Origin of the sequence: Latilactobacillus graminis DSM 20719 (assembly GCF_001436415.1) — a bacterium.
In the GTDB taxonomy this organism is placed as follows: Bacteria; Bacillota; Bacilli; order Lactobacillales; family Lactobacillaceae; genus Latilactobacillus; species Latilactobacillus graminis.
Genome location: NZ_AYZB01000005.1, coordinates 1 through 57671, shown reverse-complemented (window position 1 = coordinate 57671; position 57671 = coordinate 1). Strand labels below are relative to the sequence as shown.

56 protein-coding genes, 2 tRNA genes, 1 pseudogene and 1 other annotated feature (1 of these 60 running past the window's edge) are annotated in these 57671 nt (G+C 40.9%); of the genes and pseudogenes, 16 read left to right on the top strand and 43 right to left on the bottom strand.

Annotated features, from left to right (window positions below; translation table 11 throughout):
- The 7 genes from nusB to FC90_RS02525 form a co-directional block, all read right to left on the bottom strand.
- On the bottom strand, positions 1-238 hold the 5' portion of the coding sequence (gene nusB, locus FC90_RS02555; RefSeq protein ID WP_057907742.1) for a transcription antitermination factor NusB. 194 nt of this gene lie to the left of the window's left edge; the window shows 238 of its 432 coding nt (coding positions 1-238); the start codon lies at positions 236-238; its stop codon lies beyond the left edge, outside the window.
- Positions 238-681: an Asp23/Gls24 family envelope stress response protein gene (locus FC90_RS02550; protein WP_057907741.1), complete on the bottom strand. Its 444-nt coding sequence runs from the start codon at positions 679-681 to the stop codon at positions 238-240. The genes nusB and FC90_RS02550 overlap by 1 nt, the downstream gene beginning before the upstream one ends.
- 27 nt (positions 682-708) lie before the next feature.
- Complete coding sequence (gene efp / locus FC90_RS02545) at positions 709-1266, bottom strand: elongation factor P (RefSeq protein WP_057907740.1); 558 nt, start codon at positions 1264-1266, stop codon at positions 709-711.
- A gap of 344 nt (positions 1267-1610) precedes the next feature.
- Complete coding sequence (gene rpmA / locus FC90_RS02540; protein WP_004265556.1) at positions 1611-1898, bottom strand: 50S ribosomal protein L27; 288 nt, start codon at positions 1896-1898, stop codon at positions 1611-1613.
- Between the two features lie 28 nt (positions 1899-1926).
- Positions 1927-2268 (bottom strand): ribosomal-processing cysteine protease Prp, encoded by a 342-nt coding sequence (locus FC90_RS02535; RefSeq protein ID WP_057907739.1) that lies wholly within the window; start codon positions 2266-2268, stop codon positions 1927-1929.
- A 14-nt stretch (positions 2269-2282) separates the two neighbouring features.
- Positions 2283-2591 (bottom strand): 50S ribosomal protein L21, encoded by a 309-nt coding sequence (gene rplU, locus FC90_RS02530; RefSeq protein WP_004265609.1) that lies wholly within the window; start codon positions 2589-2591, stop codon positions 2283-2285.
- Between the two features lie 13 nt (positions 2592-2604).
- Positions 2605-2680: a sequence feature (ribosomal protein L21 leader region), on the bottom strand.
- Positions 2681-2738: 58 nt separating this feature from the next.
- On the bottom strand, positions 2739-3350 hold the full coding sequence (locus tag FC90_RS02525; RefSeq protein ID WP_057907738.1) for a TetR/AcrR family transcriptional regulator: 612 nt from the start codon (positions 3348-3350) through the stop codon (positions 2739-2741).
- Positions 3351-3609: 259 nt separating this feature from the next.
- Between FC90_RS02525 and FC90_RS02520 the strand changes: the two genes are divergently transcribed.
- On the top strand, positions 3610-3849 hold the full coding sequence (locus FC90_RS02520) for a hypothetical protein (protein ID WP_226789454.1): 240 nt from the start codon (positions 3610-3612) through the stop codon (positions 3847-3849).
- A gap of 86 nt (positions 3850-3935) precedes the next feature.
- Here FC90_RS02520 and FC90_RS02515 read toward each other — a convergent pair whose 3' ends face one another.
- The 7 genes from FC90_RS02515 to FC90_RS02485 form a co-directional block, all read right to left on the bottom strand.
- Entirely contained in the window at positions 3936-5024 is a 1089-nt protein-coding gene (locus tag FC90_RS02515; protein WP_057907736.1) for a lactate oxidase, read from the bottom strand.
- 135 nt (positions 5025-5159) lie between these two features.
- Complete coding sequence (locus FC90_RS02510; RefSeq protein WP_057907735.1) at positions 5160-5879, bottom strand: MIP/aquaporin family protein; 720 nt, start codon at positions 5877-5879, stop codon at positions 5160-5162.
- Positions 5880-5902: 23 nt separating this feature from the next.
- Positions 5903-7729 carry a type 1 glycerol-3-phosphate oxidase gene (glpO, locus tag FC90_RS02505; protein ID WP_057907734.1) on the bottom strand — a complete coding sequence of 609 codons (1827 nt, stop codon included), beginning with the start codon at positions 7727-7729 and terminating at the stop codon, positions 5903-5905.
- Between the two features lie 11 nt (positions 7730-7740).
- Entirely contained in the window at positions 7741-9258 is a 1518-nt protein-coding gene (gene glpK, locus FC90_RS02500; RefSeq protein WP_057907733.1) for a glycerol kinase GlpK, read from the bottom strand.
- A 277-nt stretch (positions 9259-9535) separates the two neighbouring features.
- Positions 9536-9973, bottom strand: coding sequence for a universal stress protein (locus FC90_RS02495; RefSeq protein ID WP_057907732.1), 438 nt, complete (start codon positions 9971-9973; stop codon positions 9536-9538).
- Positions 9974-10159: 186 nt separating this feature from the next.
- Positions 10160-10360 carry a cold-shock protein gene (locus FC90_RS02490; protein WP_057907731.1) on the bottom strand — a complete coding sequence of 67 codons (201 nt, stop codon included), beginning with the start codon at positions 10358-10360 and terminating at the stop codon, positions 10160-10162.
- A 389-nt stretch (positions 10361-10749) separates the two neighbouring features.
- A tRNA-Arg gene (locus FC90_RS02485) sits at positions 10750-10823 on the bottom strand.
- A 106-nt stretch (positions 10824-10929) separates the two neighbouring features.
- Between FC90_RS02485 and FC90_RS02480 the strand changes: the two genes are divergently transcribed.
- Positions 10930-13341: a Xaa-Pro dipeptidyl-peptidase gene (locus FC90_RS02480; protein WP_057907730.1), complete on the top strand. Its 2412-nt coding sequence runs from the start codon at positions 10930-10932 to the stop codon at positions 13339-13341.
- A 17-nt stretch (positions 13342-13358) separates the two neighbouring features.
- Positions 13359-13871 carry an acyl-CoA thioesterase gene (locus FC90_RS02475; protein WP_057907729.1) on the top strand — a complete coding sequence of 171 codons (513 nt, stop codon included), beginning with the start codon at positions 13359-13361 and terminating at the stop codon, positions 13869-13871.
- A gap of 50 nt (positions 13872-13921) precedes the next feature.
- Here the strand turns inward: FC90_RS02475 and FC90_RS09400 are convergent, their stop codons facing one another.
- From FC90_RS09400 to FC90_RS02440, 8 genes are all read right to left on the bottom strand, one after another.
- A complete protein-coding gene (locus FC90_RS09400; RefSeq protein ID WP_004270339.1) occupies positions 13922-14068 on the bottom strand; it encodes a hypothetical protein in 147 nt (48 codons plus the stop codon).
- On the bottom strand, positions 14069-14662 hold the full coding sequence (locus FC90_RS02470) for a DUF1700 domain-containing protein (RefSeq protein ID WP_057907728.1): 594 nt from the start codon (positions 14660-14662) through the stop codon (positions 14069-14071).
- Positions 14655-14969, bottom strand: coding sequence for a PadR family transcriptional regulator (locus tag FC90_RS02465; protein ID WP_057907727.1), 315 nt, complete (start codon positions 14967-14969; stop codon positions 14655-14657). Before FC90_RS02465 ends, FC90_RS02470 begins: the two co-directional genes overlap by 8 nt.
- Positions 14970-15111: 142 nt before the next feature.
- A complete protein-coding gene (locus FC90_RS02460; protein ID WP_057907726.1) occupies positions 15112-15810 on the bottom strand; it encodes a Bax inhibitor-1/YccA family protein in 699 nt (232 codons plus the stop codon).
- A gap of 96 nt (positions 15811-15906) precedes the next feature.
- A complete protein-coding gene (gene murC / locus FC90_RS02455; RefSeq protein ID WP_083481996.1) occupies positions 15907-17241 on the bottom strand; it encodes a UDP-N-acetylmuramate--L-alanine ligase in 1335 nt (444 codons plus the stop codon).
- A gap of 189 nt (positions 17242-17430) precedes the next feature.
- Positions 17431-19335, bottom strand: a complete 1905-nt coding sequence (asnB, locus tag FC90_RS02450) for an asparagine synthase (glutamine-hydrolyzing) (RefSeq protein WP_057907725.1) — start codon at positions 19333-19335, stop codon at positions 17431-17433.
- 140 nt (positions 19336-19475) lie between these two features.
- Positions 19476-20105, bottom strand: a complete 630-nt coding sequence (gene ytpR, locus FC90_RS02445; protein WP_057907724.1) for a YtpR family tRNA-binding protein — start codon at positions 20103-20105, stop codon at positions 19476-19478.
- A gap of 18 nt (positions 20106-20123) precedes the next feature.
- Positions 20124-20444 (bottom strand): thioredoxin family protein, encoded by a 321-nt coding sequence (locus tag FC90_RS02440; RefSeq protein ID WP_057907723.1) that lies wholly within the window; start codon positions 20442-20444, stop codon positions 20124-20126.
- A gap of 124 nt (positions 20445-20568) precedes the next feature.
- Between FC90_RS02440 and FC90_RS02435 the strand changes: the two genes are divergently transcribed.
- Positions 20569-20895 (top strand): hypothetical protein, encoded by a 327-nt coding sequence (locus tag FC90_RS02435; protein ID WP_057907722.1) that lies wholly within the window; start codon positions 20569-20571, stop codon positions 20893-20895.
- 498 nt (positions 20896-21393) lie between these two features.
- Here FC90_RS02435 and trmB read toward each other — a convergent pair whose 3' ends face one another.
- The 4 genes from trmB to FC90_RS02415 form a co-directional block, all read right to left on the bottom strand.
- Positions 21394-22035 (bottom strand): tRNA (guanosine(46)-N7)-methyltransferase TrmB, encoded by a 642-nt coding sequence (trmB, locus tag FC90_RS02430; protein WP_057907721.1) that lies wholly within the window; start codon positions 22033-22035, stop codon positions 21394-21396.
- Between the two features lie 58 nt (positions 22036-22093).
- Positions 22094-22888 (bottom strand): phosphotransferase family protein, encoded by a 795-nt coding sequence (locus FC90_RS02425; protein WP_057907720.1) that lies wholly within the window; start codon positions 22886-22888, stop codon positions 22094-22096.
- 135 nt (positions 22889-23023) lie between these two features.
- A complete protein-coding gene (locus FC90_RS02420; RefSeq protein WP_057907719.1) occupies positions 23024-24232 on the bottom strand; it encodes an ABC transporter permease in 1209 nt (402 codons plus the stop codon).
- A 2-nt stretch (positions 24233-24234) separates the two neighbouring features.
- The gene (locus tag FC90_RS02415; protein ID WP_057907718.1) at positions 24235-24963 is read right to left on the bottom strand and encodes an ABC transporter ATP-binding protein; all 729 of its coding nucleotides are present in this window, start codon (positions 24961-24963) and stop codon (positions 24235-24237) included.
- A 201-nt stretch (positions 24964-25164) separates the two neighbouring features.
- Between FC90_RS02415 and FC90_RS02410 the strand changes: the two genes are divergently transcribed.
- The 3 genes from FC90_RS02410 (at position 25165) to FC90_RS02400 (ending at position 27023) form a co-directional block, all read left to right on the top strand.
- Positions 25165-25593 (top strand): HIT family protein, encoded by a 429-nt coding sequence (locus FC90_RS02410; protein ID WP_057907717.1) that lies wholly within the window; start codon positions 25165-25167, stop codon positions 25591-25593.
- 2 nt (positions 25594-25595) lie between these two features.
- A complete protein-coding gene (locus FC90_RS02405) occupies positions 25596-25925 on the top strand; it encodes a YtxH domain-containing protein (protein WP_057907716.1) in 330 nt (109 codons plus the stop codon).
- A 195-nt stretch (positions 25926-26120) separates the two neighbouring features.
- Positions 26121-27023, top strand: a complete 903-nt coding sequence (locus tag FC90_RS02400) for a peptidylprolyl isomerase PrsA (RefSeq protein WP_057907715.1) — start codon at positions 26121-26123, stop codon at positions 27021-27023.
- Between the two features lie 48 nt (positions 27024-27071).
- On the opposite strand, the gene FC90_RS02395 is transcribed toward FC90_RS02400, so the two are convergent.
- The 5 genes from FC90_RS02395 to FC90_RS02375 form a co-directional block, all read right to left on the bottom strand.
- Positions 27072-28046 (bottom strand): 3'-5' exoribonuclease YhaM family protein, encoded by a 975-nt coding sequence (locus tag FC90_RS02395; RefSeq protein ID WP_057907714.1) that lies wholly within the window; start codon positions 28044-28046, stop codon positions 27072-27074.
- On the bottom strand, positions 28036-30747 hold the full coding sequence (locus tag FC90_RS02390; protein WP_057907713.1) for an ATP-binding protein: 2712 nt from the start codon (positions 30745-30747) through the stop codon (positions 28036-28038). The genes FC90_RS02395 and FC90_RS02390 overlap by 11 nt, the downstream gene beginning before the upstream one ends.
- Positions 30748-30749: 2 nt before the next feature.
- Positions 30750-31943, bottom strand: coding sequence for a metallophosphoesterase family protein (locus FC90_RS02385; RefSeq protein ID WP_057907712.1), 1194 nt, complete (start codon positions 31941-31943; stop codon positions 30750-30752).
- 191 nt (positions 31944-32134) lie between these two features.
- The gene (locus FC90_RS02380; protein WP_057907711.1) at positions 32135-32479 is read right to left on the bottom strand and encodes a YlbF family regulator; all 345 of its coding nucleotides are present in this window, start codon (positions 32477-32479) and stop codon (positions 32135-32137) included.
- 25 nt (positions 32480-32504) lie between these two features.
- Positions 32505-34586 carry a PBP1A family penicillin-binding protein gene (locus tag FC90_RS02375; RefSeq protein WP_057907710.1) on the bottom strand — a complete coding sequence of 694 codons (2082 nt, stop codon included), beginning with the start codon at positions 34584-34586 and terminating at the stop codon, positions 32505-32507.
- A gap of 154 nt (positions 34587-34740) precedes the next feature.
- Between FC90_RS02375 and FC90_RS02370 the strand changes: the two genes are divergently transcribed.
- Positions 34741-35634, top strand: a complete 894-nt coding sequence (locus FC90_RS02370; protein ID WP_226789457.1) for an RluA family pseudouridine synthase — start codon at positions 34741-34743, stop codon at positions 35632-35634.
- 51 nt (positions 35635-35685) lie between these two features.
- Here the strand turns inward: FC90_RS02370 and FC90_RS02365 are convergent, their stop codons facing one another.
- On the bottom strand, positions 35686-36147 hold the full coding sequence (locus tag FC90_RS02365; RefSeq protein WP_057907709.1) for an arginine repressor: 462 nt from the start codon (positions 36145-36147) through the stop codon (positions 35686-35688).
- Between the two features lie 232 nt (positions 36148-36379).
- Between FC90_RS02365 and FC90_RS02360 the strand changes: the two genes are divergently transcribed.
- Genes FC90_RS02360 through FC90_RS02345 form a run of 4 tightly spaced genes read left to right on the top strand, consistent with a single transcriptional unit; the run spans position 36380 to position 41268 of the window.
- On the top strand, positions 36380-39163 hold the full coding sequence (locus FC90_RS02360) for a hypothetical protein (protein ID WP_057907708.1): 2784 nt from the start codon (positions 36380-36382) through the stop codon (positions 39161-39163).
- Between the two features lie 20 nt (positions 39164-39183).
- A complete protein-coding gene (locus FC90_RS02355) occupies positions 39184-39525 on the top strand; it encodes an LPXTG cell wall anchor domain-containing protein (protein ID WP_057907707.1) in 342 nt (113 codons plus the stop codon).
- Positions 39506-40180, top strand: a complete 675-nt coding sequence (locus FC90_RS02350) for a WxL domain-containing protein (protein WP_057907706.1) — start codon at positions 39506-39508, stop codon at positions 40178-40180. Before FC90_RS02355 ends, FC90_RS02350 begins: the two co-directional genes overlap by 20 nt.
- A gap of 29 nt (positions 40181-40209) precedes the next feature.
- Positions 40210-41268 carry a WxLIP family cell surface protein gene (locus FC90_RS02345; protein ID WP_057907705.1) on the top strand — a complete coding sequence of 353 codons (1059 nt, stop codon included), beginning with the start codon at positions 40210-40212 and terminating at the stop codon, positions 41266-41268.
- Positions 41269-41374: 106 nt separating this feature from the next.
- Here the strand turns inward: FC90_RS02345 and eno are convergent, their stop codons facing one another.
- The 5 genes from eno to FC90_RS02320 form a co-directional block, all read right to left on the bottom strand.
- The gene (eno, locus tag FC90_RS02340; protein WP_057907704.1) at positions 41375-42670 is read right to left on the bottom strand and encodes a phosphopyruvate hydratase; all 1296 of its coding nucleotides are present in this window, start codon (positions 42668-42670) and stop codon (positions 41375-41377) included.
- Positions 42671-42786: 116 nt separating this feature from the next.
- On the bottom strand, positions 42787-43542 hold the full coding sequence (gene tpiA / locus FC90_RS02335) for a triose-phosphate isomerase (protein WP_004270956.1): 756 nt from the start codon (positions 43540-43542) through the stop codon (positions 42787-42789).
- Between the two features lie 25 nt (positions 43543-43567).
- Entirely contained in the window at positions 43568-44782 is a 1215-nt protein-coding gene (locus FC90_RS02330) for a phosphoglycerate kinase (protein WP_057907703.1), read from the bottom strand.
- Positions 44783-44882: 100 nt separating this feature from the next.
- Positions 44883-45899 (bottom strand): type I glyceraldehyde-3-phosphate dehydrogenase, encoded by a 1017-nt coding sequence (gene gap / locus FC90_RS02325; protein WP_057907702.1) that lies wholly within the window; start codon positions 45897-45899, stop codon positions 44883-44885.
- Between the two features lie 38 nt (positions 45900-45937).
- A complete protein-coding gene (locus FC90_RS02320) occupies positions 45938-46975 on the bottom strand; it encodes a sugar-binding transcriptional regulator (protein ID WP_057907701.1) in 1038 nt (345 codons plus the stop codon).
- Positions 46976-47263: 288 nt separating this feature from the next.
- On the opposite strand from FC90_RS02320, the gene FC90_RS02315 reads away from it, so the two are divergent.
- Together FC90_RS02315 and FC90_RS02310 are read left to right on the top strand one after the other, a co-directional pair.
- Positions 47264-47335: transfer RNA gene (locus FC90_RS02315), tRNA-Arg, on the top strand.
- A 132-nt stretch (positions 47336-47467) separates the two neighbouring features.
- Positions 47468-49246, top strand: a complete 1779-nt coding sequence (locus FC90_RS02310; protein WP_057907700.1) for a glycerophosphodiester phosphodiesterase — start codon at positions 47468-47470, stop codon at positions 49244-49246.
- Between the two features lie 10 nt (positions 49247-49256).
- On the opposite strand, the gene FC90_RS02305 is transcribed toward FC90_RS02310, so the two are convergent.
- The 4 genes and pseudogenes from FC90_RS02305 to FC90_RS09625 form a co-directional block, all read right to left on the bottom strand.
- Positions 49257-49493 carry a hypothetical protein gene (locus FC90_RS02305; RefSeq protein WP_057907699.1) on the bottom strand — a complete coding sequence of 79 codons (237 nt, stop codon included), beginning with the start codon at positions 49491-49493 and terminating at the stop codon, positions 49257-49259.
- 588 nt (positions 49494-50081) lie between these two features.
- Complete coding sequence (locus tag FC90_RS02300; RefSeq protein WP_057907698.1) at positions 50082-51434, bottom strand: FAD-dependent oxidoreductase; 1353 nt, start codon at positions 51432-51434, stop codon at positions 50082-50084.
- Positions 51435-51650: 216 nt separating this feature from the next.
- Positions 51651-52058, bottom strand: a complete 408-nt coding sequence (locus FC90_RS02295; RefSeq protein ID WP_057907697.1) for an organic hydroperoxide resistance protein — start codon at positions 52056-52058, stop codon at positions 51651-51653.
- A gap of 183 nt (positions 52059-52241) precedes the next feature.
- Positions 52242-53875, bottom strand: a pseudogene (locus tag FC90_RS09625) (peptide ABC transporter substrate-binding protein).
- A gap of 320 nt (positions 53876-54195) precedes the next feature.
- Here FC90_RS09625 and FC90_RS02285 point away from each other — a divergent pair.
- Positions 54196-54834 carry a DNA-3-methyladenine glycosylase gene (locus tag FC90_RS02285; protein ID WP_057907696.1) on the top strand — a complete coding sequence of 213 codons (639 nt, stop codon included), beginning with the start codon at positions 54196-54198 and terminating at the stop codon, positions 54832-54834.
- A gap of 359 nt (positions 54835-55193) precedes the next feature.
- Positions 55194-56048, top strand: a complete 855-nt coding sequence (locus FC90_RS02280) for a helix-turn-helix domain-containing protein (protein WP_057907695.1) — start codon at positions 55194-55196, stop codon at positions 56046-56048.
- Here the strand turns inward: FC90_RS02280 and FC90_RS02275 are convergent.
- Complete coding sequence (locus FC90_RS02275; protein ID WP_057907694.1) at positions 56045-56962, bottom strand: zinc-binding dehydrogenase; 918 nt, start codon at positions 56960-56962, stop codon at positions 56045-56047. The two genes, FC90_RS02280 and FC90_RS02275, sit on opposite strands and share 4 nt — an antisense overlap.
- A 229-nt stretch (positions 56963-57191) precedes the next feature.
- Positions 57192-57572: a hypothetical protein gene (locus FC90_RS02270; RefSeq protein ID WP_057907693.1), complete on the bottom strand. Its 381-nt coding sequence runs from the start codon at positions 57570-57572 to the stop codon at positions 57192-57194.
- Between the last annotated feature and the right edge of the window lie 99 nt (positions 57573-57671).

Below are 57671 nucleotides of genomic sequence, written 5' to 3'. Positions count from 1 at the left end.
CCTTCTTCAAGTATGGCGTTAAAGCTGCGTCTAATTCTACTTGATGTTCTGTGACGCCCGTTACCAAGAAGGCAAGGTAGTCTGGAACAGCAACTTCTTCAACTTCTTCAGCATCGAATTGATCCATGGTTAAAACGGCTTGATAAGCATCTGCCAATTCTAATGTGTCATTAGCATTTAACGCAAACAACACTTGAAATGCAGCTTGGCGAATTTGGTGTCGGTTAAAATTAGGCATTAAACTTGCTCTCCATTTTGATCAGGTGTGGCTTCATTGAATAAGTCATCTGGATCAATAATTTTTGGTGTTTTTTCAGTGATAACGCCCACTACGTGAACATTAACTTCAGCTAAATCTAAATCAGTCATGAATAATAGCTGTTCTTTAAGCGCCTCTTGCATTGCAAGGGCCACTTTCGGCACAGAAACCCCATAGTTTAGATAGGCATAAACATCCGCACTCACTTTGCCATCGACCACTTTAAGCGTTACCCCTTTACCGTGGTTCGAACGACCAAACAATTCGTTAATGGATGATGATAAAGTCCCTCGCATTTGGTGAACACCATCAATTTTGCTGGCTGCGATTCCTAAAATGACTTCCACAACTTCAGGTGCCATCTGAATCTTACCCAATGCATTTTCTTGTGTATCAAGTATAATATTTGTTTCTTCTGCCATTGAAACCCCTCCTAACAAGTTCTTAGTCTATGCTCGTGAGATATAGCTTCCATCAGATGTGTTGATCGTTAATAAGTCACCTTCGTTAACAAAGAATGGGACTTGGACCACTAAGCCAGTTTCAAGTGTTGCCGGCTTGGTACCCCCCGAAGAAGTATCACCGCGTACGCCTGGTTCTGTCGTTGCAACAGCTAAATCAACAGTATTTGGCAATTCGACCCCTAAAGTCTCACTACCATACATCATAATTGAAACTTGCATATTTTCTTTTAAGTATTTCAATTCATCAGCAATTTGAGCCGCTGGTAATTCTAATTGTTCATAAGTTTCTGTATCCATAAAGACATGACTGTCCCCATCGGCGTATAAATATTGCATTGATTTCGTATCAATAATTGCTTTTTCAACTTTTTCGGTTGAACGGAACGTCTTTTCTTGATTAGCACCCGTTCTTAAATTTTTGAGTTTTGAGCGGACAAAAGCGCCGCCTTTACCTGGTTTAACATGTTGAAATTCGACAATTCGCCATAAATTATTATCAAACTCAATTGTCAAACCGTTTTTAAAATCATTTACTGATAACATTATTTATCCTCCGAGCATTGTATAAGTATGCCATTACCCTAATCATAGCAAGAAATCAAGTTCAAAAGCAAGTATTTCTAGCCTTTTATCCTTAAAATAACTATAAAAAAAGGACTGGCACCCGCCAATCCCTTTTAGTGTATCCGATCGAACAAAAGTTAATCTGAACACGCACTTTTAGATTGTCAATGGTTTGTTGCCTGAGTCATTAGTATACCAGTAAAACTAGATTTACACAAACCCAGCGTGATGATCGCCAGGTATATTTGCCGCTTAATCCGCAAGGGCCCAATTTCGCTCACACTAATCAAAAAAACACCCACATAAAGTGGGTGTTAGAAAAATTATTTAGCTTCTGCAGCGTATACAGAAACCTTTTTCTTGTTTTTACCAAGGCGTTCGAAACGAACGACACCTTCGATAAGAGCAAATAATGTGTCATCGCCACCGCGACCAACATTTTCACCTGGATGAATCTTTGTACCGCGTTGACGGTAAAGAATTGAACCAGCTGTTACAGTTTGGCCATCAGCACGTTTAGAACCTAAACGACGACCTGCAGAGTTACGGCCGTTAGTTGTTGAACCGCCACCCTTATGATGAGAGAAGAATTGTAAATTCATTTGTAACATCTAAATGCACCTCCTGTTTATTAACTGTCTATTTACGTTTTGTTTGTACTTGAATGTACTGCCCGTATTGTTGCGTAATATCTTCAAGCGTCAACTGCAAATTCTGCAAGAGAATCTGAGCTGTCGCTAAAGCTTGGCCCGAAACCGTTGCCGGAATCTGACAAGTTAACAAACCACCATTCAGGTTATCTGCTTCGACCTCTGGTTCAAAACCAGCAAGCTTTTGCAAACTGTTGATTGTCCCGATTGAGACAGCAGAAACAGCTGCACAGACGATATCACTCCCGTAAGGACCCGAGTCGGCATGACCCGTAATTTGAAAAGAAATAATTTGCGAATTGGTATTGACCGTAAAGTCAGCTTGAATCATCTTATTTCCCTCAATTAGGCGTTGATAGCGTCGATCATCACTTTAGTATATGGTTGACGATGACCCTTCTTTTGATGACTGTGTTTCTTAGGTTTGTATTTGAAAGTAACAACTTTCTTTTCGCGCCCTTGTTTTTCAACAGTCCCATCAACAGTAACACCATCAATGTTTGGTGTCCCAACCTTAGTTGTTTCACCGCCAACTAAAATAACTTGATCAAAAGTTACTTTTTCGCCAGCTTCTGCGGCTAACTTTTCAACGTAGATTGCTTGACCAGCTTCTACCTTATATTGTTTGCCACCTGTTTTGATAATTGCGTACATGTGTGCACCTCCTATTTTTTCTTAGACTCGCCAACTAAGGTGACTAATCATAGTGCTTAATGCCTTAGTATGCGCGGTTGCAGCTGTGGAGCTCACAATTACAACGTTCATATTATATCGAATATCACAAGATGAGTCAATGCTTTATTACGCTTTGATAAAAAATTGAGCGACATCAAACGTCGGTTGGGCCGATTGAACCAGTTGATATAATATCTTGGCCATATAGCATGGTGAATACACGAGCCCATCTTCGACCCACTTAAAAACTAATGCCAAACTTGCCCCAGCTAAATAATCAACCGTAATACTAAGTTCAATTTGATCCGCTTGTGAAGTTTGTCCAAAACGTTGAACAACGTAATCCTGTATTAATTTTTGCATTGCTTCAGTCAATTGCTTTTGAAAATGAAGTGTCGCTTCGTTTTTATAAAACACTTTAAAGGCGGCTTGTTGTCGTTCTACATACTCAAAAAGCATCTGTAAACTGACTTGACGATAAGGCTGGTCAATCACAACAGTCACTTGCTGATAGAAATCAGCTACCAAATCGGCGACCGCTGTTTGAATAAAATCCAACTTATCTTCATAATGTAAATAAAAAGTCCCTCGGGTAATTGCTGCCTGCTTGGTAATTGCTTGAATGGATATTTCCTGTGGTGTCCCATCTTTCAGCAAGACAATGAGGGCTTGACGTAATCGTTGTTTTGTTCGTTGGACGCGAGGATCTTGCGCCCGTAAATCAGCTTTACGAACCATCTAATCGGTTCCCCCAATCTTTGAATTAAATTCACCTGTTAACAGTATAGCCACTCATCAAAAAAACTGTCCATTAATTGGCTTGATAGTGGCTTCTGATCAGTTGGACTAGTTTTAGTTTACATCGTAAATTTGAAGATTTTGTTAACGAAATTTCAAAAGACAAAATTTTACTGAAATATATTTAATTGTTGTTCACCTGTGGTTATAGTAAAATGTATATAGTATTTAAATCGGATAGCGTTAGGTGGTCGTCACTTTGATTTCTGCATTTTTCATTATTTTTATCTCAATCGTTTTATTCGCCGTCATTGCCAGTCAGCTGACTTTCAAAATCGGCTTAATTACGAATTGTCTTCTTTTCATTATTCTAGTCGGTATAGATGGCCATCTCTTTGGCTGGGGAAGTGGCTCACACTGGGTCTATTTCATGCTCAGCCTACTCGGGTTAGTCGCCAGTGAATTACTATTAGCCGAATTACCCCACCTCCGACAATAGATTTTAACAAAAAAAACGGTCTAACTCACATATATGAGTTAGACCGTTTTTTTCACGCCCCTGCCAAGGAACACTAGTATATCATATTAATCCAGTAACGTTGTTTCTTTAATTTCGTCAATAGTCTTTGTACCAGCTAATTGCATTGTTATTGATAATTCTTCATTTAAATGATCGAAAACTGATTTAACGCCTTGCGCACCACCAAGATTTAATCCATAAATAATTGGCCGGCCAATAGCGACTAGATCAGCACCACTTGCCAATGCCTTAAAAACGTGTTCACCACGACGGATACCACTATCAAATACGATTGGAACCCGTTTAGCAACTTGTTGCGCGATTAAAGGCAATACTTCAAACGAAGCCGGCCCACCATCTAATTGACGGCCACCATGGTTAGAAACCCAAATACCGTCAGCGCCGGCTTGAATCGCAATTTCAGCATCAACTGGTGACTGGATTCCCTTAACCAGAACAGGTAAGTTTGTAATTTCCTTTATTTTTTGAATATCTGCAGGTACCAGCCCCTGCTTAGCTGCCGCGTAGATTTCAGAAATCCCTTTGCCTTCACCATCGGAAGCACTGTAAGCTGCTAAATTAGGCATTGGTAATGGGAATTGAAAATGATTTTCAATATCTGCTTCGCGATATCCGCCCAATGTTGAATCAACGGTTAAAATAATTGCTTTAACACCGGCTTTTACTGCTTTTTTCAATAGAAATTCATTGAATTGATCATCTTTGCTCATGTAAAGTTGGAAAAATTGAGGCGCATCGGGTGCCGCTGCGGCTGCATCTTCAACCAACGTATTTGCATACGTACTAATAGAAAAAATTGAACCAGCTGCCGCAACTCCCTTAGCTGTATCGACCTCCCCTTTTTCATGCGCTAACCCTTGTGCTGCTGAAGGTGCCTGAATAATAGGTGTTTTTAAATCAATATCCCATAGTTTAGTGTGCAAATTCGCGTGGTCAATACCTTGTAATACACGTGGCATAATTTTTTTTGAATTGAATGCGCTGGTATTGGCAGCCATCGTCCATTCATCTTCTGAACCACCACGGATATAGCCAAAAGCCCCAGCTTCCATCCGTTCTTTTACGCGTCCTTCTAATGAATCTAAATTTAAAATATCGACTGGTGCTTCTGCGTCACTAGTATGATATGCCATTGTAAATTCCTTCTTTCAATCATTGAATATATTCATCATAGTTCTCTTATTAAAAGTAAGCAAGAATTTATACTTTACAATTCTACGCGGGTCCAAAACGATTAACCAGTCAGGTTAATCGTTTCTCTTTGATATCTAAGGTAAGACCACAAAGAACAAAGCAGCCAGTATTCCACCCAAAATTGGACCCACAACTGGAATCCAGCTATATGACCAATCTGAACCGCCTTTATTAGCAATTGGCAAAAATGCATGTGCTAGACGTGGACCTAAATCCCGCGCAGGGTTGATCGCATACCCGGTCGTTCCTCCAAGGGATAGGCCAATCGCCGTGATAATTACCCCAACAATGATTGGATTTAATCCAGCCGTTAATTCACCACGTGTTAATGCTAACAATCCAAAGACCAGGACAAATGTCCCAATTAATTCACTCATTAAATTAGCAAATGGGCTGCGAATCGCAGGACCAGTTGCAAAAGAACCTAAAATTGCAGCTTGATCTTTAGTGGCTTGCCAGTGTGGATAATACTGAATCCAAACAAACACAGCCCCCAAAAATGCCCCAATCATTTGCGCAATAATAAACGGAATAACCGCTGCCCATGGTGTCTTGCCGATCATCGCAAACGCAATGGTAACTGCGGGGTTCAAATGGGCTGGACCCATAAAGGCTGATGTATAAACCCCTAATGTCACGGCAAAACCCCAACCAAGCGTAATCGCAATCCAGCCAGCCCCATTGGCCTTTGTTTTTGCTAAGCTAACCCCGGCAACAACACCATCCCCCAAAAGCACTAGCATAAATGTCCCTACGAGTTCACCAAACGCCTGAACCATTATTGAATGTTCCATTAGCTTTCCTCCAAATTAATTTTTTATTTCAGATAATCTAATTGCGCTTCAGTAATTGCCGCGTCCAATAGTTCTGTTTGGCGTGTCTTTTCAGCAGCATCCCACTTCAGCAAACGAGCCATTTCATTAACAACTGGTTGTTTAATCGTCGCTAATTGATCATTATGGAATAAGATGAAATTCGTCCATCTTAAAAGATAATCAACTGGTGTCAAGGTCATTTCTTCGTTAACTGAATACCGCAAACTAATGGTTTCTTTCAAATTCAAACCTTCTGCAGTGCCTTGGTCAGCATATGAAACCACTCGACTGACATTTGAACCAAAGCGGTTAGCTAAATCGATGGCATCCGTTTCATCGATACCCTTATTCATCGCAACCTTAGCATAGAATTTAAGGGTGTCATCAACATTATTGGGATCGAAGTGACCGCCTGAAACTTGTAACTTCTTAGAATCAATTTCGTGCACCGTTTCGTTAAATTCGTTCTTTAAAATTTCACGAATTTTTTCAAGCGCTCCAGCAGCCATTTTACGGTAGTCAGTAATCTTACCACCTGATAAAGTAATTAAACCATTTTCGGTTACTTTTAAATCACTCCCACGCGAAACCTGTGAGGGGTTAACTGTCTCCTCAGCATGTGCAGTTCTTAGTTGACTGATTGCTTTTTCAACATCTGCACGGACAGCTGTTTTGTGCTCATAATCATCAACTGTCTTGATCAGAGCATTGAATGATGCTTCTGAAACTTTACCACTATTTGCACCACCGCCGTTATAATCGGAGCTACCGTTGTTAGAGATTAATGGGCGCAACCCCGCCCAGCTGGCTTCAACATCATTTAATGCAATATTAACGCTAGGGTAACGATTATTGATTGCTTTTAACAAATAATCGACATCGGACTGTTCAACCCGTGGATGCTTGAAGTCGCCCGTGAAATCAGTATCAGTTGTCCCAAAGTATGTCTTACCTTCACGTGGCACAACGAAGATCATCCGACCATCATGTAAGCCAGAATCGAAGTAAGTTGGTTGTGGCACTGATAAACGACTACTATCAACAACTAAGTGAATTCCTTTAGTTGGCCGAAGTGTTGCTTGTGCTTTGACTTCCGTATTCAAAGCATTGACTTTATCAACCCATGGGCCAGTCGTATTAATCACTAATTTAGCATGAATATCAAACGTTTCATCCGTTAGTTCATCATGTGCTTTCAAACCGTTTACGCGGCCATTTGCATCATAAGTCATCCCCACTGCTTTAACGTGACTAGCAATTAATGCACCTAATTCATCAGCTTCTTTAATATTTTCGATGACTAACCGGGCATCATTATTGACAAAGTCTAAATAAACACCAGCCCCCATCAAACGATCTGACTTCAAGCCAGGTTCGCGTTGTAACACTTCCTTACGGTCAATTGTGTAGTTGGCATATTGAGTGCCAGTTACCCCTGCCAATTTATCATATAAATCCATCGCAATCTTGACACTGAACATGTCATAAGTTGCTTCGGGTTCATCATAAATTGGTAAAAGCATTGGTGTCGGCCGTGGAATATGTGGGGCGATACCTTGAACAACAGCCCGTTCGCTTACAGTATCTGCCACCACCCCAACGTCGAAAGTCTTTAAATAACGGATACCACCGTGAACTAACTTCGTTGATCGGGATGAAGTCCCTTCGGCAAAATCTTGCATTTCAATCAAACCGGTTTTGATACCTGATGCAGCTGCTTGAATGGCAACCCCCGCACCAGTAATCCCACCACCGATTACTAATAAATCAAGTTGTTCGTTCTTTAAGTTATTAATGATTTGTTGACGTCCTTCTAATGAAAATGTCATAATAATCCTCCTCATTCATGCATTTTATATGGTCGATGTTTGAAAATCTTGGTTGCTTCAACTGCTTGTTGCCAACCGGCATAGAGATCTTCTCGTTCTTCTTCAGGCATTTCCGGTTCAAACCGTTGTCCCACTGAGAAAATATGGGCCAATTCATCTGTATCTCGCCAAAAGCCAACTGCTAAACCAGCTAAGAATGCAGCCCCCATCGCTGTAGTTTCAAGGTTTGCTGCTTTTTCAATTGAGCTATTCAAAATATCTGCTTGGAATTGCATTAAATAGTTGTTGTTCGCGGCCCCACCGTCGACCCGAAGCACTTTGATATCAATTCCAGTATCTTTTTGCATGGTTTGAACGACATCACGCGTTTGATAAGCTAATGATTGCAGCGTTGCCTTAATAACGTCTTGCCGGTTCGTCCCACGCGTAATGCCAAGGATTGCGCCACGTGCTTCTGAGTCCCAGTATGGTGCCCCCAAGCCTGTAAAAGCAGGGACAACATAAACTTCGTTCAAACTCGTCGAAGCCTTAGCAGCTGTTTCAGAATCAGATGATTTCTCAACCAGTTGCATACTGTCGCGTAACCATTGAATCGCTGAACCAGCAACAAAGACTGAGCCTTCTAATGCATAATTAACTTGACCGTTGATTGAATAGCCGATAGTTGTTAATAGGTTATTTTGCGACATCGTTGGTTCTTTCCCTGTATTCATCACAATAAACGAACCTGTTCCATAGGTATTCTTGACCATGCCTGGTTGAAGGGCTAATTGACCAAATAATGCGGCTTGTTGATCCCCCGCCATTCCTGAAATTGGTACTGAGCTACCATAGAAGTGGTAGGGTGCTGTTTCACCATAAATTTCAGAATTTGAGCGCACATCAGGCAACATAATCCGTGGAATGTTTAAAACTTTGAGAATTTCGTCATCCCAATCCAAATTAAGAATATTAAATAACATTGTCCGGCTGGCATTGGTATAATCGGTAACATGAGCTGCACCACCGGTTAATTTCCAGGTAATCCAAGTATCAATTGTTCCAAAAAGTAACTCGCCTTTTTCAGCTCGTTCTTGTGCACCTGGTACTTGATCCAAAATCCAACGAATCTTAGTTGCAGAAAAATAAGCATCGATGAGTAAACCAGTCTTTTTGTGGAACGTTTCCTCGTACCCATCTTTTTTTAATTGTTCTGCTATGTCATTAGTTTGTCGCGATTGCCACACAACCGCATTGTAAATTGGTAACCCGGTCTCCTTATCCCAAACAACCGTCGTCTCACGTTGATTAGTAATCCCAATGCCCGCAATTTGATGGGGTTGAATCCCAGATGAAATAAAAGCACTCGCAATTGTTGATAAAACAGCATTCCAAATTTCGTTAGCATTATGTTCTACCCAACCCGGTTCAGGAAAATATTGCGGAAACTCACGCTGTGCGTCGGCAACTTTTTGACCATCATGATCAAAAATAATTGAGCGGGTACTGGTCGTACCTTCATCAATTGCTAAAATATATTTTTCAGCCATCTTAATCCTCCTTTAACAATCATATTCGGAAAACGTTTTCTATAACACTATTATAGATTATGTATATCCAAAAAGAAAGCGATTTCCATAAATTAAATTTTACACAACTTAATAATCCTGTTAAACCAGTCTTTAATTCATCTTAAAAAAATAAAAAGCACGTTAATCAGTTAGATGCACACTAGCTATAGTCTGTCTCTAACCGATTAACGTACTTGGTTTAAAATTGTATTCTATTGATGCATTTTAACACTAGCTCACACACTCGAAGTGGTCCTTATTTAACTAATAAAACATTCGTTGCCGCATGAGCGCTAACATATTGAGCAACTGACCCTACCATCATGCGTTCAATTACGCCCTTGCCAGTAATACCAAGCATAATTAAATCAATACCATATTTTTCTGGAATTCGAAAAGCAATTTCTTTTTTTGGCGAACCAACCTCCAAGATCGGGGTAATTTTCGTTAATCCATGATTATTGGCGTAACGCAGATGAGCAGCTAATTGTTCCTTCACACGATCTTTTTCCATGGCAATCATCTTGGCATAGAGGCTTGCATCTGGTGAAACATTAATGGTACTCGGAATGATATGTGCCACATAAAGTTCAGCGTCATTTCTTTTAGCTACTTCAACAGCCTCTACGAAGGCCTTGTTCGCTAAATCCGACCCATCAACTCCGACTAAAATTTTCTGGTAAGTTGTAATCATTGCCTAACATCCTCCTATCATGAAGTCAAATCGAATCATGGTGATAACTTCATCATACTGAACCCACCGAGTCTTTGCCAATTTAACTGCTTAAAAAAATTCCGCTCAAAAATGAGCGGAATAGGATTGTTATCTTTTAATCAAAATGATTGCACAAAAAAACCCCGCGGATGCGGGGCACAAATATTAAAGTTTAACGATGTTTGTTGCTTGAGGACCGCGGTCGCTGTCTTCAACATCATATGAAACTGCTTGGCCTTCATCTAATGACTTGTAACCGTCACCTTGGATTGCTGAGAAATGAGCAAAAACGTCTTTGCCATCTTCACCAGTAATAAAACCAAAACCTTTGTCTGCGTTAAACCATTTTACTGTGCCGTTGTTCATAATAATTCCTCCTGATACATATCAATGTACGTTTTTTGTTGCAATAAATTATTGATAGGTAAAAGAGGAAGGTATTGTGCATCCAAAACTCAAATTACGTTTCAAAATTTGATTACTTGAACAGTATAGCATGGGATTTTCTAATTAGCAACCCACATTTTATAAATATTAAGCTAATCATGCTTAATTAAAGTGCTAAAGGCGATTAAATAAGCATTTAGTCCACATAATTTTTTTATTTAATGATTGAATTCGAGCTCTTTTATGGTTTATCAACAACAGTTGATTAATTAGTATTTGTATTAAAGCTCACCGTCAATACAGCCCAATAAAAAAAACTAACTCCGTTTTGCAACTAACGAAATTAGCTATTTTCCAATCGATATTTATGTCACAGGCGAGATTCGAACTCGCGACCTACGGTTTAGAAGACCGTTGCTCTATCCAGCTGAGCTACTATGACCTCATTAATTAACAGCTTTTTCTATCAGAATACCGCACAACATGCTATATTATAAGCAATTGAAACCATCACTGTCAATTAAAATTCGCAGAAATGAGGGAAAAACATGCAATTAAATCAGTTTGCACGCTTAACTAAATCTCAATCTGAACAAATCACGGAATTACAGCGGATTCATTTGCTTCCAACAGATTTCGCTCAGCTTTCTTTTCAGAAACTTGCCCAAACTATTTTTCAACGGCTGTTTCCGGAGGCGCGTAGCCAATCAACCCGCATTAGGCAACTCGGTTTATTACAAGCCACAACTGAATTAAATCTAACCACCTACCTTGAAAGCATCAACACTTCATTTGATCAAGTGGTCTTCTATAATGTCGCTCTTCAACTACTGGGGTTTGAAGTGATAACCGATTTCGCACTTGATCAACCGATTGCTTTTATGGCCGCCACTAAACTTCCCTTTATCGATCAAGCAACATTTGATCAACCTACCTTCATCCAAGCCCTGTATCTGCTATTAACGACGCGTAGCCAAAATGGGTTACTTTATCTGGACCAATTGGCTAACCGCGGTTTTTTTGCGAACTGGCAAGGTGTCCAGCCCCAATTTCTCATCTTCAATGGAAAGGTCCAACCCGTCTTTGATACTAGCCACTTAATTCGCGAAGTTGTTTATGTTGAATCAAGCCTAGATACCGATCAAGACGGCCAACGCGACTTATTAGAAACGACTATCTTCAGACCACGCGCAACTGAAGCGGGCTTAAAGATTCCAGCACTCTACACTGCCAGTCCTTACTATAAGGGGATTAACGACGTCGATGCTGATTTGCACAATGTCGATACTACAATTGCGACTAAACCCGTTCAACAACCAGACTTAGCTGATTTAACCCAAGCACCAAATACTGCACCGATCCCTCAACAACGCACCGTTAAAAGTACAAGTATGACAACTGAATTAAACGCGACAGATGACAGCAATTACAGTTTAAATGATTACTTTCTGGCGCGCGGCTTTGCGAACGTTTACGCTGGCGGCATTGGCACGCGCGGTTCCGACGGCGTTCGTACTTGTGGCTCACCTGAAGAAACAGCTTCAACCACGGCCATCATCGAGTGGTTAGCCGGTAATCGACGGGCCTTCACCAACCGCACCGATGGCATTGAAATTAAAGCTTGGTGGTGTAATCACCAAATTGCGATGACTGGTAAATCCTACCTTGGGACTTTAGCAACTGCTGCTGCAACAACCGGCGTTGAAGGTCTGAAAACCATTGTAGCTGAAGCCGCCATTTCCAGTTGGTACGATTACTACCGCGAAAACGGGTTAGTAGTCGCACCAGTGAATTGTCAGGGTGAAGATGCCGACGTCTTGGCGAAGTTATGTCAAACCCGCCAAAAAGATGCCGCCGATTACGCGCTCTCCGGTGCTTTCTTCGCCGACCAACTCAAAGCCCTGCAAGAAGGGCAAGATCGCATCACAGGCAATTACAATGCCTTCTGGGCAGCGCGTAACTATCGTGATAATATCGCCAACCTCAATTGCGACGTCATCTTAGTCCACGGATTAAATGATTGGAACGTTAAACTGCAAAATGCCGGTGCCTTATGGGATTTATTGCGTGATCAACCGGTTAATAAGAAGCTTTTCTTACACCAAGGGGAACATATCTATATGAATAACATTCAATCGATCGATTTCACCGATATGATGAACTTATGGTTCACGCATCAATTACTCGGCGTTGATAATCAGGCGCTTACAACATTGCCGGCCGTCATGATTCAAGACAATGCGCAAGAAGCCACTTGGACGACCCAAGCGGATTGGCTAGCTCCAGTCAATCCAACCACGACTTTCTGGCTAAACGAACAAACATTAAGGGTTAACGCTACTGAAAATGCACCACTGGCCACTTTTAAAGATGATGGCGTTGCGATCTTTAGAGCGCAAAAAATAAGTGAAGCTGCTTGGCAAGATGCCTTAATCGCAGATCAATCCAGTTTCACAGGTAACCGGCTACGTTTCTTAAGCGCTCCGTTAACCAAGCCATTCATCATTGATGGTCGAATTCAGTTTAGGACCAGGGTCGCTGTCAATGCCGAACGCGGGCTATTGAGCGTGTTGGTGATTGACTATGGCCAATTTAACCGTTTAGGCACCGCACCTGCTGTATTAGCTGCTAAAGGCCAACAACTCGGCTATCAGTGGCACTGTGATGATTTAAAGGAGTTTAAGCTCAATCGACCAAGCAATTATCAAGTCATCACTAAAGGGCACATCAATCTCCAAAATCGCCACAATAGTTATCAAACCGAAGCGGTCACCCCAAACGAATTCTATGATATTACGCTCGACTTACAACCCACCCATTACGATTTAACAGCGGGGCATCAACTTGGTCTGTTAATCTACGCGACTGATATGGGGATGACGATTCGTGAAGAGCAGGCATTCGTTTACCAAGTTGACTTGGCTGCTAGCCAACTGATTGTCCCCCATCTAAATGATTAATAAGGAGTCTTTTTATAATGTCAAACCTCATCACCTGTCGTCAAACGCTCTCCATCAGTAACCATCGCGTCTTCGTCAATGATTTGAACGAACATGAAACCGTCTATGGCGGACGCTTGCTTGAACTCTTGGATGGTTCGGCATCCATTTCAGCTAGCCGCTTAGCGCGCGTCGAAACCGTGACTGCCAGTATCGACCAACTGAACTTCATTGCGCCTTTCAAAATGCAAGATTCCTTGTGCATCGAAAGTTACGTTGCCGGTGTCGGCACCCGTTCAATTGAAATCTTTACTAAGATTATCGGTGAACATCTCAAGACTGGTGAACGATTCCTCGGTCTAACTGCCTTCTTAACCTTTGTCACGATGGAAAAGCGCCCGGTCCTACCTGCCATTCAACCCGAATCACCAGAAGAACGGTTCATCTGTGCCGGTTATGAGGAACGAAAAGCCCATCGTCTCGCTAATTTTCAAAGTCAAAAACACTTCAATCAAAATATCAGTACCGATTATCCATGGAACGGTCAATAACGAACAAAAGAGGTGTCGATTATAATCATCGGCACCTCTTTTTATTTATCTTAAAAGTTAAACGTCCGGCTCCATTCATGTGTGCCACGATATTGGAATGGTTGGCTTTTAAAACCCGCCATCCCAAAACTAACGGTCATTAAAATAATTCCCACAAGAATCATACATAAACTAATCTTCAACCAATTTTTCAACATCTACGCCACCACCTTTAATCGACTACGGAACATCCCAACCAGCCAGCGTGTGATTCCAACCGAGAAACGAATTAAGTATTTCGTCATGTACCAGGTCGCCCCTGCACAAATCAGCCCCACACCAACCATCACAAAACTAATTCCAAGCTGCATAATCGCAATCATCCAGCCTTCTTGCAAGCCAACAAAGAACGATAAAATCAAACTAACACTACCACCCAGAATTCCGGCAGCGGCAAAGATTGTCCCCAGAAATGGGCCTAACCAAATCAAGAAATAACCAAGTACCACTATAATGATGGCGGTCAGCAACAACGTGCCCCATAACGGTGCCCCTAAGACTAACAAGAAACTGATTAAAATAATCAACATCGGTGCCATCTTCTTTTGGCGAACCTGTTTATCTGGTATAGCTAATTGCGCTACAATCTGAGCTGGCGTTGCTAAACTCGCGATAATCTCCGCTTCCGTTTCACCCGCTTCCAGTCGATCATCGATTAATTCATCGTAATAATCAATCGTGTTGGCTGCATCACTAATCCCATACCGCGTTAATTCTGCCGCAAGCTGTTTAATAAATTGATTCTTAGTCATTGTTACACTCCCTTATGTAAGTATAAATACCCATCACTGCCGGCCAATCGGCCAAAAAACTATCAATCGATGCCTGTCCCGCCAATGTTAAATGAAAATATTTACGCAAGCGTCCATTGTGTTCGACCCGATAACTTTCAATTTCCCCCTGCGCCTCGAGCCGTTTCAAGATTGGGTATAATGTTGAGTCCGAAATTTCAACGACATTCGATGTATCCTTGATAATTTGATAGCCATACGAATCCTCTTTTTTAAGCGTTGCTAACACACAAAATTCCAAGAGGCCTTTCTTTAATTGTGGATTCAAACCGATCACCCTTTCGAAAATCAATACTATATTATGCATAGTATTGTGTCAAGCATAAAAAAAAGAACGGTCATCAGTTTTACCTGATGACCGTTCTTTTGAAACGTGTGATAACAGTCATATCCCGACTGTTATCACACTCTTAATCTCTTCCGCCGCCAAAAATTTGGAGCATTGTGAGGAATAAGTTAACAAAGTCTAAGTACAAGGTTAATGCGCCCATCACAGCTAAACCAGAAACCGACATTTCACCAGTTGCGCCGTATTGACGATACATCATACTTAACTTTTGATTGTCCCATGCAGTTAAAATAATGAAAATAATCAACATCGCATATGACAAGAAGTAGCTGACGGCAGCTGATGCCATGAAGAAGTTAACCAATGAGACAATGATTACACCAATCAACCCCATCATCGCAAATCGGCCGAAGCCACTTAAATTATTCTTGGTGATTCGACCATAAATCGACATTGCTACGAAAACAAGGGCACTTGAAACAAAGGCTGTCCCAATTTGACCAATATTATAGACTAACAACACTGCCGAAAAAGTTAACCCATTCAATGCCGCATAAGCGACAAACATGGCAAATGATGCCGTTGGGTTCTTAGTTGAACGGCGACTAATTTGAACAACTAATAGTAGTTCAACAATCATTAAGCCCCAAACTAACCATGAACTACCGCTTGATAGTATCGCGAACGTTTGTGCTTTAAATACTGTTACTAATAAAATGGCAACCAATGCTGAAATCCCAACACCCACGGCCATTAAACCGTAGACTTTACTGAAAAAGCTCGTTTCACTTTCAACATTGACAACGCGTCTTTCTTCCATAAATATCACCTCTTATATTTCTAAGCAGGTTAACAATCACCCGACTAGAGACATTGTATCAAATCCATCAAGAAAGACAACCAAAATGCCCTAATCTTAATTATCTTTAGGACTTAGACTACTCAATAATTCTTCATATGCATATTCATATTTTTGTACATCACCAGCGCCCATGAAAACTACGACGGGTTGATCACAGTCCAATAAAGGGGACATATTGTCAATTTTTAAGACACGCCCACCCTTAGTAATCTTTGCCCCTAAATCGGCGCTTGATACTTTTCCAGCCTTTTCACGCGCTGAACTAAAGATATCCGTTAAGAAGACTTCATCCGCAAGATTTAAACTAGCTGCAAAATCATCCATTAACGCAATTGTCCGTGTGAACGTATGGGGTTGGAAAACCGCTACAATTTGTTTGTCTGGATATTTTTGCCGTGCCGCATCCAAAGTAGCCTTAATTTCGGATGGATGATGTGCATAATCGTCGATAATCGTCACATCGGCAACTTTCTTTTCAGTAAAGCGGCGTTTAACCCCCTTAAAGTTAGCCAACTCGTCGGCGACTTCCTGCCCGTCAATCTTTTCTAAAAAGCTGACCGCAATCACTGCTAAACTATTTAAAACATTGTGTTCGCCATATAGTGGCACATGATAGTGGCCAATATTTTCATCATGATAGTAAGCGTCAAATTCTGAACCCTGCACTGTTCGTTGGATATTGCGAGCCTGAAAATCATCGGCTTCCCGGACACCATAATAATAAATTGGTACATTTGCTTTGAGCTTCCGTAATTCAGGATCATCCCCCCAGGCAAAAATACCTTTTTGAACTTTATAAGCTTCTGATTGGAACGCATCGAACACATCATCTAAACCTGTATAATAATCTGGATGGTCAAAATCAATGTTAGTCATAATTAAATAGTCTGGCGAATACGCCAAAAAATGCCGCCGATATTCATCCGCTTCAAATGCAAAAAATTGGGCATCTTTAATCCCTTTACCAGTACCATCGCCAACTAAATAACTCGTTTTAGCAACGCCACTCAAAACATGTGCTAATAAACCACTAGTACTTGTTTTACCATGGGCCCCGGCAACTCCAATACTGGTATAGTCTTTTAATAATTCCCCCAAAAATTGATGGTAGCGAACAACTGGCAATCCCATTTCAAGAGCTTTTTTAATTTCAATTTGGCTATCTTGGAAGGCATTGCCGGCAATGACTGTTAACCCTTCGTGTAAATTATCTTCTGAAAACGGCAGGATTTTAATCGCTGCGCGTTCTAAATCGCGCTGAGTGAATGTATATTGATCAATATCCGATCCTTGGACTTGATAGCCTAGATCATTTAAGACAAGTGCAAGTGCACTCATCCCTGAACCTTTAATCCCAACAAAATGGTAAACCGTGTCATTTGTTATCATCTTTCAAACGTCCTCTTTTCAATAAAACATAATCAACTAATTAAAGCACCAATTCCTTCTAGTTTACCACATGGGCGGTTTGAGCTAAATAATGAATCACTATTTTACTCAATATCTAAATCACTTATCATGAATCCGCAAAAAAAAGCTACAACAAGTCAACTTGTCGCAGCTTTTTGATTGTTGCGTTTAGCCCAATGCTAAATAATTTTCAACATTTTGGAAGTAAACTTTATACCAAGTTAAGAACGTAAAAATAGTCCAAATCTTTCGGCGCCCATTAATTTTTTGCTCTTTATTAGCATCTAACAAGGCCAATATTTTAGCTTGATCAAAAAACTCCGCCACGAAGTCTTCACTAAAAAGGGCTTTAACTTTTTCATAATACTTATCATCTTCAAGCCATTGCTTAATTGGTACTGGAAAGCCTAACTTAGGTCGATTAGCCCAAGCAGCGGGTAAATGTTTCGCAGATGCTTGCCGGTATGCATATTTTGTATCATGGCTATTGATTAAATATTTCGTTGGCACTTCACCTGCAACCTTAGCCACTTTAGGATCTAGGAATGGTACACGCAATTCTAAACTATGCGCCATTGATAACTTATCTGCCTTTTGCAAAATATCATTTAACATAAAGTGGTGTAAATCGATATATTGCATTTGTGAGACTGGATCAGCATCTGCAACATTATCAAAATCCGCTTGATAGTTAGCTTGGATCGTCCCGTCGTTTTGATAAGCTGGTTGCAAGAATTGATTTGCTTCATCCGCCCCAAAAACACTGGGATTTTCAATATCAAAAATCACCGATTGCCCCGTATAAAATTCACGCGGATTAGCCAAGTTTGTATATAAATGGACGCGCCCTGGAAAAGCAGGCATCTTCTTAACTGCTTTGGCTAAGCTTGCCTGCACACCCTTCGGCAATTTCTTCAAGCCAGAGGTGAAGGCCTTGATGGTTGAATTATGTGAATGCATGCCGTAGTTGACATAACCAGCGAATAATTCGTCAGCACCTTCACCAGACAAAGCCACCGTTACTTTTTCACGAGCAAACCGTGAGAGGAACCATAATGGCACACACGATGGATTGCCATCTGGTTCGTCCAAGTAATATTGGATCTTGTCGAATTCAGCAAATGCATCGTCAGCATTGACTTTTGTTTCATTGAAATTTAAGCCCAATTCATCAGCAAGGGCCCGAGCTGCTGTGACTTCATTATAAGTTTGATCATCAAACCCAACACTAAAGACTTCTTGCGGTTGCAAAATGCTGGTTACATAACTACTGTCAACCCCTTCAGACAAGAAAGCCCCAACTGGTACATCTGCCACATTGTAAGCTTTAACTGATTCCTCAACTGCTGCATCAATTTTAGCCACTTCTTCTTCAAAAGATAAGTTTGAAGGAGCAAACGACATATCCCAATATTTTTGGATATCTAATTGGCCATCCTCGTACGTAAAGTAATGTCCGGCAGGAAATCTAAAGACCCCTTTAAAGAATGTTTCTTGCAGATCATTATATTGATTCATCATAAATGATTTCAAAGCCGTTTTATTTAATTCCGGTTTGAATTCTGGATGACGCATAAAGGTTTTAATTTCACTACTAAACATAAAAGTTCCATCTGTTAATGTCGTGTAATAAAGCGGCTTGATACCAAAGAAATCACGGGCACCAAATAACTTCTTAGCTTGTAAGTCATAGATCACAAAGACAAACATCCCACGAAGTTTAGTTACCACCTCTTTGCCCCACTGTTCATAACCATGCAAAATTGTTTCGGTATCTGAATCAGTTTTAAAATCATGCCCAAGTGCGATTAATTCCGTTCGCATTTCACGATAATTATAGATTTCACCATTGAAAAAAACTAACTTAGTGTGATCTTCATTATAGATGGGTTGATCACCCTTGGTTAAATCAATAATTGATAAGCGTCGGAAACCTAATGCGACTTGATCATCAATAAAATCGCCCTCACCACTGGGGCCACGGTGTTTAATGACATCCATTTGTTGGTTCAATACTTCTTTTTTCTTTGGTAAATCAAATAATCCACCGGCAAATCCGACAATCCCACACATATATTTAACCCCTTTTATATTTTACGATTGAATTAACTACAAAACGAAATAACAATTAATGGGCGGTTAAACCAATTAATTGTTATCGATTATCATACTATTATATTTTTAATAATCCCATAACAAATTCGTAAATCAGCTTATTTAAGCAAAGCGGCCACTGCCTCAACCGTCACTTCACGACCAACTTCCCAATCATCTGGTAAGACCATGATTCCTTTGGCCGGCGCATTGACTACGCCAATTTCACGCGCCGCACAAATCATCCCATCACTTTGAACACCGCGTAGCTGCCCTGGCCAAATAACTTTACCTTCGGGCATAACAGCCCCAACTGTCGCGACAATTACTTTTTGTCCTTGGGCAATATTGGCTGCACCACAAACAATCTGTACCGTTTGATCAGGTGCAATCTGAGTTTGCGTAATATGCATATGATCTGAATCAGGATGCGCTACACTTTCTTGAACGTAACCAACCACAAGATGTGGCGCTTCATCAGCAACTAAATCACCGGTAAATCCGGCGGCCACTAAGGCTTCATTTAACACCGTAACTTCTTGTTTAGTCAACGTTTGCACACCGTTGAATTGTAAGTCCGGCAATAACTCATTTATCGCTAAAAAATTATATCCAATCGTCTGGTTAGCCTGATTACTGATACGTACGATTGATTGTTTTTCAACTGTCTCTTGCTTTTTATCATCTGGTTGGGTCATCACCACTAAGATGTTGGGAAAAGCAACTTGATTCATACTTGCAATTAACATTTAATGACTCCTTCAAAATTAGTTCAATGAGTGAATAAATCCAGTAATTTCGCGTTTTGTTTTCCGATCTTTATTAACGAAACGACCAATCTCTTTTCCATTATCAATCACCACAAAACTAGGAATTCCAAAAATTTCCCACTCTTCACAAATGTCGATGAATTGGTCCCGATCAATCTCAATAAAGTCGTATTCTGGGAATTCAGCTTCTATCTCTGGCATGGCCGGTTTAATAAACCGACAATCGCTACACCAAGTTGCTGTAAAAAATAAAACATGTTTCCCTTCAGTCATCAGATGGGTCAGATTCGTATCTGCCATCGTTGCTAATTCTTTCATTATGCACCCCTTCAAATTTTTACTACTCGTTTTAATATAAGCGGTTTAGTCGTAAATGTCCACTCCTTAGGACTAAAAATTGTGCTATACTATTCAAAGACAAAAATGACTGAGGAGTTTTTCATTGAAAAAAAATGGCCAAACATTCAAATATTTATTAACCGGAATCGGCTTAGCACTCGCAGCTGCTGCTAGTGCTAAACAGTATCGGGCGCAACAAAGAATGATTAAATTAAACCAAATTTTAGAAGATGTTAAAGCCGGCTTGAAGCACGAAGGACACATTGTGGGTTCTTGGATAGAAGAAAATCCACATTTGTTTTCGCAGAACCAACGTACTTTTCCAATCTATCAAGGTGGTATTATCTGCGAACGCACAGATGGAACCAATCAATTCCACTTCAAAGTTGATGCTCGGACCGGTGTTGTGATTGAGTTTTCACAAATATAAAGCATCTATCTAAACCGGTTGCTCCATCAATTAAAAATGACCCATCAACCGAATAAATTGGTGAAAGGCCCCAATAATGTTAGCCATTAAAATCTAACTTATTGGGGCCTTTTTGTGACCAAATATAAACTTGACGAAAAACTAAAGGCAGTTGAGCAATATTTTAATCATCACCAATCAATGAATCCAGTCAGCAATATGCCCTACACGGTCTTGAAAAAAGTAAAAATAAAACGAATACCCGAAAGTACTCTCCAGATGAAAAATATCAAATTTTAAAGCTTATGGCTGAACATAAATTAAATGTGAAAGAAACTGTTTAGATAACGTACCTATTGAAAGCTTCTTTGGACCACTGAAAAAAATTAGTCGTAAAAAAAAAGCAAGCCACCGTATGCAATATAGCGACTTGCCTTAAAATAAGATATTAATGGCTAACTTTTTTGAACCCATCATTTGGTTCATGGGTCTTTTTAATTGATTCACTGTGTTAACACACTATTTGTAATGTGCTTCTAGTCGATAGATAACCTGGCCCCGCTGACTAAATTTTTCTTCGTATTCCGTTTGAATATTGTCTTTGGCTAGCTCACTGTGATGTAAGTCTAATGAAATCGCATCAAACGTCATCCCAAAAGCATTTAAGCTCATTAATGAGTACTCGAATAAACCTTGATTATCAGTTTTAAAGCGCAAATAGCCGGTTGGCTGCATAATTTGCTGATATTCCATCAAAAATGCCTTGTATGTCAACCGGCGCTTTTCATGACGTGTCTTCGGCCATGGATCAGAGAAGTTCAAGTAAATCCCAGCAACTTCATTTTCAGCAAAAAACGATGTGAGTGCCGCTCCGTTCCCTAACAATAATTGTAAATTAGGTAATTTCAATTCAACTTGTTTTTGCAAGATAACTGCAATTGCAGATTCTTGGATTTCAACAGCAATGAAATTCCGTGTCGGATATTTTTGGGCCATCTGCGTAATAAATTGTCCCTTTCCGGAACCAACTTCGATATAGATGGGTTGCGTTTTGGCAAAGCGCATCTGCCAATTACCAGCACTATCTTCTGGATTTACTAAAATCATGCTTGGATTAGCTGCAATCAAATCAGCTGCCCAAGGTTTATTTCTTAAACGCATTATTTTCTCCTCATTACTGCCAATTAAAAAGGTTGGACGCTTGCCCAACCTTTGGCATTTACTTTTTATCTATTATTTCAGAAATCACTGCTTCTAAGCGCAATATGTCACGGTTCATTTCAGTAAAACGACCACGTTGATAATGGTGCTTAATGCTTTGCAAGAGGTTCAAACTGCCATACCAGTTGACACGCATCATTAATTCAGGTGTCACTTCAAGGCCATAGTTTTCAAGCCACGCATGCCATTCTTGACGTGGAACATATTGAAATAAAATCATTCCGAAATCGGTCGCTGGATCAGCCAACATAGCCGAATCCCAATCCACTAGGTAGAGTCGATTAATATCCGATAATAACCAATTCTTATGGCTTAAATCACCGTGGCAGACTTCAACAGAAGGGACCTGTAGTTGGTATTCCTTTTGCTTTAAGTAATCAGCTGTTTGCTCTAAAAAAGGATGTTGACGTAAGTCCTGCGGCAAACCATAAAAATAGGCCTGTAACATTTCATTTGCTGACCAGACACGCCCCCCAACTTTTTGTAACATCCGTTTCAATAGTTGCGACTGATGCACCCGCGCCAATAATTTAGCAACTTGTGAACTATTCATCTCATCACGCTTTAGAGTACGACCATTAAGCCACTCTTGTGCCGTTAAGACGTCCCCACTCGAAATTCGTTTGGTCCAAATTAGGCGTGGCGTAATCCCTTCTGCTGAGAGAGCGGCCAAAAAAGGTGAGGTATTTCGTTTTAGAAAAATTTTTTCTGATGCACGAACTCCTAAATATGCAGTCCCTGTATCGCCACCAGCTGGACGAACTTGCCAGCCAGTATCTAGGTCAAAATTCATCAGCCTCGACTCCTCTTCAATCAAATAAAGCGCCCGAATACAGCGCTTGTGTTGCTTCAACCGTCCAATAACTAAGGGTATCATATAATAATATAATAGCAGCCGTCAAGTTATAACTCGAATGGATTGCGCGAACTAAGCGCTCAATCGGTTCGGTAAATAAACTTGAATAAAGCCGATAACTAAGCCAAAAAGTCCGACGATACTCAATCCGACTTCAACCGTTACGCCTAGTGTCACTAATAAAATTATACTGAAAAAGGTCGCTTGAACCAATAAGAGGGTTCGCAATAACTGTTTAAAGGCATGCATCTGGCTGGCAGGAGCCACTGGATAAAGATGCGTAAAAATAATCTGATCGTATTGATTATAAAATGGCAATAGTTGGAAACCGACTAGATAAATTAATAGGCAACCTAAGGCAAAACTTAACCACCATAAATGGCTAAAACATAAGATGATGCCCCCCAAGAGAACTAACCGCAAATACAAACCACTAAATTCGGTTCCCCGTAAAAATCCACGCGTATACAAATAGAGATAAGTATTGGCTGGCCTAATTGCAATCAGCTTTAATAAGCCATCTAAGTAACGTCGCCGTTTAACTTGGCTACTAAGTCCCGGAACATCTGTAAAGAGATTATAAAGCCGATAAATCCGGCCAATCCGAGAATCCTCGTCACTAACTGCTTGTAGCCAATCAAATAACTGTGTTTTTTGGATTTTCCCTAGTTGCTGGCGTTGGTAGTAAGCACTGATTAGAGCAATTACAAACCCAACCAAATTTACCCACTGATACAATTGACTAGCAATAACTAACCAATCAATGAGAAACCACATAAACCAGCCCTTTTGCCGCTGATTTGCTTGGTACCATTGCTGCAATTGCATTGTAAAGCGACGGTCTTTAATGGCCAGTAATGTCCATAATAAAAAAATAAAATTCCATGACGACCAAGTTTTAGTAATTAACAGTAATGGGGCCAGTAATAACGTAATAAACCCAATGGCAATTAGCGGCAACCAACTACTGTATAATCTGGCCGCTTTTAAATACCATACCAGGTCGCTTTCTTTTGGCCGTAAAAAAACATGATCTGCTTCTTTAAGTAATGTTGCTAGCCGACCAAAACTAACTGTTGCCAACAACACTAAGCTCAATCCCGGTTTCATCCACCAAACCTGTGGATTCACAATTCCTTTAACCGCATTGGCATAGGTATAGCCTAGTGCACCCAATAAGAAGATAATTGCAATTACAAAATGATCATTGAAAACAAGCCGCAAATATTTTACTTGTTCTTGCACGTGTTTTTGCACACGTTTTTGCCATAATTCTTGCATGGTTAGCCTTCTTTCGTCATCTGTAAATAAATATCGTCAAGATTGGCATCTGCCATATCAAATTCAAGTTTCAATTCAGCAAGCGTCCCAGTTGTCCGGACCCGTCCTTGATTCAACAACACAAATGAATCTGCATATTGTTGTGCTGTGGCGAGAATATGGGTCGACATTAAAATGGCCGCTCCGGCAGCTTTTTTTTCAGCAATAATCGTCAATAAATCATGAATTGCTAATGGATCAAGGCCAGTAAAAGGTTCGTCAATAATGAACAAATCGGCATTCGTCATAAACGCATTGACAATCATCACCTTTTGCCGCATGCCTTTTGAAAAATGAACTGGGAACCAGTCAAGTTTATTATCCAAGCGAAACCGTTTTAACAATTCATTGGCCTTAACCCAAGTTTCTTCAATATTCAAATCATACGCCATCATCGTCAACTCCAAATGTTCGCGCAATGTCAATTCTGGATATAACACTGGTGTTTCTGGCACATACGCCATTTTCTGACGGTATACAGTCGGATTGGACTGAAGCGTGACGCCATCTAAGGTAATGGTCCCTTTCTGCGGTGTCAATAATCCGATAATATGTTTGATTGTCGTTGATTTGCCAGCTCCATTCAACCCAATCAACCCCACAACCTGATTATTAGCAACAGTAAAACTGACATCTTTTAAAACGGGAACGTGTGCATAACCACCCGTCAATTGATTAATTTCTAAGCTCATTATTAATAACCTCATTTTTTTGATTTTTAAAATGCTTTTTGTTTTATTTCTTATCATATCTTAACACGAAGCAAACTGCGAGTGACTATCACTTAAAAAAATAGCTATACCCTGCAAAGCCGGTGTCAGTAGCGAAAAGCCTTGGTTTATGATAGCATTAAGCTGTATCAAGATTTCAATCATAGAAAGTAGGCATAATCAATGGAAGATTGTATTTTTTGCAAAATCGTTCGAAATGAAATTCCAAATACCGTGGTCTATGAAGACGATGTGGTCAAAGCCTTTTTAGACATCACGCAAGTTACCCCGGGTCATACCCTGGTGATCCCCAAAAAACATGTCGCGGATATCTTTGAATATGATGCTGATTTAGCCGCTGCTGTTTTTAGCCGCATGCCTAAAATTGCTCGCGCCATTCAAACGAGCAACCCAGCAATTAAGGGAATGAACATCTGCAATAATAATGGCGCGGTTGCTTACCAATCGGTCTTCCACTCCCATTTCCACCTCATCCCACGTTATACGGCGAAAGATACTTTTGCAATGCAATTTGGTGATAACAGCGCTGATTACACCAGTGATCAACTGCAAGCTATCGCAGACCGAATTCACGCTCAATTGGAGGATTAATTATGTCATTTGCAAAAGGATTATTAGTTGGCAGTCTTTTAGGCACCACTTATGCCTTACTTACCGCTACCATAACTGGCCCCAAACGGCAACAAGCTGTGGCACAATATTTGAATACCCTCGCTAAAAACTCAGCAGACGTACAACAAAGTGCTGTCCAATTACAAAATGCTTCCCAAAATATGGCCAATGAACTTAAGACAACAGCCGTAACTTCATTTAGTAATATCAGTGATGCAGTACAAGCTTTTTCATTTGAAGCTGCTCCACGAATTGCGCAAATTGAAGAGTCAATTGACCGTTTAACCCAAAATTTAAAAAAATTAGATTAAATAAAAACTAACTTAAATTATGTGCAATGAAGTTAAGCATGTCAACGATTAGTTCACTTTTAATAAACCGATCAAATTTGAAAGTTCTGTGAAGTTTTAGACGATTCGTTCAATTTAGATAGTTTATGTGTTATATTAATTGTTGAATTCACTACGAGTTTATTCATAAATACTTTGATAAGGATGTGTCACACAATGAAAAAATGGCTATTAGCCGCTGCCAGTTTATTGATGGTAGTTTCACTAGCAGGTTGTGGTAGCAAGACTATCGCCAGCCTAAAGGGTGGTAAAATCACTCAAGACGAATACTATAAAGAAGTTAAGGAAACATCAGCCGGCAAACAACAATTGCAACAAATGATTTTGCAAAAAGCACTTGAAAATCAATATGATACAAAATCAATTGACAAAAAAGTTACCAAGACTTTTAACACATACAAAAAACAATATGGTTCATCATTTAACTCAGTTCTAGCACAAAGTAGCATGACTGCATCATCATTCAAGGACCAAATTAAAACTCAATTGCTCACTCAAGCTGCATTGAAAGACAACAAAAAAGTTACCAATGCTGACTTGAAGAAACAATGGAAATCATACCAACCAAAAGTTCAAGTTCAACATATCTTAGTTGAAAAGAAAGAAACTGCACAACAAGTGATTGACGCGCTTGCCAAAGACAATTCAACTAAAAATTTCACTGCATTAGCTAAGAAATATTCAACTGATACTGGTACTAAAAAAGATGGCGGTAAATTACCAGTCTTTGATAGTACTGATACGTCACTCGATGCAACATTCAAAACAGCCGCATTTAAGTTAAAAACCAATGAATATACAACAACGCCTGTTAAGACAAGTTATGGTTACCATGTTATCCGGATGATCAAAAATCCTGGTAAAGGTAAGATGGCAGATCACAAGAAGGAATTAACTGACATCGTCTATGCATCATGGCTCAAAGACCAAACTGTGATGAATAAAGTCATCACTAAGGTTCTCAAAAAGGCTGATGTTTCAATCAAGGATAAAGATTTAGCTGATATCCTTTCAAGTTACGGTGTTAATAGCAAAGCTTCAAAATCATCATCTAAATAAAAACTGAAAAGGCCCCTGATGCAAATGCATCAGGGGCCTTTTCAGTTTTTATTCTTTTGGTTGATCTAAATTAACATCATCAATTGGTCGGTAAAAGCGCCGTCCGTCCATTGCAAAAAGGCGTTCAGTAAATCGTCCGGTCTCCGCATGTTGTAACGATTGCGTCATCATTGTAATGCTTGCATCCAATTCATCAATTTGATGTAAAACTTCTGCTTCAAGAACTTGTGGCCGCACTGGCGACCCGTACTCCATTAAACCATGATGTGCTAGAACTACATGTCGTAATAACAACATATCTTCAGCATTAACATCAATTTTCAATGTATCACAGGCCCGGACAATTTCTTCATCAACTAGGACAATATGCCCAATTAAATTGCCGCGCACGGTATATTCCGTCGAAACCGGACCCGACAATTCCAACGTCTTCCCTAAATCATGTAAAATGACACCAGCAAATAATAATGCTTCATCGATTTGCGGATATTGAGCAGCAATTGTTTTGGCAAGGCGCAACATAGATAACGTGTGATATGCCAAGCCGCCACTAAATGCATGATGATTCGTCTTAGCCGCTGGAAAACTGAAAAATTCTGTTTGATATTTTTGCATTAAATGCCGGACCAGCCTTTGCCAATTGGGATTGGTAATTTCAAAAAGAACTTTACCAAATTCATCCTGCATTTCACTGACTTGAACAGGTGCTTTGGGTACGAATTGTTCGACTGTTTGGGGTTCATCCGCGGTTGTTAAGCGTAGCTTAAAAATTTTGATTTGCGGATTACTTTGGTACAGCTCGCGCTTACCTTGGAGGTGGATCACCTGCCCCGCCGTATACTTAGCCACTTCTTCATCAGAAGCGTCCCAATATTTACCACCGATTTGACCGGATTGATCTTGGAATGTGAATGCGATAAATTGTTTACCATTTTTAGCAATCCGCACGTCCGCTGTCTTTATCAAGACAAATAAATCGAGGTTCTCGTCATTTTGATAATCAAATAATTGCTTAACTGTCATGTTCTATCCCCACTTCCGCTAGATTTAACCAATGATCCGCTTCGAAATAGTCCTTAGCTCGCGGATTGGCCGTTAAATAAATCACCTGGTTTGCCTCACTGAGTTTTTGGAGTAACGTCCACACAGCAACTTGCCGTTGGTCATCAAAATTAACAAACCCGTCATCAATCAATAATGGTAACGACACTACATCTGCCACTTCTTCGGCAAACGCAAAGCGCAAAGCTATGTACAGCTGCTCTGCAGTTCCTTGTGATAGTTCACCGACTTCAAAAAGTACTTGATCCGCCCGTAAAACCGTCATCAGCGTTTCATCGAAGTTAATCTTAATATACCGATTCTGAGTTAAAATTGCAAAATACTGCGTTGCCTTTTCCAATAAACGTGGGAACCGTTCTTGTGAGGCTGCCTTAAGTGTCGCTTGAATCCAATCAACCGCTAACTGCTTAGCCAACCATTCTTGGGCCAAGTCGGTTATCTTAGCTTGTTCTTGTAATTGCAACTGACGTTGTTGTTGATAACGATCATTATCAACAAGTTGCGCTTGCGTCACACGTAATTGTGCAACGACTTGTTGTTGTTCCTGTAATTGGTCTGTCAAACTAGCCACTTGTTCTGTGATTTGAGCAGCTTGTTGTCTAAGCTGTTCTTGACTGTCACTTGCTTGTAAAGCCGGTAAATCGGTTGCCAATTGACGCTTTAAATCAGCTTGACGCTGTTCATTAGCGCGGCGTTGTTGCTCATTGGCAACACAATTAGCTAATTCTGCGGCAGTTGTCAAGTTGGCCTTTGCTAACAGGGCTGTTTGTGCAGCCTCTTGTTTTTGAATCGTTGCCGTTAAACGTGATACTTGTTGTTGATAATACCGGTAACTCTCATTACTTTGCGCGAGGTCTTGTGTGAGTTGCGTAATTCGCGCCTTGAATTGACTCACTTGGGCCAAGTTTTCTTCATGGCTGCCTTGCAAGGGCCCCACCCAATCGCGAGCAAAGTCAAACGCGTCCCAATACGTATTTAATGCCGCTTCGAGCGTCTGGTTAGCGGCTTGTTGACGTTTGAGTGTCGTGGCCAATTGCGTCATTCGACTCAAGGCATGCTGCATCCCGATAACTTGGCTGATTGGCATCGCCGTTTCGTAGCCTGCTTGGCCCAATAATGTCGCACTTTGTTCATGCATTGTTTGCAATCTTGCTTGTTGCGTCTGCAAAGCAGCCGCCTTGGTTTGCTTCTCAGCTTGCAACACATCCAATTTAGCAAGTGCTTGTTGCCAAGCTTCTTTTTGTGCTGGTTGACCCTGCGCGGTTTGTTTATTTAGCCAAGTCTTGTAGCCACCATAACCAAGTGCGGCTAATCCAACAACTACAATGCCCTTCAAAACGCCCGGTAAGAAAAAGCCAATCATAAACACAACGGCACCAATCAGCATACTCAATTGACTAAGACGGCCATTATTCAGTGGTGTTTCTTGCGGTTCAACCTGACTGACTGCCGCATTTTGCGTCGCTAATTGCGCCTCTAAATCAGCAAGTTGCTTGGTCAGCACTTGACTGGTCGTAGTCGCCTCATTTATTTCAATTTCGGCTTGTTCTAATTGTGTGCGTTGCTCGTCTGTCAACGGATTGGGTAGCTCGTCCGCTTGCCATTGATATTGCGCTACTAATTGTGCTTTTTCGCCAGCAAGTTGCGCACTTTGTGTTTCCTGCAACCCAAGTAACTGCACTTGTTTTTGCTGCTCATTTAATTGTTCAAACAATGGCGCCAACTTCTCTTGATTGGCTTGATAAAATCTAAATTCACCTGTTTGATCCAGTGTTTCTTGAACAGTTGCCACTGCAGCTTGTGCTTCTGCCAATGCTTTTGCATTCCGTTCACGTTCGACCACCAGTGCCTGGTATTGCTCATCAATCGTTAAGTCAAAAGATGTTGCCTTTTCAAGGTAATTTTGAAGTGTTTGCCACTCTGCATAACTTGGCCAGCGATCGAGTAGCTGCTGTAAATGTACTTGGCGTTGCTTCCGTTCAGCCACTTGCTTTTGTTGTTCCCTCATTGTCGCAACAGTGCTTTGCAAGAGTCGTGCATTCGTTTCATATTCTTGATAGCCACGACTCGCTTCGTTAACGGATTGCACCAAATCTGGATAGTTCTTCAAGGCAACATTTAGCGGCCATTTACGGCCAGATGGTTTGAAAATTTTCTGACTGTCCTTATCGAGTTCTTTAGCAAAATAGAGCCACTCATGACTACCAACCGCGCCAATGGTCAATAAATGCTGCAAAAAATCAGCTTGTTTTAAATTAAAAATCTGATTTAAATCGTGTTGGTTCGTTTCAAAAATCTGCGTAAACAAGGCTTCATCAGCCGGCGCTAAGAGGTCAGCTAAATAATCAGCCCCAAACTCTTTGCCTTGATCGATAACCGTTACGTCGCCGCCAAACTTACCCGAAATTCGACGAATCACAATATCACGGTCATGATAACTAACCAGTAATTCGCCACCGTATTGCGCACCATTTTTGGGCACATACTGTTCATAGCGTTGTTTAGCAGTCGCAAAGCCAAATAATACGCCTTTAATAAAGGTCGTTAGTGTTGTTTTCCCCGCCTCATTTTGACCATAAAGGACTTGATAATCGGTGTTCAAATCAATCGTCTGGTCATGCCACTTACCGAAGCCTAAAATAGTGACTGTCTTAATTCGCATCACTAATCCCCCATCTTTTTCTCTTGTAGAATTGTTGTGACTAAATCCTTAAGATCCGCTTGAAACTCAGGTGTTTCAATTGCTTGGCGAATAAAGTTTTCCTTCATCAATGGCTTCGCTTTTTCCAAAATATTTTCCGGTGTCAAGATGGTCTCAGCCGCTTGTTGCCAATAGGCTTGATCAATCTGACTAAATTGTTGTTGCGCCGCAAAGCGTAACTTCAAAGCGTACGGCCAGTGTAGTGGCTTACTATTTTCCAATTGGTCTTGTAACACTGCCAATAATTCACCATTATTAATCCGTTGCAATAAGTCACTTGATAATCGCTCCGCGTGTGTCAACTCTAGCGCTACTAAACTGGCCTGGTCACTTTGCATTAGTTGATCGCTCAATGCTGTTTGCAGTTGTGTTAAGCTCATGTCAGGCATGATTTCAAACGATTGGCGCTGCCATTCAATAACCGTCGTTGGTTTAAACGTTAGGTCAAACTCGCCCTCTTTAGTATCAACTAAATAAAAGCCCTTTTCGCCAGGTTCATTCTTGTGCCGTCCCTGTAAGTTGCCGGGGTAAACAATGGCTGGCCGTTCTTGGAGAATCTGGCGCTTATGAATGTGCCCCAATGCCCAATAATCATAATGGCAGGCGTTCAACTCACTAAGCGTAAATGGTGCGTAGTGATCGGTATCAGTGGTCGCTTTTTGACTACCATGCAACGTACCAATCGTGTAAGTCGTATTGGCTCGCGCTGGGAAATCTACAACGCGGTTAGTTGATACCCAACGTTGATCGTAACTGAATCCGACGATGGTCACGCTCTCATGACCTTTAGTCGTCAGTTCAAACGACTGCACTTCTGATCCAAAAACGTGAACATTGGCGGGGAATTCAAAATGGACTTGATTAGCATCCCAGTAATCATGGTTTCCATAACTCAGATAGACCGGAATGTCGACGGCTGCTAAACGTTCAAATTGTTGTTTGAGAAATTTTTGCACCGGTAAACTCTGTGCTTCCTGATCGAATGAATCACCAACCAATAACACAAAATCAACTGCTTCATCGACTGCTGTTTGGATTAATTTTTTAAATGCGGTAAAAGTTGATGCGTGGATTGTCTCCCACAATGCCGTTGGTGCCTGTTTTAACCCAATAAATGGACTATCGATATGGGCATCAGCCGCGTGAATAAATTTCATCTTAAAACCCCCATCTTTTTGGCCGGTTACAACCAGCTTAGATAAGCTTCATTATACCATTGCCATGCGGTTTGATAAAGACGATTAGAACAAACGTTCTGATTTTGAATAATAAAAAAACGCTGAATCGGAATGGACCGGTTCAGCGTTTAAAACACGCTCTCAGTTACTAACCATACAACCAGTCGCACCTATCCTTGATAGATATCTGCGATTGGTTTTGAGATAATCTGGTTTAATTCATCCATGGTTTGACTTAACTGACGTTCTTGATCCATCAATTTCTTAATAACGTCAATGTCGCCAATTTTTTGCGCAAGTTCTTGAATTTCTTTAATTTCATCATCTGTTAATTCTTGGCCTTGCATTTGCTTTTGTTGAAGTGCCATTTGTTGGGTTTGAAATTTCTTAAACATTGTGAAGGCAATATCGTCTTTTTTCAATGTTGCAAACGCATTTTGTAATCCTAAAAATTGTGGTAATTCTTGCAAGTGAGTTGCCATTTGGTTGGCATCATCATAAATATTAACTGTCATTATACGGTCTCCCTTTTACATATATTTAATTTAAAAAGCCCTTCAAATTATTATACCATTGATTGGCAGTATCTTTTGCTTTATTTATCCCGTCTTTAAACCCAGATTCAATGGAATCTACCAGTTGATGCGAAGTATCACTTTGCTCTTTTTTAGCCATTATCTGAGCATCTTCAGTATCAAAGTTTGTCTGCGCCGTGGTTGGTAGAAGTTGTTGCATCTCATATTTAAAAATGGGTGCAAGCCCATCGATACTGGTGTTGGTCATAAAATGATTTTGATCTGTTTTATCATATCCCATCCAAGTTGCTACCACAATATCTGGCGTGTAACCGACTAGCCACTGATCTTTTGTGCCAAAACCATAACTGTCTGGAACTTCCGTACTACCAGACTTACCAGCGACTTGATAACCATCCGGTTTGGCATACCGCCCAGTACCATTATTATAGACCCCCAGCATCATACTAGTCATCTCATTGGCCGTTTTCTGACTCATAATGCGGGTCTTTGATGGTTCAGTATTATCAACGATGACTGCTCCGCTGGCGTCCACAATTTTACGTATAAAATGGGTTTCCGATAATTCACCATTATTAGCAAAGGCGGTATAAGCACTGGCCATTTGATAAGGTGAAACGCCACCTTGCCAACCGCCTAAAGCCATTGCTAAGTTTTGATCGCTCTTAGGGACTGAAATTCCGAATTTTTCAACAGATTTAATTCCTCGTTTAAGCCCAATTTGATTTAGTAACCAAACGGCTGGTGCATTAGTACTATTGGCTACTGCCTGGTACATCGGCATTGAACCGGTGTACACATTATCCGGATTGGTTGGTAGATACTTATTGGTCCCATAACTTTGTTTCTTATCTTCAAGTGATGAATCATAATGATAACCATCTTCCAGGGCTGGCGTATAAACGGCCAGTGGCTTGATCGTTGAACCTGGTTGGCGTTTCATCTGCGTAATGCGACTGTAACCTCGAATTGTGTAGTCACCACGCCCGCCGACAACGGCTGAAACACCACCGGTCTTTGGATTAATTGCAACCGAGCTACCTTGCACCAATGTCCCATCTGCAGCATTATTGGGGAATAACCAATTTTGTTTAAAGGTCATTTCCAGCTTACTTTGTTGTGCTTGATCGAGTGCCGTATAAATTTTATAGCCATTTTTAACGATATCTTCTTCCTTCAAACCAAAACGATTAATGGCTTCATTCACTACTTCGTCAAAATAATAGGGATATTTATACCCATCCGTTTGTTCATAAGTATTAGTGACGACTAACTGTTCTTTCTTCGCATTAGCCGCTTGTGTTGGCGTTAATTTATGGTTATCAACCATCAGCCCTAAAATTAAGTTTCGCCGAGCTGTTGCATTATCTAAATGATCGGCTGGATTATAAAAACTGGGGCTACGCAACATAGCGGCCATTACGGCCCCTTCGCTCGCATCTAACTCACTTGCATTTTTACCAAAATACCGTTTCGATGCATCTTGAACACCCCAAACGCCGTTACCAAAGTAAGCGTTATTCAAATACATCGCTAAGATATCTTGTTTGGAATATACTTTTGTTATTTGGACAGCTAAAAACAATTCTTCAAATTTACGTGAAAAAGTCTGCTTCTGATTGAGCTTGGCATTTTTAGCTAGCTGTTGCGTAATCGTACTCCCGCCACCGGTAATCTGCCCGTGATGGACGATTAACCCAACCGCCGCTCGGGCTAAACCCTTAATACTGAATCCATGGTTAGTGTAAAAAGTACGATCTTCAGTTGATAACACTGCATTTTGAATTTGCGGTGAAATCTGATTGAGTTCCACATAGGTGCCCTTTTGTGAATATAACGTCCCAGCACGTTGATCTTTAGCATCATAGATGATGGTCGGTGACTGTAAGTTTGCCTTGATATCGCCAACGTTAGCAGTCTTGGCTTTGAAAGTTAGGTAGCTACTCATTACAAAAATCAGTACTAAGACCGCAAGAATCAACCATCGCGTCAATTGAAGTCGGTACCAGATATAACGAATCACGCGCCAAACGCGTTTCAAAAATTGTTTAATCATCAACCAAAACGACGAAACCTGTTTGTCCATGCGATCCCTCTTCTTACAGTTAAAATTAATCTTGTTTAATTGTAGCATATTCATCAATTGCCTTTAGTGCTAATAAGCGACATTAATAATCTTTTAAAATTTACATTTCTATCAATTTTCGCTACACTGAAATCCTAAAGGTGGTTGAACTCTATTGATAAGTTATCAAAAAAAAGTGATTTTGGCGCCCGACTTTAGTCCTATGTCTGTTCGTGGCTTACTAAATCACTGGTTAGTCCCACAAAAAATGCAACATTTCTTACGCATTAACCAAAATATTTTAGTTAATGGCCATTATCGCGCCTTTAACCGTCAAGTTGAAGCCGGTGACCAAATTACGATGAATTTTACCGACATCTCCGTCAAAGTGCAAGATTATCCCCTTGATGAACGGCAAACTTTTTCTGTTTTATATGAAGACGCTGATCTGCTTGTCGTTAATAAGCCGGCCGGAATTAAAACCCATCCTAACGGTCCCAATGAAAACTTCACGTTAATGAATCAAGTCGCCGCTTATCTTGCTAAAGAAAACAAAAAAGCCTACATGGTGCATCGCATCGATCAGGCAACTAGTGGGGTCCTCCTGATTGGTAAAACACCGATTGTGATTGGTATTTTAAACCGCCAGTTAAGCCAAAAAACAATGACGCGTCAATATATTGCCGTCGCTAACGATCCAGAACGGACCTTATTAGATCATGCCACAATTAACTTACCAATTGGCGTAGATGTTACCAACAAACGAAAACGTCAAATCGACTACATTACCGGGCTATCAGCTGTTACCCATTATCAGTTGCTCCACCGTAAGGGGCCTGCAGCAACATTAGCGGTTAATCTTGAAACAGGTCGAACGCATCAAATTCGCCTTCATTTAGCTGCGACTGGCCATCCCATTTTTGGTGACCCATTATACTTCCCAACCGATGCCACACAACGTTTGTTACTCCATGGACAAACACTACGTTATACAGAACCGTTTTCAGATCATCAACGAACAGTTACTGCTCCTATGCCAGAAATTTTTAACCACTATGTCGAATTATAAATAGCGCAACCCGCCAATTATGGGCGTTGCGCTATTTATTTGCTTTTATTTTCAACGAATCGTTGCTAAATGCTGCGAAAAACGTTCATTCAATTTAGTCGCTTGCGTTTCGCTCGGACTAATAATTACAATTGTATCATGACCTGCAAGCGTTCCAACAACTTCAGAATAATCTAAATCATCGATCAAGGCCGCCAATAAATTCCCGTTACTTGGTAGCGTTTTAATGACATTAAGCATTTGCACTTGTGTCACTGATAGGGCTACTTCGCGTAGTTTATCCTTTAATTTCTGAACCTGGGTGCGTTCATCGTCGTGAAAAATCGCATAGCGGAGTTCACCATTCACATCCCGCGCCTTAACAATTTGCATCTCCCGAATATCACGTGAAATGGTCGCTTGCGTTGCATCAATCGCTTCCCGTTTTAACGCAGCCAATAAATCCTCTTGCGTTGCAATCACTTGCTGATTAATGATTTGTTCGATCCGTGCTTGGCGATCTCCTTTTTTCACGACTGCCACCCCTTTTTAATTTCAATTGGGTCTATTATACCAGTTTCAAATTAAAATCGGTAGAGAGCGCTTTATATAATTCAAAAAAATGTATTTTCATAACCTTTTTAACCATATAAAGCAGAATTATTGATTGATAATGTTCTAAATTAGGATCAATCAACCATATTAATTGACTTTAAACTAATGTGATTGTTATGATTACTATAAGAAATGTACAAAGGAGGCGCCTATGAAGACCCGATTTAAAAGTCTAACCATTTTAGGGGGGATTGCAATCTTGTTTGCTCACTATCAAACAATATCGGCGGCTGAACCACCAATTTCAAATCAATCTGCACAATCTTCAGCAGTCGTTGCCGATTCCAAAGAACTTCAACCAATTAGTGAGCCATCAACTTCGGTAATAGCGCCTCCAACCATCGAGTTATCACAATCAAATGTAAATACAAAAACCGGGTTCACGCAAGTTCAGACGGCTGCTGAACTTAAAACAGCACTCGAAAACGGTAATAGCGTTCAACTGGCTGCCGATATTACTTTAAACCACGACGCCGCACGCATTCAACTTGGCAAGAGTAATCCACAAAATATTACAATTGATGGTACGGATCCAATTACCGGACAGCACCACCATTTAGATATTATTGACTCACTTGTTGCCACTGGGACAACCTATCTAAATTTTGGGGCCAATATGGCAGGTAAAACAATTGAATTTACTAATCTAAAACTCACTAACAATAATTATTACGGTCTCTGTCACCCAGTTCTTGATAGCTATTCAAAAGGCAGTACGCTCTTGCTCAATAATGTCGAATATACGAGTAATGCGGCGCAAGCACTCCATCTCATTTACGGTGTTATTGCATTTAGTGGTAATAACACCATTACCCAAACAAACGGAATCTATTCGCAAGAATTTGCTGAAACCGGCCGCCTCGATTTTAATGGTGGTACAACGACAATCAATCATACCGGAAGTGGCACATATGGCTTATTACGAGTTGATCAAGTCCCAACTGATGGCGTTGCTCCAGGGATTCAAGTAGCCGACGGTGCCAAGGTTGCAATCACCACTAATAACGCTATTTTTCCAACAGTCGGTCTGGGTATCCCCCACATCGATATTGAATCAAAAGGTACTGGTTCTGATTTAACTATGAATGCTGGTGCACAAATTTTTAACGTAACTGGTAATAGTGGCTCTAAAACAGTCGCAACAAACGGTGCCAGTATCAGCGTTACCAAAGGCACCAATTTCTATCAAACTGGAAATACCAATCAGACAATTAATGCCACTAATAATAGCCATATTAATTTACAATTATCCGGTGTCCTCTATAATTTAGCCCAAACACAAGCACCAATGCATGCTGCGCAAAACAGTACCATTGATATCAAAACAACGGGACCATTATCAAATTCATCGCAAACTAAAAGCCCAATTACTGCGGATCAAGAAAGTACCATTAACTTAACATCCGACAGTAATCTTTTTAACGGTTATGTTCAAGATACTCCCGTAAGTGCTACTAATAAGAGCCAGATCAGTTTAAAGGCTGGCAAGGACTTATTTACCAACATCTATAATCCGACAACCGGAAATCCAGCCATGCAAGTTACAACTGATAGTACTTCAAAAATGAATCTAGCCGCCCAAGATGCGTTTATCCGAAATGCACAGACCAATAGTGATTTTAAACTAGCAGTCGGTGGCGAGCTAGTTGCCACCTTTGGCCAATACTATGCAAATGCAAGCGCACGGAAATTCTTCTTTGATTTTCAAGATAATAGTGTTATCAATTTAACCATTAATGGACCCCAAAGTATTGCTAATGGTCTTATTCCACTAGGCATGGCAGGCTCTTACATGCAAATTGGTGATCACAGTCAAGTCACCGTCAATAATCAAACCACAACTGCCCAGCCCTTACTCTTGGGCGCTTCAACTGGTAATAGTCTGGTGGCCATTGGAGATGCCGATGTCACATTCAACAATAACACAGTTGCGGAAACACCAATTTTTGATCACATTAATCTACATTTAGAAAACCCAGGAGATACTAATGCCCGTCCCCGCTACCGCGGAATTACCTTAACCGAGAAAAATCAAAGTAAAACAGTTTTTCCTTTCGTTCACTTTACCGCTAGCATTGGTACCAGCACGACAGTTAGTAGCACAGACGACACTTTCAGGACTAAATTAGTTAATCTCAAAGATACCAAAGGGCTGACACAATTCCACCTACATGATCCTTTGCCACCTGAAATTTTAACACTCGAAAATACAAGCGGACTCCCTGCTGACGATGTTCACCAATTCAACTTTGATTTGCATGGAACAGCAACGCCCGGCAGCGAACTCAATGTTAATTTTCTAACTGCAGTGGACCAATCATTGTTAGCGGGTCCTAAAAAAGCAGCTGCCAGTAATCAAACGTATCAATATCAATGGCTAGCAACAATGCCAACTGAACAACATAAAATTGTCCTAGAGGCTAACTACCCTGCACCTTATACCCTCACTAATCCAACTCGTAAAATTCTGAAGGATATCCCACCACCCCAACTAGCTTTTCTCAAAGCACCCACCCATTTTGAATTTACAGCAGTATCTTTATCAAATAGCAAAAGTCCAATCTATTCGTACGATGCAACATCCGATGCCGATTTAATAATTTCAGATCCACGTAATGGTAACCGCGGCGATTGGTCAGTCCAAGTTAATCTAACCAAGCAGTTAACTGCAACACCGGCTAACTTACCAACATCAACCCTTGAAGACGCTTTAATTTGGACTAAGGATGCTCAATCGACCCCATTAAAATTAAACATTCCTCAACATCTTTTTAGTAAAGCGGGCTATACATCGAGTGATTCAACGCCCGATGTCGCAGATTTGTCTAGTTTATTAAAATCAACATTGCAAGCACAATTTCCGGCTGGACCAAAAATCGCCAACGAGCCTTACACGGCTGAATTAGAATTTATTTTAGTGTCAGCACCATACTAACAATCAGGAGGTCTTCTAAGATGTATAAACTGTGTTTCTTTGCCATGCTACTCGGTGGCAGTCTACTTTTTACACCGATTCGAGCAGATGCGGTTACTGTTAATTCGACGGTAACCGTCCAGTTTACACCTAGCAAACAGCCACCCATTAATCCCCCAAACATCGCTGCACCTGAGAATACTGATGCTCATCAACCGAACTTACAGATTGTACTACCACGTTTCTCTGCAACACCCAGTGGACGACTTCCACAAACGGATGTCACCTCCACTCGGCCGTATCAATTACTTGGCTTATTGCTCCTACTAATTACAACACTCATTAAGAAAGAGGCGACTTATTATGAAAAAAACATTGATTAGTACCACATTACTCACACTACTTGCAACAACTGGTCTATCGACAGGCATGGTTGGTGCTGCTACGGTTGATACTAAACCAAGTGACGCTGCCGTATTATTCACAGAAAAAAGCAATCCTTTAGAAATTACAGCCGTTCCTGATATGCATTTTGGTTCTCACGAAATTGATCGCTCAAAGCGTAATGACTATCCCGTTATTGCTAGTGGCACTCACGTTGGTAAAGGTACCTTAACAACTGCCAATACTGTCAGTATCCAAGACGATCGTAGTAAGGCCAAGTTAGACGGCTGGGACTTACAAGTTCAACAAACTAACTTTACAAATATGGGCGATTCAACGGGTGTTGGTGCCGATCCAACTGACACTTTAAACGGAACCCAAGTGGTCTTCAAAACAGGTACAAGCACTATTGATCAGACCAATCCGTCCGGTGTCGCAAGCTTTGGTGCTGATGAAATTGCACTGAATACGGCGCCAGCCACCTTCATGCGAGGTGATGCGACTGCTTATGGTAGCGTTAAAGCGACTTTAGGAACTGGAATTGGTGCTGATGCCATCAATCTTCGCGTCCCAAGTACAGTCAACCCAACTGAAGCGGTACACTACCAATCAGAGTTAACATGGTCACTAGTTGCTGGCCCAACTGCATCATAATCTAGCGAATTACAAAGGAGCGTTTTGCGATGAAAATGACTAATCTCAATCGACTATTATTCTGCCTACTACTCGGTTTGATCAGTTTAATAACCACTACCACGACTAGCCAAGCGGCTGAACCCGCGGCTAGTTTTGCCATGACCATTGTGCCACCTGAAAATCAAACCAATCAGAATCTTAGTTATTTTGATTTAGTCGTTAAACCAAATCAAACTTATAATTTAAAATTGAAATTAGTCAATCATCAAGATACCCCCACCAAAATTGCTTTAACAGCTAAAACGGCTACTACGAATATGAATGGTGTTGTCAATTACGGGGCCCATCAAGATCAATCCGACAAAACCCTCAAATACGCACTCGGCGACTATCTAAAACCAGAGGCCAAGAGGATTAAGCTCAACCCCCAAGAACAACGGGTGGTAGATGTAACCCTTAAGACGCCACCCAAAGCTTTTAAAGGTCAACTTGTCGGAGGCATTAGTGCTGTTGAGCTTCCCAAAAGCCCAAAAACTAGCCAACAAATTAATATTCGCAATAAGTTTGCGTATGCCGTTGCAGTGGTCATTCGCACTAATCAGCAAACAATCACGCCAGAATTTAAGCTGGGTCAAGTGGCTGCTAATCAAATGATGGGTAGTAACCAAATCCTGGCAAATATTCGTAATGTACAACCGAAATTTCAAAATCAAACCACGATTAAAGCATTCGTCACGAAACGCGGTCAAAAAAAGAAGCTCTATCAAACCGAGAAAAAACAAGTTCAGTTTGCGCCAAATTCGGTGATGCCCTTTTACCTACCACTCAACGGACCCTTCAAACCGGGACGCTACACACTCGACCTTACCGTTCATTCCGAGGGACGTCAGTGGCACTTCACCCGGCACTTCACCGTTTCAAGACAAGCTGCAAATCAGTGGAACGCCAAAGATGTCAATTTGCCACCGCAAAATAATTATTGGCCTTATGTCTTAACAGGAATCCTTCTAATCTTGATTATTCTTGGTTATGTTTACTGGCGCTATCGTAAGAAGCAACAAGAAAATAAGGCCCTAAAAGATGAATTAAACCGGCTAAAATCTTAACTAGTAAAAAAGTGGTTCTCTTATGAGAATCACTTTTTTGATGGCTAATTTTAATAACATATATCTAAAAAAGACCCACCTACGGTGAGTCTTCAAAATAATTTAATTATTTTTTGATGTTGTAGAATGAGTTGATCCCTTTATATGAAGCAGTATCACCTAATTGTTCTTCAATCCGCATTAATTGGTTATACTTAGCTAAACGATCAGTACGGCTCATTGAACCTGTCTTGATTTGGCCAGCGTTTGTAGCAACAACTAAGTCGGCGATTGTTGTATCTTCAGTTTCACCTGAACGATGTGAAACAACAGCTGTGTAGCCAGCTTCTTTAGCCATTTCGATTGCTTCTAATGATTCTGTTAATGTACCAATTTGGTTAACTTTAACAAGAATTGAGTTAGCAGCGCCCATCTTGATACCCTTACGTAGGTAATCAGTGTTTGTTACGAAGAAGTCATCACCAACAAGTTGAACTTTTTCGCCAAGTTCTTTAGTGATTGATGCCCAGTCTTCCCAGTTGTTTTCATCGATAGGATCTTCGATTGAAATGATTGGGTATTTGGCAACTAAGCCTTCAAGGTATTTAACGAATTCAGGGGTTGTGAATTCTTCACCAGTTGACCAACGTAATTTGTATGTCTTAGCTTCGTTGTTCCATAATTCTGATGAAGCCACGTCGATAGCGATTGAAATATCTTCGCCTGGTTTGTAACCAGCTTTTTCAATTGCTTTGATCAAGTATTGTAAAGGTTCTTCGTTGTTTGCAAAATCAGGTGCAAACCCACCTTCATCACCAACAGAAGTAACTTTACCGTCAGCTGATAAAAGACTCTTCAATGCTTGGAAAGTTTCTGAACCCATCCGGATCGCTTCGCGGACAGATTTAGCACCAACAGGCATAATCATGAATTCTTGGAAATCAACTTTGTTATCTGAGTGAGCACCACCATTGATAACGTTCATCATTGGTGTTGGTAATACGTGAGCGTTAGGGCCGCCAAGATATTCGTACAATGGTAAGCCTAATTCGTCAGCAGCAGCCCGTGCAGCAGCCAATGAAATCCCTAAAATTGCGTTAGCCCCTAATTTACCTTTGTTTTCTGTACCATCTAATTGGATCATAGCAGCATCGATACCGCGTTGATCTGTAGCGTCGAAACCAATGATTTCTTTTGCAAGCGGACCATTAACGTTTTCAACAGCTTTTAAAACACCTTTGCCACCAAAACGTGATTTGTCGCCGTCACGTAATTCAACAGCTTCATGTTCACCAGTTGAAGCACCTGAAGGAACGATTGCGCGACCAAAGCCGCCGTCTTCTGTGTAAACTTCAACTTCAACAGTCGGATTGCCGCGTGAGTCTAAAACTTCGCGACCTAAAATATCAGTAATAATTGACATGTAATTTTCTCCTTTTTTGGCCAATGCTGAGCATTAGCGCTTTTTTGGATGTCAGGCAAAGCCTATACCTATTTTAGCTAATTTTACGCCATTCGTAAACAGGAATGCGTTAAAAATTAGTCGTTAAAGTGAACTAAGTCTAAGAATGAAGCAGGTTCCATACTTGCACCACCAACTAAACCGCCGTCGATGTCTTCTTTGCCCATGATTTCTTTAACATTTGCAGGCTTAACTGAACCACCGTATTGGATGCGAACTTTGTCAGCAACCGTTTGGTCATATAACTTAGCAACTGTTTGACGAACAACAGCACAGATTTCTTGTGCTTGGTCAGCAGAAGCAGTTTTACCAGTACCGATTGCCCAGATTGGTTCGTAAGCAATGACCATTGAGCTAACTTGGTCAGCTGAAAGGCCTTTAAGACCTTCTGTTACTTGGTTTGAAACCCATTCTTCAGCTTTGCCAGCTTCACGTGTTTCAAGTGATTCGCCACAGCAGAAGATAGGTGTCATGTTGTTTTTGAAGATTGCGTGTGCTTTTTTGTTGATATCTTCATCAGTTTCGTGGAAGTAATCACGACGTTCTGAATGACCGATGATGACATAATCAACACCCATTTCATTCAACGTTTTTGGTGAAGTTTCGCCAGTGAATGCACCAGCATCTTCGAAGTAACAGTTTTCAGCAGCAACTTTTAAGTCTGTGCCTTTAGCCGCTTCTAATAAGGCAGGTAAGTCAACAGCAGGTGCACCGATAACTGATTCTGTTTGATCAAACTTAGGTAAGTTGGCTTTGATAGCATTCACGAACTCAGTTGTTTGAGTTGGGTTCATGTTCATTTTCCAGTTACCAGCAATGATTGGTTTACGCATGAGAAAATCTCCTCTTAATTTTAAATTATTTGTCTGAAATAGCAGCGATACCAGGTAATGTCTTACCTTCTAGGTATTCAAGTGATGCGCCACCACCAGTAGAAATATGGGTTAACTTGTCGCCAACGCCTAATTTCTTAACTGCGGCTGTTGAATCGCCACCACCGACGATTGTTGTAGCGCCTGATAAGTTACCTAAGAATTCGCCGATTGCCAATGTCCCTTTAGCAAAGTTGTCCATTTCGAACACACCCATAGGGCCGTTCCAAACAACAGTCTTAGCATCTTTAAGGACGTTTTCGAAGTCAGCAATTGCTTTCGGTCCGATATCTAATGCCATGTAGCCATCAGGAATGTTACCTTCAACAATTTCTGTCTTAGCATCGTTTGCAAACTTGTCGGCAACAACGTTATCTACAGGCAATACTAATTTGTCACCAGCTTTTTCGATTAATTCTTTAGCTAATTCGATCTTATCTTCTTCAACTAATGAGTTACCAATTGATAAACCTTTAGCAGCGTAGAAAGTATAAGTCATACCACCACCGACGATTACTTTGTCAGCTTTAGCTAATAAATGTTCGATCACACCAATTTTGTCAGAAACCTTTGCGCCACCTAAGATAGCAACAAATGGTCGTTCTGGAGCGTCAACTGCTTCGCCCAAGAATTTGATTTCTTTTTCTAATAAGTAACCAGCAACGGCAGGTTTGTTATTAGCTTTCATAGCTGTCGCAATCCCAACGTTTGATGCGTGAGCACGGTGAGCTGTACCGAAAGCGTCGTTGACGAACATGTCGCCTAATGATGCCCAGTATTCGCCCAATTTAGGATCATTTTTACTTTCACGTTTGCCAAAGTCATTATCGATATCTTGGAAACGCGTGTTTTCCATAACCAATACTTGACCATCAGTCATCGCATTGATTGCATCTTCTAATGCTTGGCCTTCATTTGAAGCAACGAAAGTAACATCTTTGTTTAATAATTCGCCAAGACGGGCAGCAACTGGTTTCAATGTCAATTCTTGCTTATCTTCGTCACTCTTGATACGGCCCAAGTGAGAAAGTAAGATAGCTTTGCCACCATTATCGATGATGTATTGGATTGTTGGTAAAGCAGCTACGATCCGGTTATCATCACCGATAACGCCGCCTTTGATTGGTACATTAAAGTCAACACGTACTAAGACTTTTTTGCCTTTGATATCTTTTAAATCTGCAACTGTTTGTTTTGCCATGTGGACAAACCTCCTAGATTTTCATAAAAAAAGGCGGAAGGAGTTTACCTCCTCCCGCCTTATAAAATGCTCACGTTATTCTAAAATCAATAAGATGAAATTAGATTAAGCTAGCAAATTTTTCTAATGTACGGATCATTTGAGCTGTAAAGCCTGATTCATTATCATACCAAGCAACAACTTTGACAACTTGGCCTGCGCCACCGCCAACGATTTGTGTTTGAGTAGGATCAAATACTGAACCGAATTCTGTACCAATGATATCTGATGAAACGATTTGATCGTCGTTGTAACCAAATGATTGGTTGTTTTCTGTAGCTTTCTTAATAGCAGCATTAATTTCATCAGCTGTAACTTCTTTGTCAAGAGTTGCAACTAATTCTGTCAATGAACCTGTGATAACTGGAACACGTTGTGCATGTCCATCAAGCTTACCCTTTAATTCAGGAACAACTAAGCCTAATGCTTTAGCAGCACCAGTTGAATGAGGGATGATGTTTGCAGCAGCAGCACGTGCAGCACGAACATTACCACCACGATCAGGGCCATCTTGTAATTTTTGTGTAGCTGTGTAAGCGTGGATTGTTGTCATTGTACCAGCTTTGATACCGAAAGCATCGTTAACTGCTTTAGCTAAAGGTGCTAAACAGTTTGTAGTACATGAAGCTGCTGAGATGATGTTGTCATCAGCTGTGATTGTATCATCATTAACACCGTAAACAACTGTCTTAACAGCACCAGCAGGAGCTGAGATAAGTACTTTTTTAGCACCAGCATCAAGATGAGCTTGTGATTTTTCTTCTGATGTGTAGAAACCAGTACTTTCAAGTACTAAATCAACACCATCATTCTTAACCCAAGGAATATTACGTGCATCTGATTCAGCATAAACTGGAATGTTCTTGCCATCGATAACGATGCTGTTTTCTGTAGCTGATACTTCATGATCAAATTGACCATGAGCTGTATCATATTTTAATAAGTGTGCTAACATGTCTGGTGATGTTAAATCATTGATAGCAACAACTTCCAAAACGTCACTGCTTGTTGCATAAATACGACGTAAAGCTAAACGACCAATACGTCCGAAACCATTAATCCCTACTTTTGTAGTCATAATAGAATTTCCTCCTTTAGGAAATGAAAATTTTTATTTTAAAGGGTTGCCCCTTGTAAAATCGAGTTTGCGACACCTTCATCCGTGATTAACCACGTCTGTTTAGGTGCGAGATGCATGTACGCTTGAATTGCTTGCGCTTTAGAAGCACCACCAGCAACCGCCAGTACACACGGAATATTTAATAAGTCACGAATCTGTAACCCAATTCGCGGAATCTTGTAAACCACTTCGCCTTGTTGATTAAAGAAATACCCAAAGGCCTCACCAACCGCCCGCTTTTCTTTAAGCATCTTGATGGTTTCAACCGGCATTTCACGTCGTTCGGCCATCGTAATGGCTTCCCCAATACTATGCAAAACACCGCGGCTCCGTTCAATCAGTTTTAATACCTCTTGAACACTTGGTTCTTCTAACAAGGGGGCATACGTCTTCTCACTCACTTGCTCAGGGACATACAAGGCTCGGTGCTTACCACCGGTCTGCTTAGCCATCTCAGCACAAACAGCATTCGCCTGAATATCAACGCTCTCACCAATTCCACCACGAGCAGGCACAAAGATTAGATTGCGCTGCTTAGAAAGATCGGTTGAAAGTTCGTGGGCAGCTTTGGCCATTGTCGTTCCACCCATCACTGCCACAACACTTTGTCCTTGCGGTAATAATAGCTGTAGCGTACTATTAACTAATTTGCCCATTTCAGTGAGGACTTTTGGTTGTTCATCACTATTGCCAGAAACTATTAAGCAATGCTCAATTCCCAGAACTTGGCTTAACTGACGTTCAGTCTCATGTAAACCTAAGAATTGATCCATTACCTGTTTTAACTGCTCCAGAGTTTCATTACCCTTTACGGTTAAAACCATACCTGATTTAGACGAATTAAGCAAATCTTGTGCTTTCAGAAAATCCGTCTCAGTTCTAATCACTCGTTCACTCAGCTGTAATTGTTCCGCAAGTGTCCGGCGACCAACTGGTGCGAGCCAATCGATATGTTGTAAAATCTGGTAACGCTTCTTAATGATACCAACGAAATCTGGCGCAACCGCTTCTATTGCAGATAATTCATCGCGCAATTGCTATCGCCTACTTTCCGTGGGACATAAAATGTCCATCTGTGTCATTAGTCGACCCATGGTTGGCAAAAAATAAAAGGTAACTTACTAAACCTAGTAACTTATCCTTTCGAACAAGACCATTATAACAAGTGGGGAAAATAGATGCAATGCTTTGCAGTTGATGAATACGTTTTCTTTCCGAATATTTTTGTACCGTTGATTTATCGCGCTTTTCTCGAAATTTATACTTGAAATTTCTGCTTAACTCCGTTAGTATAATATATTGTACTGTTGAGTACGCGGAATGCGTCGCTAGTGTAATGGATAGCACCCAAGATTCCGGTTCTTGAGATCCGGGTTCGACTCCCGGGTGACGCATTATAAATACTGTTATATCAAAGAGTTTGGTAATGAATTGCCAAATTTATATAAGAAAGGCTATCATGTTAATGATAGTCTTTTTTATTGTACAATTAACACAGTATGCGTTCAACTGGAGGAGCCCATTCAATGCAGTCTTTTAAAACTTTATTTACAAGTACATTCACTTTTTTAAAGCAGTCCCCGGTCTATTTTCGTAGTGTGATATTGATGCATGGCTTTTTATTTTTAATTTGTCTACCACTTTTAGGCAAAGCCAGTTACTTCATTTTAGTCCATAATCAGATTCAGTTTCTCGCATTGAGTAACTTACCAACACTTATTCATCAGCATCCGATTGCGCTATTAGGATTCTTAGGGATTGGGCTATCAACTTTATTGCTAGCCTTCTTCGAGTTAACGTTTCTTCTATTAAGTGTGTACTTCATCCAGATCAAACAGCCGCTTCCCCTGCAAACATTACTTAAGATGACCTTTACCCAAATCGCGCACCTGCGTAACGGTACTGTGCCTTTCTTTCTATATTATTATGTCTTAATTATGCCGTGGAGTGCTCTCGGCTATCACGCCGACTTGTTGACGAAGTTTAAATTACCAGCCTTCATTCTGGATTACATCATAACGAATCGCCGACTAGTTGGCGTTTTATGTCTCCTCATTTACTTAGGCCTACTGTATGGCGGGTTGCGCCTGATTCTCACGCTCCCTTATGTTATCTTGCAACACATGCCAGTAAAAAAAGCGATGCGCACGAGTTGGCACTTCACGCATCAGTATTTGATCCGCCTAATTGGTCGGCTTTTACTCATCGCAGGCATTCTCATTGGCTTCACCGGAATCATTTTTTGCCTATTGATTCAGTTGCAAGCCTTCATTGAGACCCACACTGCGGCCGGCTTTTCTAGTGCCGTCATCTTAATGACCCTTTTACAAGCTATCCTGCTTATTAATTGGGGCCTCTCGACAGTCGCCATCTTTTTCGTTATCGTTGATTGCTTGCTGAGTGATTCGCAATTTAATCAGTCAACTGTCATTTATGCCAGTTTAAAACGAATTATTCCTTTCAGTAGTAGCTTATTGTTATTAGTCGCGATAATCAGCTTAGTTAGTGTTGGTTTTTATAATTGGCATACCCTTCACGCTATAACCATTCACCAACCACTAAGTATCTCACACCGTGGTGTTTCTCAAAAAAATGGCGTCCAAAATTCACTGGCAGCGCTCAACCAAACCCACCGTTTAAACCCAAACTACGTTGAGATAGATGTGCAACTCACTAAAGATCACCAATTCGTGGTCTTCCACGACTTCCAACTTGCGCCACTGACTGGCCATTCAGGGACACTCCAATCCCAAACACTGGCACAACTGACTAAAATGACCGTCCGTGAACACCAAAAAACTGCACCGATTGTGTCATTTAATGATTATCTGGCACGCGCTAATCAGTGCCATCAAAAACTCTTAATTGAAATTAAGACCCCCACCACCGATAATCCGAAGTTAGTGCGCCGCTTTTTGAACAAGTATCAGGCCAATATCGAAGCCCACGGCCACATGGTGCAGTCCTTAAACTGGCACGTAGTCGAAGCCGTCAAACAAGCAGCACCTAAAATTCAAACGGGCTACATTCTGCCGTTTAATTTCAGCGGTCCGCCGATTTCAAACGCTGATTTCTACTCAGTTGAAATGACGACTGTCAACCGGCACTTCATTCAAGCCGCACACCAGGAAAATAAAGCGGTCTTCGTCTGGACCCCCAATGATCATCAAGCAGTGCAACGGATGATGTATTTCGGTGCAGATGGGGTGGTCACCGACAACCTTAAAGCTGTTGAACAAACCCCAAGCCAACACTCAAAGCCGTATTTCGCCGATAAATTTTTTTATATCATAGGAGTTGGCTAACAAAAAACAATCATTTTTTAAATAACTGTTTCAACTGTAAATACAAGAAAATAAGTAAGGTCAATAATAATAAAATTCCCAGATAAACACCCAGAAAAATGAAACTAATACCCACATCCCCTAATTCCAGCCTGCCATCTGCATAGAGCTCGTGGAAATCTGACCACTTAAAAATAATTTTTGCAATAAGTATTGTGCTTAAAAAGAAAAAGGCCGCTTTAAAAGCACTCCATAAATTAGATATCATTCATTAATCTCCTCCGCTTAACCAATCGACCGTGATGCCACGATAATTATTAATATTTGCGGTTACTTGAATCTGCCGCTCGCTATTAACAACATAAGAATTCTTACCTTGTCACTCAGTTCGGTCTGCTGTTTCAATCACTTTAATCAGCAAAGCTTCAATTACGGATGAATTAACATTAACCTAGAGGCTAATTTTTTATTAATCCATTCATTGGCGACAAAGGTGTTTCAGCATTGTATTCTGCCTGCACACTCAAATTCAACTCCCTACTTCTTCTTAAGCAGATCTTTCCTTTAATATTCATGGAATAAACACCAGTGACATGCTACTTACGTACGAGTGTATCAAAAATAATCAAGACTTACAAGGTTAGTAGTATCCGATTTAGTTCCTGATGGTACTAATATAAATCAACGTGATATCAATCATATAAGCTATCGTTTTGCAAAATTAAAAGGGCGTTGAAGCAAAAATTCATTTTGCTTCAACGCCCTTTTGGTTTTCGAATATTAATCGTCTAAATTTGTTCCATAAATCATGTCCTTATTACGGTTAACGTCGAATGGCACACTCTCATTACTTTTATTAATGCATCAAGCGCTGTGCTTTTTGAGCTGCGACGTTCATGATGTTCCATGGTCGATCGAAACCTGGCTGGAAGAAAAAGTCAGCGTAGGCTAAATCGTCTACCGTCATCTTGCCTTGGATGGCTAATGAGATGGCATTGATATTAGCTGTAACGTCCGCCTTAGACATAATTTGTGCACCTAAAATCCGGCCCGTTTCAGGATTGAATGTTAATTTGAATTTAACTTCTGGGTTTTCGTCAGCTGGGACGAAGTGTGGGCGATATGTTTCAGAAACCAAAACAGATTGGGTCTTCACACCCATTTTATCAGCCGTTCCTTCTTTAATCCCAGTTGAAGCAAAGTGATAATCAAAAACACTCAATGCTGATGAACCAGAAACAGCTGGTACTGGTTGATTGGCTGTGACTAAATTCTTAGCAGCATAGCGACCCTGTCGACGAGCGTTTGTTGCCAAAGCAATCGGCATTGCTTTACCCGTTGGCGCGTACTTCACAACCGTCGCATCCCCAACGGCGAAAATATCAGGCTGGCTCGTTTGTAAGAATTCATTGATTTCAATTCGACCACTGCGATCGAGTTGTAATGTATCTTTTAACCAATCTGTATTAGGACGAATCCCAACCGCCTCGATGACTAAATCAGCATCGTATTCAGCTTGATCGGTCACAACTTTTGTCACTTTACCATCCACGCCGACATATTTTTTAACGCCTTGCCCGACTGCTGGATAAATATTATGGGCTTGCATTTCAGTTGTTAATTCATCTGTAAATTCTTGATCGAGGTATAAACTCAATAGACGTGGTAAGACGTCAACAACTGTAACGTTTTTACCAGCTTTGGCAAAGACTTCCGCCGCTTCAATCCCAATATAGCCCGAACCAATGACAACGACGTTTTTCACAGTTGGATCAACTGTTTTGGCCTTTAATTTAATCGCCCAATCACGACCACGCATTGCATAAACGTTGGCTAAATCCCGGCCTGAGACTGGCAATTCAAACGGGACAGCGCCGACACTTAAGACGAGCTTATCGTAACGTTCTTCACGCGTTGTATTATGCTTTAAATCCTTCACTTGAACCGTATGTTGATCAGCATCAATAGCAGTAATCGCTTCTTGTAAATGAACATCAACACCTTTAGCACGCATACCTTCTGGTGTTGCGTAGCTAACATCGTCAACATTCTTGACAGTACCTTCTAAATAGAGTTGCATCCCGCAGGATAAGAACGATAGAAAATCGCCCTGTTCGTACCATTGGATGGTTGCATCCGGATAATCGAGTAAACTTTCTTGAACAGTTTCAAAGCCACCATGGGATGAACCGACAACGATAATTTTCACATAAATCACTCCTCAATCTATTTTGCACAATCTAAGTATACCGCAGATAAGATTAATTATAAATAAAAGCGTATTCTTTAACTAATTAATCAGAATCTACGCACTATCGCTTAAAAAGAGCACCACCGATTGGCATCCGAATACAACCTAGACTCTTATCGTTATTTGCTATAAAAGGCCTGCGCTTAATTACGCAGGCCTTTATAATATCTTTATTTACATCACATTAAGCGTAACATCAATATTACCGCGCGTTGCCTTTGAATACGGGCATACGGCATGTGCTTTTTCGAGATATTGCATTGTTTTCTCTTCTGAGAGCCCTTCAATATGACCGACAAGTTCAACACCAATATAGAAATTAGCGGGACCATCATTATAGAGTGAGACCGTCGCTTTAACCGTCGTTTCAGCTTTAATCTGATCCTGACTCAAAACAAGTTCTAAGGCACTGTTAAAGCATGAACTGTAACCGGCAGCGAAAAGCTGTTCCGGGTTGGTACTCTTACCGGATTTATCTGTACCAGGGGCTTTAATCACATACTTCGTTGATTTTTCTGGGTCGTAAACGAACCCGTTTCGCCCACCTTCATTAACCATCGTGGTTTCATATTGTTTTGCCATTAAAATACCCTCTTTCTAAATTGGATACCCTTACTTTAGCACAGCGAAATTCAGAACCATAATGATTTGTTTGTGTAAAGAAGTGTGTCGTAAGTCGGGCATGTTCTGAGGACTTACAGAACATGATAGCCACTCAAAAAAGGCGTTGAACCAAAATTTATTTTTTGCATCAACGCCTTTTTCTCACTCTTTAATATAAGCCGTCTTGTAGCTCCATTGTGCGCCAGCCGTGTTATGCACAACACCTTTGACCTTTAGATTCTTCAAGTACGCCGTATCATTTTGATAGAGTGGTGTGATTCCTTGCACCTGATTCATGACTTGCGCAGCCGTCACGAGATCCGCCCAACGTTTGTCAGGATCGTTCGCATCGGTATTCATGGCGCGGTCAAGGGCGGCTTTGTATTCTGGATTGTCAAACCCGCCGGTATTGCTGGCAGCACCAGGTAACATGATTTCTAAAAACGAAATTGGGTCTTTGAAATCCGCTCCCCAACCTGCAAGTAATAAATCATAATCCCCTTTTTTATCGCGACTACTTGCAACCTGACTTGGCACCGTCTTCAATGTTAACTTGAGACCGGGCAAGCTTTTTTCAAGTTGGCCCTTAAGATATTGACCAACATATGACGCATTCGCATCATCGGAATTGAGGGTTAAAGTCATTGCGACTTTCTTTTGACCAGTCGCTTTCAATGCTTCACGCCAATGTTTCAGCGCTAACTTTGGATTATAATCCACGGTATTCGGAACTGCTTGTGATTTAGCAAAATCGACTTTTTTAGGCGAGTCGGCTAAGCCCACCGGTACAAGGCCAGTCATATTATTCTTCTTCGAACCAAACAAACGATTATTCAATGTCTTGCGGTTAATTGCTAATGAAATCGCCAATCTAAAATCTTGGTTATTCAAAAGGGCTTTTTTCGATTCATCTGCTGTCTTGAAATTGTATTTAATATAGTTGGTTAACGCATATGGGTAACGATGGAATGCTTTATCATCCCGATAATTATCAATTTGTTGATTATCCAACTGCGTTAAATCCAATTTTTTTCTTGATAGAGATAAAGCGCCGTACTGGTATTTTCCAAAACGGTATAGTTGATTTGATTTAACTTCACCTTTTGACGGTCCCAGTAGCGGTCATTCTTCACAAATTGCCATTTCTCACGCGTCCCGTTCCAATTAATTAACTTAAACGGCCCTGAGTAGACCATATATTTAGCATTTGTTGCATATTTATTACCATATTTTGCAACCACTTTTTGATCTTGTGGCGCAAATAATGGATAAGCCATCAAAGTTTTCATATAAGCGACAGGTGTTGATAACGAGACTGCTAACGTATGGTCGTCAACTGCCCGCACCCCAAGTTGATCTGGAGCCATTTCGCCCTTAGCAATCGCTGGTGCATTTTGGATATTGCTGAAAAGATTTGTATAAGGTGATTTGGTTGCTGGTTTTAATGTCCGTTGCCATGAATAAACAAAATCTTGCGCCCGAATCGGGTCACCATTACTGAATTGGGCATCACGCAGTTTAAACGTCCATGTCTTCCCATCAGCTGAAACTGAACTCGATTTCGCTAAGCCAGGTTCAATTTTACCGTTTTTGTCAAGCCGGAATAAACTTTCATAAATATTCCCTGTTTGGCCATATCCCGTTGAAGTCGAGATATCAATTGTATCTAGTGGGGCTTGCGCGCCAAGCTGAAGAACCTGTTTGGCCTGTACCCCCGAAACTTGGCATAATAGGAACACCCCGAATATAAAAATTGCACTAACACTAAGTTTTAAGAACTGCCGCCTTCTTTGCATGACACGCCTCCTTACATTTAATAAGTAGAGCATACCAATTCAGTAGCCAAAAGTTAAATAATCAGCCTAAAACATCGACGGTAATCCGCTCATCCGTTCTCCTGAAATTACGTTAATGACCGAATTTTATATTTATGAAAAATCTGAAGAAAATAAAAGCAGGTTCATTTCCCCGCTAAATCAGTATTCAATAGTTGTTAGTCCTCTGCTAAATAAAGTTTGATCATGCTGTCCCCGCTTTTAACGTTATCAAGGCTGACAACTGACATACCTTTGATGTTAAAATAAAGCTGATTCCTTTTAACGCGGAGGTTTTAATTATGACAACCAGCCAACCAGCAGCACAATCCTTTTTTACGAACCGGTCTACCCAAGCCATTGCACAGGACTTATTGGGGACTCACTTGCTTTATACCAATCGCCGCGGCACACTTGGCGGCCTCATTGTGGAAGCAGAAGCCTATGTCGGCACCGATGACACTGCCGCTCATGCCTATAATGGGCGCCGTACCCCTTTTAGCGAGCCACTCTACCATGGCCCCGGTACGATTTATATTTATCAATTACGCGGTTTCTTCTTATTTGATATTGTGACCCAAGCAATTGATCAACCACAAGGTGTCTTAATTCGTGCCATCGAGCCCACCCACGGCATCGAGCAAATGCGTCTTAACCGTCCGAAACCAGGCGTTGAACTGACCAATGGACCGGGTAAATTAATGGGCGCCCTCGGTATTTGCGATCAACAACTGACTTTTCAAAATGTGGCTGATGCTCCTTTAATGATTGACTTAGCCCATCGTCGCTATCCCCAATCGATTGTCGCCGCGCCACGAATCGGGGTCAATTCTAAAGCAACGAGTGGCCAACTTCCCTACCGTTATTATGTAGCTGGTAACCCGTATGCTAGTGGCCTGCCTAAGCGCCAATGGCAACGTACAAATCATGGTTGGCTTTGAGGTGGGTGATCCAAAATTTCACAAATCGATAGCCCACACTGCATTGAATGCCATTTAATAAGCCTTAAAAGGGCTATCAATTTAGACCCTCAAAAAAGCCCGTCGATTAATGCTTTTTCTAATTTATTTGACGCCAAACACTGCGAATTATTATCAGTAGTATCAAGACGATTATTCCTCTGAGTAGCCAAAGACCAAATAGCGTACCAAACACAATGGTGGCAGTAGACATTAACGTCTTTTGAAAAATAAACGCAAACCCTAAAATAATAATCAATACTGGCATGCAGCCCAGCTCCTTTTCTTTTTCGAAATTGCATGTTAAATTTAAAGCAATGATATGAAGTGAGGTGTTGGTAGTGCCAGCTATTCCTGATAATCTACTTGCCGCGACCATGGGGCATAAAATCGCTACGGTTCGTCGTGCGCAAGGCTTGTCCCAACATCAATTAGCCCAGGATATTTGTTCGCAACCGATGATTAGTCATATTGAAAACGGAACTTATATTCCAAACGCCATTTTGTTAGCAAAACTCTGTAAACGGCTTAATATTCCGTTAGAGCAAGCGCTGTTAAGTCATTATCCCGAAATTGATCAACAACCCGAATTCAATCAACAAATTAAACAACTTTGCAATGCACACGATTATCGCGGCATGTTAAATTATTTAGATACAACTGACTTAGCCGAACACCTTGAACTGGCGACCGATTTACAGACCTATTACTACTATCATGGTATCGCGACATTCCAAGGACTTCACATATCCACGGATAGTTTACGGGAACTACAGATGGCACTCGACTATACGTTTACACCGCGCCAACAAGTTTTAACGCCTACTGAGCTTTTGATTCTCAGTAGTATCAGCTTTATTAAGAGTACGCCCCATACTGATCAAACTGATTTCGAACACGTCCTCGCAATTGTGAATGCAGGGCGGTTCACGCACTATGACGAGAACATTAATATCTTATTCTACCTGTATAGCCTGGCACTCTATCAAGATCACCACTTTCAAAAAGCTTTTGCCATCGCCAATCAAGGAATTGACTGGCTCAGCAATCATGATTCACACTACATGTTAGCCGACTTATTCTTGCTAGTCGCCAAGACAGCGACTGCCCGCCATGATCCGAAAGCAGCAACGGCAGCTAGTCTGAAAAGCGATACCCTAGCAGAGATCTTCAATCAATCCCGCTATCATTTCTAAAAGGTTAATAAAATCCGGCCCTGTGAATGCTCGTTCTTAGCAATCATTTGGGCTTTTTTAACGGCTTCAAAAGAATAAGTCGCTTGAATGTAGGCCTTAATCTGCTTGGTCGCCAATAGTTGTAATAGGTGTTGATAACCGCCAATGCCGATTGAGCCATTACTGAAGCGGAAATCTTGCCCCGGCTTGGTGGGTAAGAAATGGGTTGTCGACAACGACAGTATTCTTAGCGAACCATAACTTGCGGAGATTAATTGAAGGAGTGCTTGCTGGCCAACCGTGTCGATGACTTTATTGGGCTGACGACTATTGCTGAATTGCGCGGCTAAATCAGCTTCATAATTCAAAACGCTATCGGCGCCTAATTGACGAACAAAAGTCTGATTCTCGGCACTAGCCAATGCAATCACTGTGGTCCCGGCTAACTTCAATAGCTGAATTAAATAGGTGCCAACGCCACCAGAAGCACCGGTGACTAAAACTGTATCCGTCGATTTGACCTCGAGTACTTTAATTGCGTGGAGCGCTGCGTCGGCACCCCCAATGAGAGTTGTCGCATCTGCTAATGTGACTTGATCAGGCACTTTGAACAACAATGGCGGAATTTTATTGTTGATAACCTCCTGCGCTGAACCATTCGGCTGCATCCCAATCACCCTTTGACCAATTAAACTTGAATGCCGTAGTCGGCCGACTTGTTCAACGATTCCACCGAATCCATAGCCAATCACAATTGGTAATTGAACCGGGCGAATCTCGGTCAGCGCCCCGCTTTCCGTCTGCCAATCATAGGGCAGTACCAGAACAAACTTATTCTGGATCATAACTGACAACGGCGTCAGCGGGCCTTCTTCAATTGACTTAATCTGGAGGGCTTCAATCCCTTGATAATTTTGTTGAATAATCCCTTGCATCATCATTCACACCTTTCTTTTGCCTTACAATACAAGGAAATTCACAAAAATAAAAATAAGAATACGAATATTTGCAAAAAAAAATCGACCTAGTCTCATGTTAGACTAAGTCGATTTTTTACATATGTTACTCAGAGTATGCAACCTGCGAAACACGCTTCATTTTGCGGAATACCTAGTGATTGAATCTAAAAAAGATGCCCAGTCACGCTTTGACCGGACATCTGGCTTATTTAGAGATAACTTGGTAGTAGATTTTGTAGATCCTTATATTAGATAGTTTACCTAAATTTTTATTAGTGATGATCCCTACAGCGACACTTAAATTATTGGAACTCGGTAGCTCGTCATAAACGACCTTGCCATACGCTAACTTAAACGTTTTAGCAAATTGGTTAACCTGATTTTGTGCAATTGCCATTGTATTGGGTTCCATAAAAAACAGATTCGTCATTTGCGTATGTTTAGTTTCTAAATAGCCCTGCATATATTTTGCATTTTTAATATAACCTTTTTCTGAATTCAACACCACATAATCGTTGCCACTTCGATAAATATAACCCTTTATAGTTTTTGCTTTACTTTTAGGTTTTTCATCAGTCAGCGTCATAATACCATTTTTCGGCGTAACTGTTTTTGTTTTTTCAATCTTTTGTAATAATCCCTTTATGGTTGTCAGATGAAATAATATAATTTCATTTGATAATTA

Bases quoted from the DNA above. Each gene is read 5' to 3' on its own strand.
- FC90_RS02550 (WP_057907741.1), bottom strand. From the start codon at position 681: ATGGCAGAAGAAACAAATATTATACTTGATACACAAGAAAATGCATTG.
- efp (WP_057907740.1), bottom strand. From the start codon at position 1,266: ATGTTATCAGTAAATGATTTTAAAAACGGTTTGACAATTGAGTTTGAT.
- rpmA (WP_004265556.1), bottom strand. From the start codon at position 1,898: ATGTTACAAATGAATTTACAATTCTTCTCTCATCATAAGGGTGGCGGT.
- FC90_RS02535 (WP_057907739.1), bottom strand. From the start codon at position 2,268: ATGATTCAAGCTGACTTTACGGTCAATACCAATTCGCAAATTATTTCT.
- rplU (WP_004265609.1), bottom strand. From the start codon at position 2,591: ATGTACGCAATTATCAAAACAGGTGGCAAACAATATAAGGTAGAAGCT.
- FC90_RS02525 (WP_057907738.1), bottom strand. From the start codon at position 3,350: ATGGTTCGTAAAGCTGATTTACGGGCGCAAGATCCTCGCGTCCAACGA.
- FC90_RS02515 (WP_057907736.1), bottom strand. From the start codon at position 5,024: ATGGCATATCATACTAGTGACGCAGAAGCACCAGTCGATATTTTAAAT.
- FC90_RS02510 (WP_057907735.1), bottom strand. From the start codon at position 5,879: ATGGAACATTCAATAATGGTTCAGGCGTTTGGTGAACTCGTAGGGACA.
- glpO (WP_057907734.1), bottom strand. From the start codon at position 7,729: ATGACATTTTCATTAGAAGGACGTCAACAAATCATTAATAACTTAAAG.
- glpK (WP_057907733.1), bottom strand. From the start codon at position 9,258: ATGGCTGAAAAATATATTTTAGCAATTGATGAAGGTACGACCAGTACC.
- FC90_RS02495 (WP_057907732.1), bottom strand. From the start codon at position 9,973: ATGATTACAACTTACCAGAAAATTTTAGTCGGAGTTGATGGGTCGGAT.
- FC90_RS02490 (WP_057907731.1), bottom strand. From the start codon at position 10,360: ATGAACAACGGCACAGTAAAATGGTTTAACGCAGACAAAGGTTTTGGT.
- FC90_RS02480 (WP_057907730.1), top strand. From the start codon at position 10,930: ATGCAATTAAATCAGTTTGCACGCTTAACTAAATCTCAATCTGAACAA.
- FC90_RS02475 (WP_057907729.1), top strand. From the start codon at position 13,359: ATGTCAAACCTCATCACCTGTCGTCAAACGCTCTCCATCAGTAACCAT.
- FC90_RS09400 (WP_004270339.1), bottom strand. From the start codon at position 14,068: ATGTTGAAAAATTGGTTGAAGATTAGTTTATGTATGATTCTTGTGGGA.
- FC90_RS02470 (WP_057907728.1), bottom strand. From the start codon at position 14,662: ATGACTAAGAATCAATTTATTAAACAGCTTGCGGCAGAATTAACGCGG.
- FC90_RS02460 (WP_057907726.1), bottom strand. From the start codon at position 15,810: ATGGAAGAAAGACGCGTTGTCAATGTTGAAAGTGAAACGAGCTTTTTC.
- murC (WP_083481996.1), bottom strand. From the start codon at position 17,241: ATGATAACAAATGACACGGTTTACCATTTTGTTGGGATTAAAGGTTCA.
- asnB (WP_057907725.1), bottom strand. From the start codon at position 19,335: ATGTGTGGGATTGTCGGATTTGCCGGTGGATTATTTGATTTACCAAAG.
- ytpR (WP_057907724.1), bottom strand. From the start codon at position 20,105: ATGTTAATTGCAAGTATGAATCAAGTTGCTTTTCCCAACATCTTAGTG.
- FC90_RS02440 (WP_057907723.1), bottom strand. From the start codon at position 20,444: ATGAAAGAATTAGCAACGATGGCAGATACGAATCTGACCCATCTGATG.
- trmB (WP_057907721.1), bottom strand. From the start codon at position 22,035: ATGCGTTTAAGAAATAAACCTTGGGCAGCTGATTTGATTGCAGCTAAT.
- FC90_RS02425 (WP_057907720.1), bottom strand. From the start codon at position 22,888: ATGAATTTTGACCTAGATACTGGCTGGCAAGTTCGTCCAGCTGGTGGC.
- FC90_RS02420 (WP_057907719.1), bottom strand. From the start codon at position 24,232: ATGCAAGAATTATGGCAAAAACGTGTGCAAAAACACGTGCAAGAACAA.
- FC90_RS02415 (WP_057907718.1), bottom strand. From the start codon at position 24,963: ATGAGCTTAGAAATTAATCAATTGACGGGTGGTTATGCACACGTTCCC.
- FC90_RS02410 (WP_057907717.1), top strand. From the start codon at position 25,165: ATGGAAGATTGTATTTTTTGCAAAATCGTTCGAAATGAAATTCCAAAT.
- FC90_RS02405 (WP_057907716.1), top strand. From the start codon at position 25,596: ATGTCATTTGCAAAAGGATTATTAGTTGGCAGTCTTTTAGGCACCACT.
- FC90_RS02400 (WP_057907715.1), top strand. From the start codon at position 26,121: ATGAAAAAATGGCTATTAGCCGCTGCCAGTTTATTGATGGTAGTTTCA.
- FC90_RS02395 (WP_057907714.1), bottom strand. From the start codon at position 28,046: ATGACAGTTAAGCAATTATTTGATTATCAAAATGACGAGAACCTCGAT.
- FC90_RS02390 (WP_057907713.1), bottom strand. From the start codon at position 30,747: ATGCGAATTAAGACAGTCACTATTTTAGGCTTCGGTAAGTGGCATGAC.
- FC90_RS02385 (WP_057907712.1), bottom strand. From the start codon at position 31,943: ATGAAATTTATTCACGCGGCTGATGCCCATATCGATAGTCCATTTATT.
- FC90_RS02380 (WP_057907711.1), bottom strand. From the start codon at position 32,479: ATGACAGTTAATATTTATGATGATGCCAACCAAATGGCAACTCACTTG.
- FC90_RS02375 (WP_057907710.1), bottom strand. From the start codon at position 34,586: ATGGACAAACAGGTTTCGTCGTTTTGGTTGATGATTAAACAATTTTTG.
- FC90_RS02360 (WP_057907708.1), top strand. From the start codon at position 36,380: ATGAAGACCCGATTTAAAAGTCTAACCATTTTAGGGGGGATTGCAATC.
- FC90_RS02355 (WP_057907707.1), top strand. From the start codon at position 39,184: ATGTATAAACTGTGTTTCTTTGCCATGCTACTCGGTGGCAGTCTACTT.
- FC90_RS02350 (WP_057907706.1), top strand. From the start codon at position 39,506: ATGAAAAAAACATTGATTAGTACCACATTACTCACACTACTTGCAACA.
- FC90_RS02345 (WP_057907705.1), top strand. From the start codon at position 40,210: ATGAAAATGACTAATCTCAATCGACTATTATTCTGCCTACTACTCGGT.
- eno (WP_057907704.1), bottom strand. From the start codon at position 42,670: ATGTCAATTATTACTGATATTTTAGGTCGCGAAGTTTTAGACTCACGC.
- tpiA (WP_004270956.1), bottom strand. From the start codon at position 43,542: ATGCGTAAACCAATCATTGCTGGTAACTGGAAAATGAACATGAACCCA.
- FC90_RS02330 (WP_057907703.1), bottom strand. From the start codon at position 44,782: ATGGCAAAACAAACAGTTGCAGATTTAAAAGATATCAAAGGCAAAAAA.
- gap (WP_057907702.1), bottom strand. From the start codon at position 45,899: ATGACTACAAAAGTAGGGATTAATGGTTTCGGACGTATTGGTCGTTTA.
- FC90_RS02310 (WP_057907700.1), top strand. From the start codon at position 47,468: ATGCAGTCTTTTAAAACTTTATTTACAAGTACATTCACTTTTTTAAAG.
- FC90_RS02305 (WP_057907699.1), bottom strand. From the start codon at position 49,493: ATGATATCTAATTTATGGAGTGCTTTTAAAGCGGCCTTTTTCTTTTTA.
- FC90_RS02295 (WP_057907697.1), bottom strand. From the start codon at position 52,058: ATGGCAAAACAATATGAAACCACGATGGTTAATGAAGGTGGGCGAAAC.
- FC90_RS02285 (WP_057907696.1), top strand. From the start codon at position 54,196: ATGACAACCAGCCAACCAGCAGCACAATCCTTTTTTACGAACCGGTCT.
- FC90_RS02275 (WP_057907694.1), bottom strand. From the start codon at position 56,962: ATGCAAGGGATTATTCAACAAAATTATCAAGGGATTGAAGCCCTCCAG.
- FC90_RS02270 (WP_057907693.1), bottom strand. From the start codon at position 57,572: ATGACGCTGACTGATGAAAAACCTAAAAGTAAAGCAAAAACTATAAAG.